General features: G+C 62.6%; 52 protein-coding genes (1 of these 52 cut by a window edge). 30 read left to right on the top strand and 22 right to left on the bottom strand.

Translation table 11 applies throughout. The features are described from left to right. Positions 1 to 26: 26 nt before the first annotated feature. Positions 27 to 569: a gluconokinase gene (locus K1177_RS08125; RefSeq protein ID WP_224702778.1), complete on the bottom strand. Its 543-nt coding sequence runs from the start codon at positions 567 to 569 to the stop codon at positions 27 to 29. 3 nt (positions 570 to 572) lie between these two features. Further along, a complete protein-coding gene (locus tag K1177_RS08120) occupies positions 573 to 1,337 on the bottom strand; it encodes a glucose 1-dehydrogenase (RefSeq protein ID WP_224702777.1) in 765 nt (254 codons plus the stop codon). A 194-nt stretch (positions 1,338 to 1,531) separates the two neighbouring features. On the opposite strand from K1177_RS08120, the gene gndA reads away from it, so the two are divergent. Together gndA and K1177_RS08110 are read left to right on the top strand one after the other, a co-directional pair. Then, entirely contained in the window at positions 1,532 to 2,950 is a 1,419-nt protein-coding gene (gndA, locus tag K1177_RS08115; protein WP_224702776.1) for an NADP-dependent phosphogluconate dehydrogenase, read from the top strand. A 68-nt stretch (positions 2,951 to 3,018) separates the two neighbouring features. Next, entirely contained in the window at positions 3,019 to 4,329 is a 1,311-nt protein-coding gene (locus K1177_RS08110) for a chloride channel protein (RefSeq protein ID WP_224702775.1), read from the top strand. Here the strand turns inward: K1177_RS08110 and K1177_RS08105 are convergent. The 4 genes from K1177_RS08105 to K1177_RS08090 form a co-directional block, all read right to left on the bottom strand. Further along, positions 4,305 to 4,787 (bottom strand): GNAT family N-acetyltransferase, encoded by a 483-nt coding sequence (locus K1177_RS08105; RefSeq protein ID WP_224703713.1) that lies wholly within the window; start codon positions 4,785 to 4,787, stop codon positions 4,305 to 4,307. The genes K1177_RS08110 and K1177_RS08105 overlap by 25 nt on opposite strands. Next, the gene (locus tag K1177_RS08100; RefSeq protein ID WP_224702774.1) at positions 4,765 to 6,108 is read right to left on the bottom strand and encodes a TCR/Tet family MFS transporter; all 1,344 of its coding nucleotides are present in this window, start codon (positions 6,106 to 6,108) and stop codon (positions 4,765 to 4,767) included. The genes K1177_RS08105 and K1177_RS08100 overlap by 23 nt, the downstream gene beginning before the upstream one ends. A gap of 146 nt (positions 6,109 to 6,254) precedes the next feature. Then, positions 6,255 to 7,454 (bottom strand): FAD-dependent oxidoreductase, encoded by a 1,200-nt coding sequence (locus K1177_RS08095; protein WP_224702773.1) that lies wholly within the window; start codon positions 7,452 to 7,454, stop codon positions 6,255 to 6,257. Between the two features lie 9 nt (positions 7,455 to 7,463). Next, positions 7,464 to 7,709 (bottom strand): zinc-finger domain-containing protein, encoded by a 246-nt coding sequence (locus K1177_RS08090; protein WP_224702772.1) that lies wholly within the window; start codon positions 7,707 to 7,709, stop codon positions 7,464 to 7,466. A gap of 149 nt (positions 7,710 to 7,858) precedes the next feature. Between K1177_RS08090 and K1177_RS08085 the strand changes: the two genes are divergently transcribed. The 3 genes from K1177_RS08085 to K1177_RS08075 all read left to right on the top strand — a co-directional run bounded on the left by K1177_RS08085 (position 7,859) and on the right by K1177_RS08075 (position 9,869). Next, on the top strand, positions 7,859 to 8,629 hold the full coding sequence (locus K1177_RS08085) for an alpha/beta fold hydrolase (RefSeq protein ID WP_224702771.1): 771 nt from the start codon (positions 7,859 to 7,861) through the stop codon (positions 8,627 to 8,629). 79 nt (positions 8,630 to 8,708) lie between these two features. Further along, on the top strand, positions 8,709 to 9,536 hold the full coding sequence (cysE, locus tag K1177_RS08080; protein WP_224702770.1) for a serine O-acetyltransferase: 828 nt from the start codon (positions 8,709 to 8,711) through the stop codon (positions 9,534 to 9,536). A 114-nt stretch (positions 9,537 to 9,650) separates the two neighbouring features. Beyond that, the gene (locus tag K1177_RS08075; RefSeq protein WP_224702769.1) at positions 9,651 to 9,869 is read left to right on the top strand and encodes a DUF3126 family protein; all 219 of its coding nucleotides are present in this window, start codon (positions 9,651 to 9,653) and stop codon (positions 9,867 to 9,869) included. Between the two features lie 7 nt (positions 9,870 to 9,876). Here K1177_RS08075 and K1177_RS08070 read toward each other — a convergent pair whose 3' ends face one another. Continuing rightward, positions 9,877 to 10,554, bottom strand: coding sequence for a hypothetical protein (locus K1177_RS08070; protein ID WP_224702768.1), 678 nt, complete (start codon positions 10,552 to 10,554; stop codon positions 9,877 to 9,879). A gap of 118 nt (positions 10,555 to 10,672) precedes the next feature. Between K1177_RS08070 and K1177_RS08065 the strand changes: the two genes are divergently transcribed. Further along, positions 10,673 to 10,993, top strand: coding sequence for a DUF6949 family protein (locus K1177_RS08065; protein ID WP_224702767.1), 321 nt, complete (start codon positions 10,673 to 10,675; stop codon positions 10,991 to 10,993). A 122-nt stretch (positions 10,994 to 11,115) separates the two neighbouring features. On the opposite strand, the gene K1177_RS08060 is transcribed toward K1177_RS08065, so the two are convergent. The 4 genes from K1177_RS08060 to K1177_RS08045 form a co-directional block, all read right to left on the bottom strand. After that, positions 11,116 to 11,748, bottom strand: a complete 633-nt coding sequence (locus tag K1177_RS08060; RefSeq protein WP_224702766.1) for a transglutaminase-like cysteine peptidase — start codon at positions 11,746 to 11,748, stop codon at positions 11,116 to 11,118. A 141-nt stretch (positions 11,749 to 11,889) separates the two neighbouring features. Then, on the bottom strand, positions 11,890 to 12,393 hold the full coding sequence (locus tag K1177_RS08055; protein ID WP_224702765.1) for a hypothetical protein: 504 nt from the start codon (positions 12,391 to 12,393) through the stop codon (positions 11,890 to 11,892). Positions 12,394 to 12,457: 64 nt separating this feature from the next. Then, a complete protein-coding gene (locus tag K1177_RS08050; protein WP_224702764.1) occupies positions 12,458 to 13,090 on the bottom strand; it encodes a PilZ domain-containing protein in 633 nt (210 codons plus the stop codon). Positions 13,091 to 13,219: 129 nt separating this feature from the next. Beyond that, the gene (locus K1177_RS08045) at positions 13,220 to 13,873 is read right to left on the bottom strand and encodes a PAS domain-containing protein (RefSeq protein ID WP_224702763.1); all 654 of its coding nucleotides are present in this window, start codon (positions 13,871 to 13,873) and stop codon (positions 13,220 to 13,222) included. A gap of 179 nt (positions 13,874 to 14,052) precedes the next feature. On the opposite strand from K1177_RS08045, the gene K1177_RS08040 reads away from it, so the two are divergent. Then, the gene (locus K1177_RS08040) at positions 14,053 to 14,802 is read left to right on the top strand and encodes a rhomboid family intramembrane serine protease (protein WP_224702762.1); all 750 of its coding nucleotides are present in this window, start codon (positions 14,053 to 14,055) and stop codon (positions 14,800 to 14,802) included. Here K1177_RS08040 and hisI read toward each other — a convergent pair. Continuing rightward, positions 14,790 to 15,242 (bottom strand): phosphoribosyl-AMP cyclohydrolase, encoded by a 453-nt coding sequence (gene hisI, locus K1177_RS08035; RefSeq protein WP_224702761.1) that lies wholly within the window; start codon positions 15,240 to 15,242, stop codon positions 14,790 to 14,792. The genes K1177_RS08040 and hisI overlap by 13 nt on opposite strands. Positions 15,243 to 15,290: 48 nt before the next feature. Next, positions 15,291 to 15,914 (bottom strand): GTP cyclohydrolase I FolE, encoded by a 624-nt coding sequence (gene folE / locus K1177_RS08030; RefSeq protein WP_224702760.1) that lies wholly within the window; start codon positions 15,912 to 15,914, stop codon positions 15,291 to 15,293. Between the two features lie 139 nt (positions 15,915 to 16,053). On the opposite strand from folE, the gene K1177_RS08025 reads away from it, so the two are divergent. The 7 genes from K1177_RS08025 to K1177_RS07995 all read left to right on the top strand — a co-directional run bounded on the left by K1177_RS08025 (position 16,054) and on the right by K1177_RS07995 (position 22,283). Then, positions 16,054 to 16,506, top strand: coding sequence for an iron-sulfur cluster assembly scaffold protein (locus K1177_RS08025; RefSeq protein WP_224702759.1), 453 nt, complete (start codon positions 16,054 to 16,056; stop codon positions 16,504 to 16,506). Positions 16,507 to 16,517: 11 nt separating this feature from the next. Then, positions 16,518 to 16,817: a membrane protein insertion efficiency factor YidD gene (gene yidD, locus K1177_RS08020; RefSeq protein WP_318153281.1), complete on the top strand. Its 300-nt coding sequence runs from the start codon at positions 16,518 to 16,520 to the stop codon at positions 16,815 to 16,817. 130 nt (positions 16,818 to 16,947) lie between these two features. Beyond that, positions 16,948 to 18,927: a threonine--tRNA ligase gene (gene thrS / locus K1177_RS08015; protein WP_224702757.1), complete on the top strand. Its 1,980-nt coding sequence runs from the start codon at positions 16,948 to 16,950 to the stop codon at positions 18,925 to 18,927. 4 nt (positions 18,928 to 18,931) lie between these two features. Further along, positions 18,932 to 19,162, top strand: a complete 231-nt coding sequence (locus K1177_RS08010) for a hypothetical protein (protein ID WP_137152302.1) — start codon at positions 18,932 to 18,934, stop codon at positions 19,160 to 19,162. Positions 19,163 to 19,175: 13 nt separating this feature from the next. Next, entirely contained in the window at positions 19,176 to 19,607 is a 432-nt protein-coding gene (arfB, locus tag K1177_RS08005; RefSeq protein WP_224702756.1) for an alternative ribosome rescue aminoacyl-tRNA hydrolase ArfB, read from the top strand. A gap of 211 nt (positions 19,608 to 19,818) precedes the next feature. Beyond that, positions 19,819 to 21,165, top strand: coding sequence for a UDP-glucose dehydrogenase family protein (locus tag K1177_RS08000; RefSeq protein ID WP_224702755.1), 1,347 nt, complete (start codon positions 19,819 to 19,821; stop codon positions 21,163 to 21,165). Between the two features lie 119 nt (positions 21,166 to 21,284). Then, positions 21,285 to 22,283 carry an NAD-dependent epimerase/dehydratase family protein gene (locus tag K1177_RS07995; protein ID WP_224702754.1) on the top strand — a complete coding sequence of 333 codons (999 nt, stop codon included), beginning with the start codon at positions 21,285 to 21,287 and terminating at the stop codon, positions 22,281 to 22,283. A gap of 83 nt (positions 22,284 to 22,366) precedes the next feature. Here K1177_RS07995 and K1177_RS07990 read toward each other — a convergent pair whose 3' ends face one another. Together K1177_RS07990 and K1177_RS07985 are read right to left on the bottom strand one after the other, a co-directional pair. Further along, positions 22,367 to 24,163 (bottom strand): hypothetical protein, encoded by a 1,797-nt coding sequence (locus K1177_RS07990; protein ID WP_224702753.1) that lies wholly within the window; start codon positions 24,161 to 24,163, stop codon positions 22,367 to 22,369. Between the two features lie 116 nt (positions 24,164 to 24,279). Continuing rightward, positions 24,280 to 25,257 carry a hypothetical protein gene (locus tag K1177_RS07985; protein ID WP_224702752.1) on the bottom strand — a complete coding sequence of 326 codons (978 nt, stop codon included), beginning with the start codon at positions 25,255 to 25,257 and terminating at the stop codon, positions 24,280 to 24,282. A 195-nt stretch (positions 25,258 to 25,452) separates the two neighbouring features. Here K1177_RS07985 and K1177_RS07980 point away from each other — a divergent pair, with 195 nt between their 5' ends. The 4 genes from K1177_RS07980 to K1177_RS07965 all read left to right on the top strand — a co-directional run bounded on the left by K1177_RS07980 (position 25,453) and on the right by K1177_RS07965 (position 28,557). Next, positions 25,453 to 26,043, top strand: a complete 591-nt coding sequence (locus K1177_RS07980; protein WP_224702751.1) for a nitroreductase family protein — start codon at positions 25,453 to 25,455, stop codon at positions 26,041 to 26,043. An 80-nt stretch (positions 26,044 to 26,123) separates the two neighbouring features. After that, on the top strand, positions 26,124 to 26,933 hold the full coding sequence (locus K1177_RS07975) for a transglycosylase SLT domain-containing protein (protein WP_224702750.1): 810 nt from the start codon (positions 26,124 to 26,126) through the stop codon (positions 26,931 to 26,933). Positions 26,934 to 27,109: 176 nt separating this feature from the next. Then, a complete protein-coding gene (locus K1177_RS07970) occupies positions 27,110 to 27,265 on the top strand; it encodes a hypothetical protein (protein WP_224702749.1) in 156 nt (51 codons plus the stop codon). Positions 27,266 to 27,351: 86 nt separating this feature from the next. Then, the gene (locus K1177_RS07965) at positions 27,352 to 28,557 is read left to right on the top strand and encodes a DUF2336 domain-containing protein (protein WP_224702748.1); all 1,206 of its coding nucleotides are present in this window, start codon (positions 27,352 to 27,354) and stop codon (positions 28,555 to 28,557) included. On the opposite strand, the gene K1177_RS07960 is transcribed toward K1177_RS07965, so the two are convergent. Continuing rightward, positions 28,554 to 29,330 (bottom strand): NAD kinase, encoded by a 777-nt coding sequence (locus tag K1177_RS07960; protein ID WP_224702747.1) that lies wholly within the window; start codon positions 29,328 to 29,330, stop codon positions 28,554 to 28,556. The genes K1177_RS07965 and K1177_RS07960 overlap by 4 nt on opposite strands. Before the next feature lie 294 nt (positions 29,331 to 29,624). Between K1177_RS07960 and K1177_RS07955 the strand changes: the two genes are divergently transcribed. Together K1177_RS07955 and K1177_RS07950 are read left to right on the top strand one after the other, a co-directional pair. Further along, entirely contained in the window at positions 29,625 to 30,233 is a 609-nt protein-coding gene (locus K1177_RS07955) for a transglutaminase-like cysteine peptidase (RefSeq protein ID WP_224702746.1), read from the top strand. Between the two features lie 261 nt (positions 30,234 to 30,494). Beyond that, positions 30,495 to 30,920 (top strand): hypothetical protein, encoded by a 426-nt coding sequence (locus K1177_RS07950; RefSeq protein ID WP_224702745.1) that lies wholly within the window; start codon positions 30,495 to 30,497, stop codon positions 30,918 to 30,920. Positions 30,921 to 31,524: 604 nt separating this feature from the next. On the opposite strand, the gene K1177_RS07945 is transcribed toward K1177_RS07950, so the two are convergent. The 4 genes from K1177_RS07945 to K1177_RS07930 all read right to left on the bottom strand — a co-directional run bounded on the left by K1177_RS07945 (position 31,525) and on the right by K1177_RS07930 (position 36,862). Further along, positions 31,525 to 33,645: a GumC family protein gene (locus K1177_RS07945; protein ID WP_224702744.1), complete on the bottom strand. Its 2,121-nt coding sequence runs from the start codon at positions 33,643 to 33,645 to the stop codon at positions 31,525 to 31,527. 77 nt (positions 33,646 to 33,722) lie between these two features. Further along, positions 33,723 to 34,523 (bottom strand): metallophosphoesterase family protein, encoded by an 801-nt coding sequence (locus K1177_RS07940; RefSeq protein WP_224702743.1) that lies wholly within the window; start codon positions 34,521 to 34,523, stop codon positions 33,723 to 33,725. After that, positions 34,523 to 35,920, bottom strand: a complete 1,398-nt coding sequence (locus tag K1177_RS07935) for an O-antigen ligase family protein (RefSeq protein WP_224702742.1) — start codon at positions 35,918 to 35,920, stop codon at positions 34,523 to 34,525. Before K1177_RS07935 ends, K1177_RS07940 begins: the two co-directional genes overlap by 1 nt. A gap of 3 nt (positions 35,921 to 35,923) precedes the next feature. Next, positions 35,924 to 36,862, bottom strand: a complete 939-nt coding sequence (locus K1177_RS07930; protein ID WP_224702741.1) for a hypothetical protein — start codon at positions 36,860 to 36,862, stop codon at positions 35,924 to 35,926. A 26-nt stretch (positions 36,863 to 36,888) separates the two neighbouring features. On the opposite strand from K1177_RS07930, the gene K1177_RS07925 reads away from it, so the two are divergent. The 6 genes from K1177_RS07925 to K1177_RS07900 all read left to right on the top strand — a co-directional run bounded on the left by K1177_RS07925 (position 36,889) and on the right by K1177_RS07900 (position 52,769). After that, positions 36,889 to 38,628 carry a type I secretion system permease/ATPase gene (locus K1177_RS07925; protein WP_224702740.1) on the top strand — a complete coding sequence of 580 codons (1,740 nt, stop codon included), beginning with the start codon at positions 36,889 to 36,891 and terminating at the stop codon, positions 38,626 to 38,628. Then, entirely contained in the window at positions 38,625 to 39,995 is a 1,371-nt protein-coding gene (locus K1177_RS07920; protein WP_224702739.1) for an HlyD family type I secretion periplasmic adaptor subunit, read from the top strand. Before K1177_RS07925 ends, K1177_RS07920 begins: the two co-directional genes overlap by 4 nt. A 560-nt stretch (positions 39,996 to 40,555) precedes the next feature. Beyond that, positions 40,556 to 49,633, top strand: a complete 9,078-nt coding sequence (locus K1177_RS07915; protein WP_224702738.1) for a hypothetical protein — start codon at positions 40,556 to 40,558, stop codon at positions 49,631 to 49,633. 457 nt (positions 49,634 to 50,090) lie between these two features. Then, a complete protein-coding gene (locus K1177_RS07910) occupies positions 50,091 to 50,681 on the top strand; it encodes a sugar transferase (RefSeq protein WP_224702737.1) in 591 nt (196 codons plus the stop codon). Positions 50,682 to 50,829: 148 nt separating this feature from the next. After that, on the top strand, positions 50,830 to 51,777 hold the full coding sequence (locus tag K1177_RS07905) for a UDP-glucuronic acid decarboxylase family protein (protein ID WP_224702736.1): 948 nt from the start codon (positions 50,830 to 50,832) through the stop codon (positions 51,775 to 51,777). A gap of 17 nt (positions 51,778 to 51,794) precedes the next feature. Then, entirely contained in the window at positions 51,795 to 52,769 is a 975-nt protein-coding gene (locus K1177_RS07900; protein WP_224702735.1) for an NAD-dependent epimerase/dehydratase family protein, read from the top strand. Between the two features lie 15 nt (positions 52,770 to 52,784). On the opposite strand, the gene K1177_RS07895 is transcribed toward K1177_RS07900, so the two are convergent. Both K1177_RS07895 and K1177_RS07890 read right to left on the bottom strand, forming a co-directional pair. Continuing rightward, positions 52,785 to 54,248 carry an O-antigen ligase family protein gene (locus tag K1177_RS07895; protein ID WP_224702734.1) on the bottom strand — a complete coding sequence of 488 codons (1,464 nt, stop codon included), beginning with the start codon at positions 54,246 to 54,248 and terminating at the stop codon, positions 52,785 to 52,787. After that, positions 54,245 to 55,072 (bottom strand): glycosyltransferase, encoded by an 828-nt coding sequence (locus K1177_RS07890; RefSeq protein ID WP_224702733.1) that lies wholly within the window; start codon positions 55,070 to 55,072, stop codon positions 54,245 to 54,247. The genes K1177_RS07895 and K1177_RS07890 overlap by 4 nt, the downstream gene beginning before the upstream one ends. Positions 55,073 to 55,264: 192 nt before the next feature. On the opposite strand from K1177_RS07890, the gene K1177_RS07885 reads away from it, so the two are divergent. The 4 genes in view from K1177_RS07885 to K1177_RS07870 are tightly spaced (at most 21 nt apart) and all read left to right on the top strand, a layout consistent with a single transcriptional unit that may run on beyond the window. Further along, entirely contained in the window at positions 55,265 to 55,900 is a 636-nt protein-coding gene (locus K1177_RS07885) for a phosphoribosyltransferase (protein WP_224702732.1), read from the top strand. Next, positions 55,897 to 56,583, top strand: a complete 687-nt coding sequence (locus K1177_RS07880) for an HAD family hydrolase (protein WP_224702731.1) — start codon at positions 55,897 to 55,899, stop codon at positions 56,581 to 56,583. Before K1177_RS07885 ends, K1177_RS07880 begins: the two co-directional genes overlap by 4 nt. After that, positions 56,580 to 57,101, top strand: a complete 522-nt coding sequence (locus K1177_RS07875; protein ID WP_224702730.1) for a serine O-acetyltransferase — start codon at positions 56,580 to 56,582, stop codon at positions 57,099 to 57,101. The genes K1177_RS07880 and K1177_RS07875 overlap by 4 nt, the downstream gene beginning before the upstream one ends. Positions 57,102 to 57,122: 21 nt before the next feature. Then, on the top strand, positions 57,123 to 57,221 hold the 5' end (the start) of the coding sequence (locus K1177_RS07870) for an oligosaccharide flippase family protein (protein WP_224702729.1). It continues 1,140 nt past the right edge of the window; 99 of the gene's 1,239 nt are visible here — the first part of the coding sequence; it begins with the start codon at positions 57,123 to 57,125; its stop codon lies beyond the right edge, outside the window.

Here is a 57,221-nt window from a genome sequence, read left to right as displayed (position 1 = left end):
GCCATCTTGGTCGCCCTTTTTTGCGGCTATTGCCAGCGCTTGAAGCTGCGAAGGTGATCGAGCGACTTGATCACGGTGCGGGTGATGGCCTCGACGCTGTCGGTCACCGGCACGGGCAGCACGTTCTCGCTGGCGGGGTCCGGCACTTCAAGCGTGGCGAACTGGCTGTCGAGCAGGCTGGTGGGCATGTATTCATGCTGTCGCCGCGCCATGCGCTCGCCAATGACCTCGCGGCTGCCGTCGAGATAGACGAACAGGATTGGCTCGCCAGCTTTTTCAACCAGATAGTCTCGATAGACCTTCTTGAGCGCCGAACAGGCGCCGACGGATGCGCCCTTGCGCTCGGCGGCTTCGTGCAGGGCCACGGCGAGCTTTTCCAGCCAGGGCCAGCGATCCTCATCGGTCAGCGGCGTTCCCGAGCGCATTTTCTCGACGTTGGCAGGCGGATGATAGCCGTCGCCGTCGAGGAACGGCACATGCAGCCGGCGGGCGATGGATTGCCCGACCGTGGATTTTCCCGATGAGCTGACGCCCATGGCGATGATGATGCGGGCAGGGGAGAGCGACATGGGTCAGACCGTGGCTGTAAAGGCGCCATCCACGTAGAGGATGTGGCCGTTGACGAAGGCGGCGGCAGGTGAGGCGAGAAAGACGACAGCGCCGCCCAGTTCTTCAGGCTGGCCCCAGCGGCCCATGGGGGTGCGGGTTTCGATCCAGTTGTTGAACTTTTCGTCCTTGAGCAGGGCCTCATTGAGTTCGGTGGCAAAATAGCCTGGCGCGATGCCGTTGACGTTGAGGCCATGGCGGGCCCAGTCGACGGCCATGCCGCGCGTGAGATTGGCGACCGCGGCCTTGGTGGCGGCATAGGGGGCCACCGACGGGCGCGACATGTCCGACAGCAGCGAGCAGATATTGATGATGCGGCCGGCGCCGCGGGCAATCATATAGCGGGCGACGGGCTGGCTGACGTTGAACACCGAGGTGAAATTGGTGGCGATGACCTGGTCGAATTTTTCCGGCGGGAAGGCCTCAAGGCTCGAGCGGAACTGCATGCCGGCATTGTTGACCAGGATGTCGATGGGGCCGATCTCATCCTCGATATGGGTGATGGCCTCGTTGATGCTGTCGCGGCTGGTGACGTCGAAGGCCACGGCATGAACGGTGGCGCCGGCTTCGGCGAGATCCTTGGCGGCAGCGCCCAGGGCGACGGTGTCGCGGGCGTTGAGCACCACGGCGGCGCCGGCCTCGGCCAGGGCACGCGCCATGGCCAGTCCCAGGCCGCGGCTCGAGCCGGTGACCAGGGCGCGCTTGCCGGTCAGATCGAAGGGGGATGGCATGGGGCGTCTCCGATTTGGCGGGTCTGGGATCTGCGGGATTGACCTAGCAAGAAAAACTACCATACAAGACGGCGAATTTGGGCCAAAAATGCGTGATTGCGGCTTCCGTCCGCCGCCGTATTGTGGTCAGGTTCGCCGCCGCGCGCAGCGTCGTGTGCGCATGATAGACGAAAATCCTCGGAAGGACTGCTGGTATGTCGACAGCTGATATTGGCCTGATCGGCCTTGCTGTGATGGGCTCGAACCTGGCCCTCAACATCGCCGAAAAAGGCTACACCGTCGCCGTACACAACCGCACCGCGTCGCGTATTGATGACTTTGTCGTCACGGCCAAGGCACAGGGCCTGGACGGCAAGGTCATCCCCGAAGCCGACCTGGCCAAGTTCGTTCAGGCCATCAAGGCACCGCGCTCGATCATCATCATGGTCAAGGCCGGCAAGCCGGTGGACGAAATGATCGAGGAGCTGCTGCCGCATCTGGACAAGGGCGATGCCATCATCGAGTGCGGCAATTCGCTGTTCACCGATACGCAGCGCCGCTTCGATTATCTCAAGCCCAAGGGCATCGGTTATCTGGGCGTCGGCGTTTCGGGTGGTGAAGAAGGCGCCCGTCACGGTCCCTCCATCATGGTGGGCGGCTCCAAGGAGCAGTGGCACAATGCCGAGGCCGTGCTGACCGCGATCGCCGCCAAGTTCAATGGCGAGAGCTGCTGCGCCTATCTGGGCGAAGGTGGCGCCGGCCACTTCGTCAAGACCATCCACAACGGCATTGAATATGGCGACATGCAGATGATCGCCGAAGTCTATGGCGTGATGCGCGATGGCCTGGGCATGTCGCCCAAGGATTGCGCCGCCGTGTTCAAGGAATGGAACAAGGGCCCGCTCAACTCCTATCTCATCGAAATCACCGGCCATGTGCTGGACGCCGTCGATGGCGAAACCGGCAAGCCGCTGGTCGAGCTGATTCTCGACAAGGCCGGCCAGAAGGGCACCGGCGTCTGGTCCGCCATTGCTGCCCAGCAGATGGGCGTGCCGGCAACGGCCATCGAGGGCGCCGTGGCGGCCCGCTCGATCTCGTCGCGCAAGGATGAGCGCGTGGCGGCCGAGGCCATCTATGGCAAGCCCGATCGCGCCAAGACCGACGTGACCCTGGCCGAGCTGGAAAAGGCGCTGCTGGCCGGCAAGATTGTCAGCTATGCCCAGGGCTTTGCGGTGATTGCCAAGGCATCGGAAGAAAACGGCTGGGCGCTGCCGCTGGCCACCATCGCCAAGATCTGGCGCGCCGGCTGCATCATCCGCTCACGTTTCCTCGATCAGATGAGCTCGGCCTATGCCAAGGGTGGCAATACCAACCTGCTGGTGGTGCCCGATTTCGTCGCCATCATGAAGGACAGCCACCCCAGCCTGCGCAAGGTTGTGGCCGCCGCTGCCACCGGCGAATTCCCCATGATCTGCCTGTCTGCGGCGCTCAGCTACTTCGACAGCTACCGCCAGGGCCAGGGCACAGCCAATTTGATCCAGGGCCAGCGTGACTTCTTCGGCGCACATGGCTTCGAGATCGTCGGCCGCGGCACGGACCTGCACGGCACCTGGCCATCAACGCTGGGCAAGTGAGCCTCTGAGTGATTTAAGGAAGGCGCCGGTTCACCCCGGCGCCTTTTGCATTTCTGTCTGGAAGAGTCATGGGTTCGCGCAGCTTCAAACAGGCGCTGGCATTGCGCTGGAATCGCATCTGGCTGCCGCGGTTGCGGCGACGGGCGCTGTTCATGCTGGGCGGTGTGTTGGTGGGGCTGGCGGCGGTGGCCATGGCCTTCCTGGCCGACGGCGCACAGTCCTGGTTCTTTGTGGTGGCGCGACAGTGGCCCTATCTGCCCTTGCTGGTGACGCCGCTGGGCTTTGCCCTGCTGGCCTGGGTTACCAAGCGCTATTTTGATGGTGCACAGGGGAGCGGCATTCCGCAGGTGATTGCGGCGCGCCAGTTGAGCGATCCCGGGGCCAAGCAGAAACTGGTGTCGCTGCGACTGGCTATAGCCAAGATGGGGCTGTTGACCGCCGGCCTGGCCATTGGTGCTTCCGCAGGGCGCGAGGGGCCGACCGTGCAGGTGGGCGCCTCGATCATGTATTTCCTGGGTCGCTTCGCGCCGCACCGGCAGCCGGGGTTGCTGCTCGCTGGCGGTGCGGCAGGCGTTGCGGCAGCCTTCAATGCCCCATTGGCCGGCATTGTGTTCGGCATCGAAGAGATGAGCCGTTCCTTTGAGCTGCGGACCAGCGGGTTGGTGTTGGGCACGGTGATCGTCGCAGGGCTGACCTCGCTGGCGATCCTGGGCGATTACACCTATTTCGGCCGCTCCAGCGTGACGCTGGCCCTGGGCACTCATTGGCTGGCGGTGCCGGTGGTGGGTGTGGTGTGCGGGCTGGCTGGTGGCGGATTCAGCCGCGTTGTCATTGCCTTTGCCGTCGGTCTCCCTGGCCGCGCGGGCGCGCTGGTGCGGCAGCATCCGGTCGTGTTCGCGCTGGGCTGTGGGCTGATCGTGGCCCTCTGTGGGGTGGCGACTGGCGGCGCGGCCTTTGGCACCAGCGCCGAGCAGGCCAAGGCCATTCTGGCCGGTGAAGAGGTGACGGGGCTGTTTGGCCCGCTCAAGCTGATCGCCACCATGGTCACGTCGATCAGCGGCATTCCGGGCGGCATCTTTTCGCCGTCTCTATCTGTCGGCGCTGGGATTGCCAGCCTGTTGCAGGGGCCGCTGCAGATCCCGATCGGCGCCCTGGCCATCATGTGCATGGCCGCCTATCTGGCGGCTGTCTTGCAGGCGCCGATCACGGCGGTGGTGATCGTAATCGAGATGACGGGCAACCACGGGATGATCTTCCCGGTGATGGTGTGTGCGGTGGTCGCCTCGGCGGTCTCGCGCGGCATCTGCAAGGAAGGCATCTACCACGCCCTTGCGCATGAACTGCTGCGCAAGGCTCACAAGGCGCGGAACATCACATAGCTGTCCACATAGCCGTGGACGGGGTGATTGAAGGCCTGGGGCAGGGTGCCGACGATGTCAAAGCCCATGGCCTGCCACAGGGCCACGGCGCGGGTATTGCTCGACACCACATGGTTGAACTGCATCGCACGAAAGCCCCGCGCACGGGCGTGATCGAGTGAATGGGCGCACATGGCCCGGGCAACGCCCTTTCCCTGGGCGCTTGCCGCTGTCATGTAGCCGCAGTTGGCAACATGGGCGCCGCCGCCGCGCTGGTTGGGCATGATGTAGTAGGTGCCCAGGATATCGCCGTCGCTCTCGGCCACAAAGACTTCATGATTGGCGGCAAACCAGTAGGCGGTGATGCCGGCCGGATCCAGATCGCGCTCAATGACATAGGTTTCGCCGGCGGCCAGCACAGGCGTGACGATGGCCAGAATGGCATCGTGGTCGGCGTCAGTGGCGGGTCGAATCCGGATTGCTGTCATCGTCGTCTTCATCAATGGGAGCCACTCTGACCTGGCCGGGCTGCGGCGTCTCGGGCACGTGCGGATGGTCGGCCAGGCTGGGGCGATGGCTCAGCTCGAAGCGCCAGGCGGCCACGCCGAAAACAATCAGCGACATCACCACCGCAAAGGCACAGGCGATGAACGGCGCGCCGGGGAAGTAATGACCGGTCTCGGGGCCGCTGGAATAGTAGGAGAAGATCTGCGTAGCCGCGAGCGGCCCGATGATCGTGGCGAGCGAACTGGCTGCGTTGACGGCCCCCTGCAGTTCGCCCTGGCTGTTGTCGGGTACCTGGCGCGAGAGCACGCCGTTGATGGCGGGCGGGGCGACGCCGCTCACCGTGCCGACGGCAATGAAGAGATAGAGCTGGTAGACATCTGCCGAAAACGCGATGCCCGCGAAGGCGGTCGTAGCGAACAACAGGCCGATAATGCCGACTGCCGGCTCGCCAATGCCCTTGGACAAGGGCCCGGCCAGGACAGCCTGGCTGAAGGCGAAGCCAATACCGAAGGCGCCAAGCGTGCGGCCAATCGAGGAGGAGGTGAAGTTGAACACCTCCACCGTGAAATAGCTGAAGATGGTGGGCAGCGCCTGCGTTGCCAGCTGAAGGAAGAACAGCACCACAAGCAGCCAGAGAACGGCAGGATATTTGCGCAGGGCCAGTACGGCGCCGAAGGGGTTGGCGCGGCGAATATCGAACTTGCGCCGCGAATCCCGGGGCAGACTTTCTGGCAGGACAAGCAGGCCAAACAGGAAATTGGCGAAGGCCAGTGCTGCTGCCGCGTAGAAGGGAACGCGCGGGCCGAACTCGCCCAGCTCACCGCCAAGGACGGGGCCGATGATGAAGCCCAGGCCAAACGCGGCGCCAATGAGGCCAAAGCGATGGGTTCGCTTATGCGGCGGGGTGATGTCGGCCATATAGGCTGTGGCCGTGGCCAGGGCGGCGCCGGCGATGCCGGCAATGAAGCGACCTATGAACAGATACCAGACCACCGGGGCGATCGACATCATCAGATAGTCAAAGGTGAGCCCGACCAGGGACAGCAACAGGACGGGACGGCGACCGAAGCGGTCGGACAGATTGCCCAGCACCGGCGAGAAGACGAACTGCATGAAGGCATAGACAAAGACCAGATAGCCGCCGATCACGGCGGCATCGGCGACGCTGCCGCCGGTCAGGTCCTCGAGCAGTTCGGGCAGCACCGGAACGATGATGCCCACCCCGATCATGTCGAGCAGAACTGTCACCAGGATGCAGGCGAGGGTCAGCCGTGAGCGGGTCGATGCTTGCATACTTGGTGCTTGTGTTCTTGTCGCTGGTGAGCCCGTGGATGTGTCGCGCAGTTGACACATGCCTTGCAGCCAAAGCAAGGCCGAAGGGTCAATTGAGCAGGGGCTGCGGCGCATCGACGCCACAAACTGCGCGCCTGGTCAGACATTTAGTGCGTTGCGCCGCTCGCAGCCTGAGCATCGTGTCCATAGAGCCAGGACAGGCGATCGAGATGCGCATTCGGCCCCTGGGCGGCAATGACAGAATCGCGCGCCAGGCTCATCGGCCAGGACAGGTGGAAAATGCGGCCATTGTTGAGGCTGGTGCGAGCGACGCGGCCGACGCGCGGCTGGCGCACTTCGGCATAGCGGGCAAAGGCCGTCTCTGCCGAGTCGCTGTCGACCAGCAGGGGCGCCAGCACTGCGGCGTCCTCGATACCCATTGCGGCCCCCTGGGCCTGGAAGGGGACCATGGCATGGGCAGCGTCGCCAATCAGGCCGATATGGCCGCGGTGCCAGACGGGCGTGGTGACCGTATAGAGTGGCCAGGCGGTCCAGCTGTTGCCCGCGGCGGCGAGAAGGGCCGCTAGCCGCGGACTGATCGGTTGGCCCTTGGGCAGGATCGGAGCAGTGTCCGTCTTGGCGGCGCCGGACGGGCCGCGGGCAAACAGGGCGATATTGACCTGCTGGCGGTGCGGCAGGGGGTAGCAGACGACATGGTGGTCGGGTGCAAACAGAACCGTGACCCGATCGAGCGCCAAGTGATCGCGCACCGCATCGAAGGGCAGCAGCGTGCGCCAGGCGACGCGATTGCCAAAGCGGGCATCGGGGCCCTCAAGCACCTGGCGGCGCGTCTGTGAATGGACGCCATCGGCGCCAATGAAGGCCTTGCCGCGGCTGGTGCGGGCCTCGCCTTCGGCCGTGTCGATGGAAACGGTAACGCCTCGCGTATGCGAGACAACGTCCCACTGGCGCACGCCGAACAGCACATTGATGGCGCTGACACGCCGGGCAGCCTCGTAGAGCGTTTCGACCAGGTCAGCGCGATGCATGACCACATAGGGGGCGCCAAAGCGGCTGCGCATCGCCGGGCCGAGGGCAAGCGTGGTCAGCGGCGTGTTGGCAAGTCGAGGAAAGAGGTCGATGCCCGTGGGCTCGAGGCTGCAGCCGGCGACGGCGGCATCCAGCCCGAGCCGGTCCAGCACGCGTCGGGCGTTGGGGCTGATCTGCAGTCCGGCGCCAAACTCGGAAATGCGCTCATTGCGCTCCAGCACGGTGACGCGCGCGCCACGCTGGGCCAGGGCGAGCGCCAGCGTCAGACCGCTGATGCCCGCGCCTGCGATGAAGAAGCTTTGGCCGGTGTCCGGCATGGCAGGCCCTTAGGCGGCAGTGGCGGTGTAGAGAGCCGAAGCGGGGCTGCAGGTGCCGGCGGCAAGGCGCGAGTTGAACACGTAATGCGTCGAGCAATAGGGGCAGATGATCTCGTCATCGGTGCCCATGTCGAGAAAGACATGGGGGTGATCGAAGGGCGGCAAGGCGCCGATGCACTGGAATTCCCTGGAGCCAACCTCGATCCGGCGAAGACCTTCGGTATTGTGGAAGTGTGGCGTGGTGCCGTGTGCCATCGAAAAGAACCCGGTGCGGTGTTGATTTGGCCGGACCTTATTCCAAGGCCTGAGGCAAGGGAAGGCTTGCGCGGGCAATCAGGTATTGATTTGTCGCGGCATTCCCGCGCACACAGGCTCCGATCAGCCGCCTGCCGATGGAGAAAGTCATGCCCACCTTCCAGTCTGACGGATTGACCCTGGCCTATGAGGCTGCGGGCAATGGGCCACCGGTGCTGTGCATCCATGGCTTTGCCTCGAGCGGACAGGTCAACTGGATCGACACCGGATGGGTGGAGACGCTGGTGGGGGCAGGCTACACGGCCATAACGCTGGACAACCGCGGCCACGGAGGCTCGGAAAAACCCTACGATCCCGAGCGCTATCATCCCCAGTCGATGGCCGAGGACGCCGTTGCGCTGCTCGACCATCTGGGAATCACCCGGGCGGCGCTGCTGGGTTATTCGATGGGCGCCCGCATCGCTGCCTTTGCCGCCTATGCGCATGAGGATCGCGTGGCCTGCGCCATCTTTGGCGGCATGGGTCTCAATCTCATCAATGGTCTGAGCGACGGCAATGACATCATCGCCGGTCTGCGGGCGCCGTCGCTGGATGGGCTGACCCATCCCACGGCACGCCAGTTCCGCATCTTCGCCGAGCACACCGGCGCTGACCGCGAGGCGCTGGCGGCCTGCATGGAAACCTCGCGCGACCCCATGGCGCGGGCCGATGTGCGGCGCATCGAAGTGCCGGTGCTGGTCGCTGTGGGGGAGGCCGATGTCATGGCCGGGGCACCCGAGCCACTGGCCGAGCTGCTGCCGCATGGCGAGGCCTTCGTCATCCCCAAGCGCGACCATATGCGGGCCACTGGCGACAAGGCCTTCAAGGCTGCTGCGCTGGCCTTTTTGAGCAAGACCTTCGCCGCGCACAGCGTTTCGTGAACCAATCGCATCGCCGGACCTTTGAAACGGCGATGAAAATGGCCTATATCGTCTGCCTACGATACGGCAGAGGCCAGACATGACCACCCAGGCAAAGACCCCCGTCAAGCTGCAGTCGGTTGATCCCGTCTGGGAGGCCGTACGCGCCGGCGCGCAGCAGATTGTGAGCAACGAGCCGTCGCTGACCAATCTGGCCGTGTCGGCGATTCTCAATCACGACAGCTTTGAGCAGGCGCTGGCGCATCGACTGGGTGCACGGCTGCACCACGAAGATGTCTCTGCCGATCTCATCCGCCAGGCCTTTGCGGATATCCTGGCTGACAATCCCGAAATCGGCGCCGTGGCGCGCGTGGACCTGGCGGCGACGCTGGAACGCGACCCTGCCTGCCACCGGGCAGTGGAGCCACTGCTGTTCTTCAAGGGCTATCAGGCCATCCAGACCCATCGCTTCGCCCATGCGCTTTACAAGGCTGGGCGGCGGGATTTTGCGCTCTATCTGCAGAGCCGCTCGAGCCTGGTCTTCCAGGTCGACATCAATCCCGCCGTGCCCATGGGCAAGGGCATCATGCTCGACCATGGCACGGGGCTGGTGATCGGTGAGACGGCGGTGGTGGGCGACAATGTCTCCATGCTGCAGGGCGTGACGCTGGGCGGCACCGGCAAGTCCGACCAGGACCGCCACCCCAAGATCGGCAATGGCGTGCTGATTGGTGCGGGCGCCAAGGTGCTGGGCAATATCAAGGTGGGCGATTGCTCGCGCATTGGTGCGGGTTCGGTGGTGCTCAAGGAAGTGCCCCCGCGCATGACCGTTGCCGGCGTTCCGGCCAAGGTGATCGGGGAAGCCGGCTGCGCGCAACCGGCGCTGGTAATGGACCAGATGGTGCTGGTCCACGACATGAACGGCTGAGGCCGCAAGCCAGCACTGCGCGTTGTCACCGCTAAAATGGCTGATTTCGGGGGTTGTGCGGGCGCTGGCGGTGACTAGATTGCCGGCTCAACGCAAACAGCAGGACATGTGACAGTGAAACAACCCGAGATCCTCAAGCTGCAGAAGTTCCTGCAGGTGAAGTTCAACAACAAGAACATCGACGTGCGCCCGCGCGCCAAGCTCGACGACTCGGTGGAAGTGTTCATCGGCGATGAATCGATCGGCCTGATCCATGCCGACGATGAGGACGGCGACAAGTCCTACATCTTCAACATGTCGATTCTGGATATCGACCTGGACGATATCGACTGATTTCCCGCTACCAGGCGCCGATCGGTTTGAGCCAGCGCTCCATTTCGGTATCGAACTGACGCCACGATTGCAGAACCGTGGCGTCGAACGCATAGACGGCGGCAATGCCGCTGGGCAGATAGACGGTCCGCACGCATTGGCGGGCCTGGTCTGCCTCCACCGCATCCATGCATTTGGCGACAAAGGGATTGGGCGAGATGGCATCATACCAGATGCTTTCGCTCCGATAGCCTTCGGACTGCTGCATGGGCTTGCCCACCAGGCCCGGCACGCCTGACAATGTCGCCTCACCAAACTGGTGCAGATAGACCCGGTCGAGTAGGCTGGCGCTAGTGCTGGCGCGGCTGCGCGGCAGCAGGGTAACGTCCACCGGCAGCGGCGTGACCCCGTCTGCCGCCGTCAGGACCACCTTGAGGTCAATCTGGTTGGTGAAGCCGTCCCGAATCTGCTCGCCATAGCGGAACCAGCGCGTCGGGATGTGCAATTCGCGCCCGGCGATGGTCTGGGTGACCGGCTCGCCATCGGTCAGCGCCGGCCTGGGCAGCGTCGTGGCGCGGCCCAGTTCGTCCACCAGATAGGCCGCCCCAACCGACAACAAGCCCACCAGCACGGCGATGCCGGCCAGGTTATAGGCCAGGCCCGAATGGTCGTGACGCGCCCGAACAGGGGCGGAAGGCGTGCTCATGGCCGGTGTTAACCAGTATCGGAGACGGAGAGTGACACCGCAGTGAGGGGTCAATATGCTTAATGAAGGGTTAACAAATACGGCGCCGCACCACACAAGGGCGCCGACAGGGGGCAGTGTGACCACGGAACTTTTGCTGGCGGCGTTCCTGATCGGGGTTGGGCTGTGCATCGCTGGCGCGGCGACGCATCTCTATCAATGGCGCGCCGGCCAGCCGGCTGTGCTGCGCTATGACGGCGAAACCTTCCTGGGATCGCTGGGCAATCTGGCGATGAGCTTTGTGTGCGGGCCCTATATCATGCTGCAGATCGGCTGGCGGCACGAGGACAATGGCACGCTGTCGATGACCTCGGCGCTGGTCTCGGCGATTGTTGCTTTCGGCTGGGCCTTCATTACGGGCCTGCTGTTCCTGGGCGCCTATGTGGCGATCCGCCCATAAGGGCAGGGACGCTGTCCACTGACTGACCAATACAGCAAGGCCGGTGTCGCAGCGCGACACCGGCCTTGCTCTTCAGATCCCTATCAGGGTTGGACTTTGGCGGGATCCGGAACTGGCAAGCGCTAGCGAATGGCGGCGGTGGCGACGACAACCTGGCGGTCGTCGATCATGTCGACCCACTGGCCGGCATTGGCCTGGGACTGGCGCTTGATGAACTTGTAGGGCGTGGCATTCCACAGATCGACGCTGCCCACCTGATTGTCGAGAACCAGGTCACCACGGTCGGTGCGGACCATGAGCACGGCATGGCCCTCGCCATTGGGCTGCTTGACGACCGTCATCAGCAGGGTGCTGACGGGCCAGCCCATGTCGATCAGCTGGCGACGCTTTTCGAGCGCATAGTCTTCGCAGTCGCCGTAGCCATTGGGATAGGTCCAGAACTCGGAGACCTTGTAGAGCTGTTCGTCGGTAACCGGCACCACGGCGGCGTTGACCTGGGCGTTGACGGTCAGCAACTGCTGCCAGAGAGGCTCAGTCAGCGATACGGCGGAGACCTGCTGGGCATTGGGACCGCATTCCTGCGGGCGCTGCTGGCAGAACTCGGCGTGACCGACCGGGATGCTGGCGACGCCAGCACGGGTCTGCACAAAGGCAACATTGGTCATGTCGAACGCCAGTGTCGGGGCGGCCAGCGCGGTCAGCACCAGCATGGCGCCCAGCAGTGTCGCTCCCAGTCCCTTTTTGCTCGAAGGCATTGTGTAATCTCCCTGATGGAGATCACGTTAGGGGGGGCGACTTGCGCCGGTCCGAAAACTGCCGCGTAGTTTTTATGCGTGTTTTATCGAATGGATTCCGGGCTGGTTAACCATGCAGATCAGGCACTTGGCCAGAACGGCTCAGCGCTTGATTCCGGCTTCTACCCTGGCGAGCACAGCATCATCCTGATGGGCGCCCCGGCGGCATTGTTTTGAGCCGATATGGATTGCCACGGCATCGGGCAGGCGCGCTGAGGTGTAGGCAAAGTGGTCGCTGCGGGACTGGCCGGGGTCCATCTGCCAGTTCTGGTGGTGAACCAGTATGTCTTTGCCGGCGGTATCGACGACCACAACGGTGACGCAGACATGGTCGTCATCACGGATGGCGCGGTTGGTCAGGGTCTGGGTGAGTGCAAGCCTGGTGCCGGTGATGGTCAGGGCAATGTCCACCCACTGGTCGCGCTTCCAATCCCACTTCTGGTGGTAGGGCGGGCAAACGGCGCTTCTGCTGTCGCCCCGGCAATCGGCGAGGCGAATGGTCTGCCAGGCGTAGTCGCGCCAATCCGCCTTGCCATCAGCCCAGGCTGCGGGCGCGAAGAGCAGGGACAACAATAGGGAAAGCAGGGAAAGGCGGCGCAGTGTCATCACACTGTCATAGCGCTTCGTGTGCGCCTGTGCAGTCACAATGGCGCGGGATCGGGCCCGCGCTTCAGTTCATGCGCAGATTCTGCTGCACCACGGTGAGCATTTCCTGGGCCGAGGAGAACTCGACGGCGACGCCGTCCTGGAAATGGCGCATGACGCGGGCGCGCATGCGGCCCAGGGTCACCGGCGTGCCGATGGCGGGGCGCACGTCCAGTTCGATGGCGGCGCCCGAGAGCGAGATATCGATGATCTTGCAATTGTAGCGCCGACCGTCGTCGAGGACGACGGTGGAATGACGGATGTCGGGCACGACGCGCTCGTGGCGGCGATCCTCGGGGAGATTGAGCACGTCCTTGTTGGCCAGCCAGGTCAGCTGGGCAGCCATCTTGTCACGCTTGCGCGGCGAGGCAGCGATGTCCATCAGGAAGCCGCCCTCGATCTGGTTGATGATCGTGCCCTCGATGCGGCCGATCTGATCGAGATAGGCAATGACACGCTCGCCAACCTGGCCGGCGGCCGGGGCGATGACGATCGCGTCGCCGGGTGACATTTCGAGAACCTGGCAGGGAAACTCCCGCCGGTCGGCCAGCATGTAGCGGCCTAGCACGGACACCTGCACGCGCTGAAACTTCCCCTCGTTGGCGCGGGCGCGCACAGGGGCGATGAATTGCGGTGAGGGGAGTTCGTCGCTCAGCATTCGCCTGACTACATGGCCCTGTGGGTGATTGGGATCACTCTAGGCAGGTCTGGTTAATGCATTGTTGTTTTGTGCTGGATTTGCGCAGCAATAACCGCGCAAATTGTCAGTGTTCGGTATCTTGCGCGGTTACTGTCGGCCGCCGTCCAGAACAGCCAGATGGGCATAGCGGCGCGCGCTGCGGCCATAGACAACGGCCGGCATGGCCATCGGTGTCGCCGAGCTGCCATAGGGGGCTTCATTGACGATCTTGGTGGAGACCTCGCGCACCTTGTCCTCAAGGGCGATATCATCCGGCCAGATCAGGCGCAGGCCCGAGATGCGCTGTTCCATGATGGGCTGCACGCCCAGCCAATAGGGCTCGTCGATCGCCGTCATGGCGCCGAGCAGGCGGGTGTGGGTCGAGCCGTTGTGACGCAGCGGCATCAGGATCATCTCGAAGGTGACCTTGGTGTGGATCGCCGTGGTGCCCTGGAAGGTGACCAGCGCGACGGCGTGATCCTCGGTCACGGCGCGGATGAGCGTATCCATGGCGTCGCTGTCGCGCTCGTGCCAAAGGCCGGAGAAGGAGCGGCCCTTGAGTTCACGGCAATAGCTTGAACACAGGTGCGAACCCGCAAGGCGGAAGGAGAACTTGTCGCCTTCATCGAGCTCGAGGATAAAGGTATTGGCCAAGGCATCACGAATCCGGGTGGGATCGATGTCCTTGCGCTCGGGCGCGCTGCGCGATCCACGAATGGAATTCCAGTAGTCGTAGAGCGTCTTGGTGCTCGCCTTTTGCATGTCCTGATCCGCCAATCGAAAGTCGCGCGTCCAAGCCGCTGGACGCTCCCGCCGTGCGCAGACATTGGCAAAACCGGGTCGCAAAAGCGCCCTTAAACAAAAGTTAAGGTTAACGCGGCTGTCCCGATGTGGAAAAGAAAGCTGGAAGCCGCAGGCCAGCAGCGAGTCGGAGTGAAGTGATGGTTGAACAAGGTCCCCCGCCGGAAACGGCCCAGCCCGCCGGGCGGGAGCCGGTGTTCCTGCTGCCGGGCGCGATTGCCGCGCTGGCCGGCGTGATGGTGGCGATTCACCTTGCATCAACCCTGGTGCTTAACCCCGATGGGATGACGCAGCTGATCTTCTGGTTCGCCTTCCTGCCGCAGAGAATCATCGAGGCGCCCAATGATCTGTCGCTGGCGATACCGCTGATCTGGACGCCGTTCAGCCATGCGTTCCTGCACGGAAGCTGGGAGCATCTGATCTTCAACGTCGCCTGGCTGGTGATCTTCGGCACGCCTGTCGCACGGCGCTACGGGGCAGGGCCGATGATGGCCATCTTCCTGGTCTCGGCCGCTGCGGGTGCGGCTTTCTTTGCCGCAACGACGCTGAATACCGGGGCCTTCCTGATCGGCGCATCGGGGGGTATTTCGGGACTGACCGGCGCAGCCATGCGCTTCATCTTCCAGCCGCTCATCATTGTGCAGCATCCCGTGACGGGTGAACGGGTGGTGGCTGGGCGACGCCTGGCTGGCTTCGCCGAAGTGTGGGGCAACAGCCGCGCCCGCGCGTTCATCCTGATCTGGCTGGTGCTCAATGCTGCCGTTCCACTGCTGCCGCTGTTGATCGGCGCGCAGGTGGATGTCGCCTGGCAGGCGCATCTTGGCGGTTTTATCGCCGGGCTGTTGATGGTCGGGTTGTTCGAGCGGAGCAGCGCGCCTCAGGCCGTGTAGACGTCCTTGGGATCAAACAGGCGTGGCAGGCCGGTGTCTTCAAGACGCGCCGAGCCGCTCTCGACCACCGCGCGACGATAAAAGCAGCTCTTTCGGCCGGTGTGGCAGGCGGCGCCGCGGCCGGTCTGGTTCACGGTGAGCACGATGGCGTCCTGATCGCAGTCGGTGCGCAGCTCAACCACCTCCTGCAGCTCGCCTGAGGTCTCGCCCTTTTTCCAGATCTTGCCGCGCGAGCGAGACCAGTAGTGGGCTATGCCAGTTTCAAGAGTGAGAGACAGGGCCTGCGCATTCATGTGCGCCAGCATCAGCACGTCCTTGGTGGAGGCCTCGATGGTGACGACAGTCACCAGTCCCGCGGCGTCGAAGCGCGGCGCAAACTCGGTGCCCTCTTCCAGCTGATCGTGCGTAAGGGCGGCGGGGTCAACGAAGGAAATGCTCATGGCTCCTTCTATCGCTGCCCCGCCCGGTAAATCCAGTGGCTTGTTGGCTCAGCGCCGACCGATCATGGCCAGGAAGCGATCCTGCTCAACGCGATCCTCGGCGAAGACGCCGGTGAAGCGGTGGGTAATGGTCGAGGCGCCATGCGCCCGTACGCCACGCATCGACATGCACATGTGTTCAGCTTCGAGCATCACAGCGACGCCCCGCGGATTGAGATGCTCATTGATGGCATCAACAATCTGGGCCGTGAGGTTTTCCTGCGTCTGCAGGCGACGGGCGAAGACTTCGACCAGCCGTGCCAGTTTGGACAGGCCCACCACGCCGTCGTGGGGCAGATAGGCGATATGGGCCTTGCCGACGAAAGGCACCATGTGGTGCTCGCAATGGGAATTGAAGGGGATATCACGGACCAGCACGATGTCATCATAGCCGCCGACATCACGGAAGGTCTTGGAGAGGACCGTTCCAGCATCCTGTTCGTAGCCGGCGAAGAACTCGCCATAGGCCTTTGCCACGCGGGCAGGGGTCTCGAGCAGACCCTCGCGCGAAGGATCATCGCCGGCCCAGGCGATCAGCGTGCGCACTGCCGCCTCTGCTTGGTCCCTGGAGGGGCGCTGGACGGGAGTGGTTGGGGCAGGCACGGCGCCGAGCGTCTTGGGATGGGCATCCATGGGGTGGCTCCTTTGCACCAAGACATTACGCAGCCGCGTTGATTTCGGACCACTGGTTCGCGCGGCCCTGACAGAACGCCAGGGAAGACCTATATAGGCAGCGTCCGTGACCGCGACAAGAAACAGAATTGTTCGATAAATGGAACTGAGCGAACTCTATTCGCAGAAAATCCTCGATCTTGCGGGCAATGCGGTGCAGCCGCCTCGCTTGGAGCGGCCTGATGCATCGGCGCGTAAGGTCAGCCGGGTATGCGGTTCGGTGATCGAGGTCGACATCAAGCTCCGCGATGGGGTCATCGTTGGTTATGGTCATGACGTGTCGGCCTGCGCATTGGGGCAGACGTCGGCAGCCGTCGTGGCGCGCGAGATCGTCGGCACACCTGTTGCGGAGTTTCGCGCGGTGCGGGAGACCATGCACGCGATGCTCAAGGCAGAAGGCGCCCCACCGCAGGGCAAATGGAGCGATCTGGGCTATCTCGAGCCGGTCCGGGCTTTTCCCGCCCGGCACATGTCGACGCTACTGGTGTTTGATGCGGTGGTGGAGGCGTTGGAAAAAGCTCAATCGCCAGAATCGCTTAGGGCAGCGCCTTGATGGATCGAGTCGTGTCGTTTTTCTGGCGCGTGGTGGACCTGCCGTTCAAGCTGGCCGCAGTTTTTCTCATCACCGTCTATCGCTACACGCTCTCTGCATTTACCGGACGAACCTGCCGGCACCTGCCGACCTGCTCGGAATATACCGGCAAGGCCATCTGGACCTTCGGCTTCTGGCCGGGCGGCTGGATGGGCCTGGCCCGGTTCTGGCGCTGCCGTCCGGGCGGCACACATGGCTACGATCCGGTGCCCGACAGTCTGCCGACTGCAGGGCGGTGGTATCGGCCCTGGCTCTATGGCCGCTGGTCCTGAGACAGTGACTGTTCTGCGTTGTCAGGACTGAGATTTTGGCGCCCTTGGCTGGAAAAGGCCAAAATCCGTGCTAGACAGGCCGCCTTGTTGTGACAACCACAACAGCAAACCCAATTTCTGGAGACTTAAAATGTCGATCAAGGTGACGTTCCCCGATGGTGCAGCTCGCGACTATACGCGTGGCACCACCGGCACCACCGTGGTCGAAGGGATCTCCAAGAGCCTGGCCAAGAAGACGGTCGCGATGCGCTGGAACGGCGTGCTGTCGGACCTGAGTGACCCGCTCAACGAAGACGGCAAGATCGAGTTCGTCACGCGTGATAGCGGGTCCAAGGACGTGCTGGAGCTGATCCGGCACGATGCCGCACACGTGCTTGCCGAAGCGGTGCAGGAGTTGTGGCCGTCCACGCAGGTGACGATCGGCCCGGTGATCGAAAACGGCTTCTACTACGACTTCAAGCGCGATGAGCCGTTCTCGGAAGAGGATTTTCCGGCCATCGAGAAGAAGATGGCCGAGATCATCGAGCGCGGCGCCGCCTTTACCAAGGAAGTCTGGACGCGCGACCAGGCCAAGGATTTCTTTGCCGCCCGTGGCGAGAACTTCAAGGTCGAGCTGGTTGACGCCATTCCGGCCGAGCAGTCGCTCAAGATGTACAAGCAGGGCCAGTGGATCGATCTGTGCCGCGGCCCACACATGCGCAGCGTCAAGGACGTCGGCATGGCGTTCAAGCTGACCAAGGTGGCCGGCGCCTATTGGCGTGGCGACAGCAACAATCCGGTGCTGAGCCGCATCTATGGCACGGCGTTTGCGACCAAGGATGAGCTGGACGCTTATCTGCACATGGTGGAAGAGGCCGAAAAGCGCGACCATCGCAAGATCGGCCAGGAAATGGACCTCTATCATTTCCAGTCCGAGGCGCAGGGCAGCGTGTTCTGGCATCCCAAGGGCTATGTGCTGTTCAACCAGATGGAGGCCTATATCCGCCGCCGTCTGAATGGCTCGGGCTATGTCGAGGTCAAGACGCCGCAGCTGATGAGCTCGAAGTTCTGGGAGCAGTCGGGCCATTGGGGCAAGTATCGCGAGAACATGTTCGTGGTGCCTGACGAAGTGCCCGGCACCGAGGATGAAGGTCCGGTGCTCAGCGGCAAGGGCGAGCTGATGGCGCTCAAGCCGATGAACTGCCCGGCGCATGTGCAGATCTTCAACCAGGGCATAAAGAGCTATCGCGACCTGCCGCTACGCATGGCCGAGTTCGGCTGCTGCCATCGCAATGAGGCCCATGGTGCGCTGCACGGGCTGATGCGTGTGCGCCAGATGACGCAGGACGATGCCCACATCTTCTGCCGCGAAGACCAGATCCAGTCGGAGACCGAGCATTTCGTGCATCTGCTCTATTCGGTCTACGCCCACATGGGCTTTGACAATGTGGTCATCAAGCTGGCGACGCGTCCGGAAAAGTTCGGTGGTACTATCGAGCGCTGGGATGCGGCCGAGAAGGCGCTGGGCGATGCCCTGCGCGCCACCGGCTATGATTTCGAGATCGCAGAAGGCGAGGGCGCCTTCTATGCGCCCAAGCTTGAGTTCCACCTTAAGGACGCCATCGGCCGCAGCTGGCAGGTGGGCACGTTGCAGCTCGACTATGTGCTGCCCGAGCGCCTTGACGCGACCTACATCGCCGAAGACGGCTCGCGCCAGTATGCGGTGATGCTGCACCGGGCGATCCTGGGGTCGCTCGAGCGCTTCATCGGCATGCTGATCGAGAACTACGCCGGCAAGATGCCGATGTGGTTGGCCCCGACCCAGGTGGTGGTGGCGACCATCGTCTCGGAAGCCGATGGCTATGCCGAAAAGCTGGTGCGCCAGCTCAAGGCCGCCGGCATCCGTGCCGAGCTCGACGTGCGCAACGAGAAGATCAACTACAAGGTGCGCGAGCATTCCGTCGGCAAGGTGCCGCTGATGTTCGTGGTCGGCAAGCGCGAGGCCGAGGAGGGCACGGTCTCCGTGCGTCGCCTCGGCACCGAGGGCCAGAAGGTCGAGCCGTTCATGGATGCCCTGGTGTCCCTGATGGCCGAAGCGACGCCGCCGGACCTCAAGGAAAAGGCTGCCTGACGCCATGCCGCAAAGACCGTCCAATCGCGAGATCAAGGCACTGACCCATCTGGGTGAGGACAATGCGCTTGGGCCGGGCGATTTCAAGGATATCGGCGAAAAGGTATTTGCCGGCATGCTCAAGAAAGGCTGGGTCATTCCAGCCGAGGGCATGCCCGGCAAATACCGGGCCACCATCAAGGGCCTGACGATCCACGAAGGTGAGATCATCTTCGCGGGTCGCCTGCGCAGCTGACGGGAGGGCGAGCGTGGCCGATCCCATCGTCATAACCCGCTCGATTTCCATTGACCCGTCCGAAATCGAAGAGAGTTTTGTCCGCGCGGCCGGCCCGGGCGGACAAAATGTCAACAAGGTGTCGAGCGCAGTGCAGCTGCGCTTTGACCTGGTCAACTCGCCCTCGCTGCCAGAGCCGGTGAAGCGGCGTGTCGCTGCACTGGCCGGGCGGCGCCTGACCAAGGCCGGCGTCATTGTCATCACCGCCAATTCCCACCGCGACCAGCCAATGAACCGTGCCGATGCCCTGGCGCGGCTGGTGGAACTACTGGTGGCCGGCACGCATGTGCCCAAGTTCCGAGTGGCGACCCGACCGACGCTGGCGTCCAAGAAACGACGCCTGGAGGGAAAATCGATCCGCTCCGGTATCAAGCGTCTGCGGTCGAGCCCTGATGACGGGCAGTGATGTCGGACGTGTTCCGCACATGGCGGCCAATGATTGGTATTGAAGGCTGTTGCACTGTCATTGGTTTGCAGAGCTGCCATGCGGCAGCCATGCGCAATCGGGGGCAGAATTAATCATTAAGCTGCGCCATACTTGCGTCATTTGAGTTCTGACGCGACATCGTCTTTCCGGGTTGGTATTGTCTGTCGCACAGCGTGAGGGTGTACGAGCTATGAAGATTGCCATCGTAGGGTCCGGCTATGTCGGCCTGGTTACGGGTGTCTGCCTTGCGGACTTCGGCCACGATGTCGTGTGTATCGACAAGGACGAGCGCAAGATTGCCGCACTCGAGCAGGGGCAGATCCCGATCTATGAGCCTGGGCTGAGCGATCTGGTCGCCAGCAATGTTGCGGCAGGTCGCCTGACGTTCACCACAAGTCTCGCGAGCGCCGTACCCAGCGCCGATGTCGTGTTCATCGCTGTCGGTACGCCTTCCCGTCGCGGTGACGGCCATGCCGACCTGAGCTTTGTGTATGCAGTGGCGCGCGAAGTGGCGGCCAGCGTTTCGGGGTTCACTGTCGTGGCAACCAAGTCCACGGTGCCGGTGGGCACGGGTGACGAAGTGGCCCATATCATTGCCTCCACCAACCCCGACGCAGATGTGGCGGTGGTGTCCAATCCTGAATTCCTGCGCGAAGGCGCTGCCATTGACGACTTCAAGCGCCCCGATCGCATCGTGGTGGGTATCGAGGATGAACGCGCCCGCGAGGTGATGTCCGAGGTCTACCGACCGCTCTATCTCAACCAGGCACCGCTGATGTTCACCAACCGCCGCACGGCGGAGCTGATCAAATATGCTGCCAACGCCTTCCTGGCGATGAAGATCACGTTCATCAACGAAATCGCTGACCTCTGCGAGGCGGCCGGCGGCAATGTGCAGGAAGTGGCGCGTGGTATCGGCCTGGATAATCGTATCGGCAGCAAGTTCCTGCATGCCGGGCCGGGCTATGGCGGTTCCTGCTTTCCCAAGGACACGCTGGCTCTGGTCAAGATCGCGCAGGACTTCGGAAGCCCCATGCGGCTGGTGGAGACCACAGTCTCGATCAATGACCAGCGCAAGCGCGCCATGTCGCGCAAAGTCATCGCGGCTTGTGGCGGCGACGTGCGTGGCAAGACAATCGGTGTTCTGGGGCTGACGTTCAAACCCAATACCGACGACATGCGCGAGGCGCCCTCCATCGACATTATCCAGGGGCTGCTCGACAAGGGTGCCCATGTGGTCGCCTATGACCCGCAGGGCATGGAGCCGGCACGGAGCATGATCGACAAGGTGACCTTTGCCAAGGGCGCCTATGAAGTCGCAAAGGATGCGGACGCGCTCGTGCTCATCACGGAATGGAACGAGTTCCGCTCGCTCGATTTGGACCGCCTGCGGGAGACCATGAACGCACCCGTGCTGGTCGATTTGCGCAATGTCTACAGCCATGGCGAGGCCAGCAAGCACGGCTTTGCCTATTACAGCATTGGCCGGCCATTGGTTGAGAATGAAACGCTGAGCCTGACGGACGCTGCTGAATAAAAGACTGGGCAAACGGTGGAGCGGCTGCTGCTGCAGTTGCTCCCCGCGCGACCGGGGAGACGCGGCGTCGACACGTGGCCGGCAGCGCAGCGCGGGACGTGCAAGGGGAAGAGAAAACCGTGAAGTTCTTCATCACCGGCACGGCCGGTTTCATCGGATACACGCTTGCCCGACGTCTTCTGGAGGCCGGGCACAGCGTGACCGGCTACGACGCGGTGACGGACTACTATGACGTTGCGCTCAAGCGCGCCCGGCTGGCCGAACTCGCTGGCTTCGAACAATTCAGCTTCCTGGAAGCACGGCTGGAGGATGCCGAAGGGCTCAGCCGAGCCTTGCAGCAGTCCGAAGCCGAAGTCGTGCTGCACATGGCAGCCCAGGCTGGCGTGCGGTACAGCATTGAGCAACCGCAAAGCTATATCAGCTCGAACCTGGTCGGCAGCGCCAATCTCCTGGAAGCCGTGCGGGCGCATCAGCCCCGGCATCTGCTGTTTGCCTCCACCAGCTCTGTCTATGGCGGCAATACGAAATTGCCATTCTCCGAGCGTGATGCGGCCGATGCGCCGATCTCGCTGTATGCCGCGACCAAGAAGGGCGGCGAGGCGATGGCGCATTCCTATGCGCATCTCTTCGGCATCCCCACCACCATGCTGCGGTTCTTCACCGTCTATGGTCCCTGGGGCCGGCCGGACATGGCGCTGTTCAAATTCGTGGCGGCGATCCTCGAAGGTCGTACGATCGACATTTTTGGTCAGGGCGAGATGCGCCGTGACTTCACCTATATCGACGACCTTGTCACCGCGGTCATCCGGCTGGTGGATCTCCCGCCGGTCAAGGGTGCGCCGGTTGAGGCAGATTCTCTGTCGCCGGTGGCGCCGTTCCGGACCGTCAACCTGGCGGGTGGGCATCCTGAGTTGCTGATGGACTTTGTGCAGGCGATCGAGAGTGCCCTGGGGCAGGCCGCCAAGTGCAATTTCCTGCCTATGCAGGCCGGCGATCCACGAGAGACTGCTGCCGATACGACGCTTCTGCGGGCGCTGGTGGGCGAGTTGCCAAGGACGCCGATCCAGGCCGGTGTCGCCAATTTTGTCAGCTGGTACCGCCAATACTATCGCTGCTGATACTGGCGTGCTGGCGGAGCCAAGCCGGCCCCCGATGCATCGTACCAAAAGGAAAGGGGCCGCCCATGGGCGGCCCCTTTGTTTCACTTGGCAGTGGCTGAGATGTTGACCTTGCCGATCAGCACCGTGGGGTCTTCCTCGGCCGCCATGAAATCCATCATGCCAAGGCCCGGGGGTTGCTTGGCCGTCAGGTCGATGGACAGCTGCTTGGCCTTGCCGGAAACGAAGGCGCTGACTGCCGCGCCGACCTTCTGCGCTTCCGCCGCACCGGCGAGCATGCTCACGATGGTGCCTTCTGCAAGGCCGGAATAGACCGTGCGCAGCGTCGCTGCGTCGCTGCCCTGATCCTGGCTGGCAATGGACAGCACAAGATCGGACAGGCCCATGTCGGTGACGTCAAGCTTGAGGTTGCTGATCGCCACGCCCATCGCCGCCATCATGGCTGCATTCTCGTCGGTGCTGAACAACGCCTCGGTGGCGTTGGCAATGGTTCCAGCCAGTTTGACTGTGGCCAGGTCCGCGCCGGTGACCGAGATGTCATTGACCTTGATTGTATTGGTGGCTTCATCCCAGCCTGCGTCGACAGTGAAGCCTGCGTCGATCGAAGTAACACCCAGAGCCAGCAGCATCTGCAGCTGCTCGTCGTTGGTGTCGGTAGGCAGATCGAGCATGATGTGGCTGGCGTTGGTGCTGACCGTGGCCGGGATGCCATTGCGATAGTTGCCCAGCGACAGATCGAAACTGGCGATGCTCGCCACAATACGGGCGGCTTCGGCTTCGGGATCCGGCACGTCCACGGCCACATCGCTGAAGGAGAAGCCGGCAAAAGCCGGGATCAGGGCGCGGGCATTGGCAGCAAACCAGGCCTCGTCCAGTTCAGCCGGGGCAGCCTGGACCGTTGCGATGGGGCCGCTGATGTCCATGGGCTTGAACGTAAAGTTGCCGAGGCTAACGGCGCCATCCTCTCCGGCAAGAATGTCGATGCCATCGACAGAAACGCCGGGGTAGGTGCCCGGCGACATGCCGTCGACATCAATGCTGGCAATCGTGATCTGCACGGGCTCGTCATTGTCGTCCGTGCCGTCGCAGCTCAGGCCATCGTAGTGGACGGGGGACGATTCAAACGCACTGAAGATATCGGCATACATATGCACGATCTTGCCCATCAGCTCGGGCGAAGGCTTGTCGCCCTGGCTTTCGAGCGCGCTGGCCAAGGTCATCATTTCCATCAGTGAGGTCTTGAGCGGACGCGCCTTGAATTCCGCGGCGGTCATCTCGCCGAAATCACAGGTGACCTCGGGCGAAGTGAAGCTGCCGCCGGCGAAACGGAAGTCCTTGTAGATGGTGGCAAAGCCATTGGCATCGGCTGCAGGCACCAGGCCATACATGCTCAGCATTGCGGCCAGGTTGACGCTGTTTGCCGACAGTTCGCCGAACTCACCGCTGCCCTGATCGCCCGCATCCAGGCTGACGCCGGCCATGGTGACCGCGCCGGCAACACCATTGGACACCTCGGACAGAGCAAGGTCTATGATGGTGGCTGTGGCTTCGGCTTGCTCGCCGTCGACGGTGGAGGTGATGTGGATGGTGATGGCCGGAATGCCAATGCTGTCGGCTGTCAAACCCGCCAATGCTTCGGCATTGTCGACAATGTTGCCGCTGAAGATGGCGCGCAACGTGTCCTCGTCCACATTGGAGCCCTCCATGGTTATGGTGGGAATTTCCACCGTCACTTCGGGCGGGACCATGGCCTGGGCGGTGACGGCTGGCTTGGTCTTGGTCTTTTCGGCCCAGGCCGGCGTCAGTGGCACGGCCACGCTGACCAGGCATGCGGCGGCTAAGACGGCAAGTCGACGTTTGGACGGCGGTCTGATCATCATGCTGGAGTCTCCCTGGAGTTTTGGCGCAATCTGAGCCATCGGCATGCGCGCTACAATAGGCAATAGACATGGTGTCGGCGCGGCGCCGACGCCAGTGTGGCCAAATGTCTGGTAGCTCAGTAGATGCTGGTGAGCACTTCCACTTCACGTGCAGCGCCGGACTGAACCTGGAACTCACGGTTGAAGACCTTGTCCCCCTGTTTGGCGAGGACCAGGTAGTCGCCCTCGGCCAGAACGGTGGCCGGGAAGGCGCCCAGATCGGTGAAGACGGTCGTGCCGTCCGAGGTCTTGACGGTCCATTCGACGTCGGCAATGGCCTCGCCGCCTTCTTCCGACACCAGCTTGAATGAGACCTGGCTTGCATGATGGTAGAGGGTTGCATCGGTCAGCTGGCCGGGTTCGACACGCAGGTCGGCCCGCACCACCGCATTGACGGTGCCGAAGTAGGAAATAACGTGGTAGGTGCCCGAATTGAGGGTGACAATGTCATTGGGTAACAGTCCCTCGGCAACCACCTGCCGCGAGGATTCGTCGGGGCCACTCAGGATGTCGAACTTGAGAAGGGCAGGGGGAATTGGAATGTCGCCAGTAATGGCCGAATTGAGCCGCAAGGCTCCAGCGTCAAGCACGACGGCGAGCGTATTGCCGCCCGGCACGACCGACAGGGCTTCGCTCGCCTGTGCGCGTCCATAGGCGACGTGCACCATGTATTCGCCCGGCGGCAGCTCGACCTGTGCCGTGCCCTGGTCGGATTTGGCTACAAGCGCCAACTCGCCGCTGGCATCGGGCGTCGTGTCGAACACGCGCCAGACGAGACCGTCTGGGATGGGCGGCCCGTCGGGCACAATGCTGGCGGTCAACGTGACGCTCTGGGGTGTGGAGACCATTTCCGCGATGGCCTCGGTGGCCTCGGTCGGCGTGGCCGGTGGCGCCTCGGTGGGCGCACGATCGGTGGGGCGGGGGCGCGGCATGGGCGGCATTTCGGCTGCCGTGCCGGCCTCCTGGGCAATGGCCTGCGTGCTTGCCAGCGGCACGGGACTGCCCAGCATGATCATCAGGGTGAGCAGCAGGGCTAGTGTCCGTTGCAAACGCATCTGGGCTCCTGAAATCTCGCGCGGCTGAATCAGTGCACCGCCTGGACGGCGATTTGGGGAAAGCTGTGTCACAGAGCTGCCGGTATGAAAACACCGCAGTGCGGCGATGAAGCAAAATTGTCTCAGTGATGCGCCGCCGGTGGCAAGGTGGCCGCAAAATGACTATGTGTTCCAGCGACGAAAAGGAACATAGCCATGCCCGCCAATCCAGCCCTGCGCGACTACCTGATGACCCGCCGTTCCGTCGGTGTTGGCTTTCTGGCTGGGCCGGGCCCTGACGCACAGCAGCTCGAGCAAATTCTGACCATTGCGACCCGTGTGCCAGACCACGGCAAGCTGGCGCCGTGGCGGCTGGTGCTGATCGCCGGTGATGATCGCGTCAATGCCGGCATGGCCCTGGCCGATATTGCCGCTCGCAAGACGCCCGGACTGGACGAGGCAAGTCTGGAGGTTGAGCGCCAGCGTTTTCTGCCGGCGCCGCTGGTGGTGGGCGTGATTTCGGCGCCGCAACCCCATCCCAAGGTTCCAGAGTTTGAGCAATTGCTGTCTGCCGGCAACGTTGCCTTCAACCTGCTCAATGCCGCCGCCGCCTTTGGCTTCGGGGCCAGCTGGGTGACCAGGTGGTACGCCTTTGACGAGGATGCCGGCGCCATGCTTGGCGCGGGGGCAGGCGAGCGTTTCGTAGGCTTCGTCCACATCGGTACGCCAACGGTCGCGGTAGAAGACCGCCCGCGTCCGCCTCTGGCTGACATTGTCCGCCCCTGGAAAGCACCCGCAGATCGCTGAAAACGGCATGGTTAACGCGCGGTTAACTTCTGCGGGTGTTAACATGTCGATAACCGATTCCTGAGGACCGTCATCCCGTCATGGGCGTGCAGCCGATTTCCGTACCCCAAAGTCTGGCCTATGTGCTGACGGCAGCCGGTGATCGGAATGGCGTTGATTTCGACTACCTTCTGCAGACGGCGATGCGCGAGAGCAGCCTCAATCCTCAGGCCAAGGCGCAAACCTCGTCGGCTGTCGGGCTGTTCCAGTTTCTCGAAGGCACCTGGCTGCAGGTGATGAAGGAAGAGGGGCCCAGGCTGGGATACGGCCAATATGCCGACAGCATCCGACGCAGCGGCGGTGGCGACTATGTCATCGATGATCCGGCGACGAAGGCCAAGATCCTCAAGCTGCGGGAAGACCCGCAGGTGGCGTCAGACCTGGCGGCCGCGTTCACCAAATCCAATGGCGACTATCTGCGCAGCCGCTTCGGCCGCATGCCCAGCGCGGGTGAACTCTACATAGCCCATTTCCTGGGGGCCCAGGGGGCCGAGCGGATGTTCACGGCAGGCCTGCAGAATCCGGACCAGATCGCGGCGGACCTGTTTCCCAGGCAGGCCTCGGCCAATCGCGCGATCTTTTATTCGAACGGCCAGGCCCGCACCATTCGCGACGTGTATCGTGTGCTGGTATCCAAGCACGAAGCAGGCGACGCCAACGCCAATTTTGCGGCGCAGCAGATGGTCGGCGGTGCGCCGACAGTTGCCGCAGCACCGCCGATCCCGTCTCGCTTCTCCCCGGAGAACATGTCGTTCACCGGCCTGTTCAAGAATGAGCCCGAGTCATTGCCTGCCACGACGTCGCAGGGGGGCGATGGCGGCGCGTTCTTTACCCAGCTTTATGCCCGCTAGTGCAACTCTTGGCAGCACTGGCCCGTTAGTTCCCATGTGTGGTTCGCGCGCTGTTCGCCTCAAAGCTGCAGCTGCGTCTTAGGTTTCGGTTAACACCTGGCGCGCACAGATTGTGGGCGCCGAACGGATCGGCCGCAAACGGCAGACCACTGCCGGCAGCCAGAGGAGGAGACATCATGCGATTGTCTGCATCTCACGTGCCGACCCATAGTATCGCCCGGCTGCCGCGAGGCTGGCTGGTGCTGGCGCTGGCACTGGCATCGTGGGCACTGGTTGGCGTGGCCTGGACGGGCCTGTCGCAGCTGTTCAACATGGTGCTGGCCACGTTCTAGTTCGCTTGGCGCATCAGGGTTTTATGGTGAACGCTTCCTTAAACCTTCGTCTTTAGGGTGATCTCCGCCGATGTGCGGAGTGTCATATGGTTGCGTATCAGGAGTTCGTGTCCCTTTCCCGGTCGCCCGACAGCGAGGAACGCGGCAGCGCGGCCCATCTCTCCGCCTTGGCCTATCTCAATCATGTCGGCCCCGCCGATGAACACGCGGCGCTCTACGCTGCCCTGATCGGGTTCCTTGAGGATCCATCGGTCAAGGTGCGTGCAGCGCTGGCTTACGGTCTGCTGCATTCGCCAGCGGCGCCGCGGCCGATCATGCTGGCGCTGCTGCATGACAGCGCGGTTGTTGCCCGGGCCGTGCTGCAGTATTCGCCGGTGTTGATCGACGCCGATCTGATCGGCCTGGTGCGAACGCTCGATGTTCCACGGCTGGTCTCGATCAGCCAGCGCACGCGCGTCAGTGCCCGGCTGGCAGCCGCTCTGATTGCCCGCCAAGACCTGGGGCTGACGCAGCGCCTGTTGCGACGGGACGATATCACCTTCATCGATGGCCAATTGCTGAGCCTGGCGCAGGCGCATGGAGAGGACGCCGTGATGCGCGGCCTTCTGCTGGCGCGCAAGGATTTGCCAGCCGCGGCACGGCTGCTGCTGGTGCAGAAGGCCACGGAAGCCTTGCGCAACGCCCGCATCGTCAAGGGGGCGCTGGCGCCTGACCGGCTCGGTAGGCTGTTGCGCGATAGCGAGGATACGGCGCTGACCGCCATTGGCGAGCGAGAGGCCAGCAACCCCAGCCCCAACTATGTGGCCGATCTGGTGGCCAGCGAGAGGCTCAACACGCGCATACTCCTGCATGCGGTGGTGACGGGCCATGTCATGTTCTTTGCCGATTGCCTGGCCGAGCTGGCGCAGACGCCGCGGCTGAAGGTGTTCACACTGCTCGAGAGCGGCAGTCGGGCCGCGCTCAATGCCCTGCTGGCGCGCTGCGGCCTGGCCGAGGGCGTCCGCAATCTGGTTGCCCGTCTGGTGATGCATGCCCGCGCAACAGACCTCGCCGACGATGCCGGCGCCCGGCACTATGTGGTGACGGCCCTGACAGAGGAACTCATCGCCGAGCACGATGGGGTCATCCCGCCGGAGCTTGAAGAGGCATTCGCCTATCTCAGCGAGCAGAATATCCTTCTGGCGCGCAAGGCGGCGCGTGGCGTGATGGCTGCGTTTGCCATTGAGGCAAGGACGCCCATGGCGCTACCGGAGGAAGAGGCAGAGGCCTGGCTGGCGCTGCCCGCGGCCTAGAAGCGGAACTGCTCGCTGAGCACGCGTTCTTCCAGGCTTGTTCCGGGATCAAACAGCAGGGTCACCCCGTGCGAGCGATCTTCGAAAACAGTGACTTCCAGCACATTCTGGAACTCGACATTGTCTGCGACCGCGCTGACAGGGCGCTTGACCGCCTCGCGGGTAATGAACTTGACCACCGCGCGGTTGGAGAGGATCGCTCCGCGCCAGCGCCGCGGGCGGAACGGAGAAATCGGTGTCAGCGCCAGCAGCGGTGCCTCGATGGGCAGGATGGGTCCGTGGGCAGACAGGTTATAGGCGGTGGAGCCAGCCGGCGTTGACAACAGGGCTCCGTCGCAGATGAGCTCATCCAGGCGGGTTTCGCCGTCGACCACGATCTGGAGCTTGGCCGCCTGGTAGGTCGAGCGAAACAGGGACACTTCGTTCAGCGCAAGGGCCTGCCGGGTCTGGCCGGAGCTGTCGAGCACCTGCATCGACAACGGATAGATGCGGGTGCGCTGGACAGCATCGAGCCGTTCGTCCAGAGCATCCTCGGAGAAGGCATTCATCATGAAGCCGACCGAGCCGAAGTTCATGCCATAGACCGGCACGCCGAGACGCATCACCCGGTGCAGGGTTTGCAGCATCAGGCCGTCGCCACCCAGGGCTACCACCACATCTGCGGTGTCGATCGGGTATTCGCCATAGCGCTGCTTGAGACGGGCGGCGGCCGCATCGGCCTCAGGCGTGCCATTGGTCACAAAGCAGATTCTGTCGGCAGTTGGGCTGGACAAGGGAGAACTCCCGCTGGGAACGCGCCTGACTAGCATGTGACAGCAATGGGAGCCAGTCGCCTTGTCCGGCTTGACGTATTTGCCAAGCGGGCAGGGCGGGGGCGGCGATTTCCCGCTACGTGTGACAGCCGGGTGGGAGGCAAAAAACTGTTTGCGCTGAATCACTTGGCGGCAAATGCGCATAATTTGAATCTGTTTTGAGCCTGGTTTTCAGCCAAACGATTCAATCTTTTCAACGCCTTAGCGATGGTTGCAGGCTATCTGAGGACTGAGCCTGCGCCCAGATCGCGCGATTTGAATAAAATTGTATCGAATTTTCAAATTCGGCGGCAATCGGCTGCGCGCATCCTGCTGACATCTACTCATCAGGGGATGGCTCAAATGTTCACCAAGTTTATCGCTACTGTTGCCGGTGCAGCGCTTTTGGTTGCCGCTGTTTCCACGGCTCCTGCCATGGCCGCGCGTCCGCCGCAGGGCATGCAGATTTTTTGCATCAACTATGCCAGCAGCTGCAAGGCCGATAGCCGCAGCTCTGTCGAGATGTCGGATCGCCTGATGGGCCTGCTCAGCCAGGTGAATTCCAGCGTCAATCGCAGCATGCGCTACCGCGCTGAGACGGGCCCGATCGACAACTGGAAGATCGGCGGTTCAAGCGGGGACTGTGAAGACTACGCGCTGACCAAGCGTGCTCGCCTGATCAGCAAGGGCGTTCCGGCAGGTGCGTTGCGCATGGCGACCACCTACACCCGCCGCGGCGAGCCGCATGCGGTCCTCATCGTCAAGACCAATGCAGGCGACTTTGTCCTCGACAATCTGGCCGCCGAGGTGAAAACGCGCTCGCAGGCCGGCTACCGTCTGCGCTCGATCGCCACAGCAGATCCGCGCGTCTGGTCGGCTGGCTGACGCTATAGACTGTCTCATTTCAGGACGGATGATCGAAGGGGAGGCGCTGCCTCCCCTTTTTGCATATTAGCTATGCAGATTCGTGAAATAGCTGGAATACACGAGGTTTTCGCCCTTGTTGCGGGTGCCAACGTTTACCATGCGGCTTTGTTTAGACTTGCCTGCACTCTATTGTGGCATTAAGAATAGATTAACTTTCTGCCGTCGCGTGACGGTTAGTGCAGACGCGAATTGGACCCGGATCAAGCTTGGAGTGATCACATGAAGAAGTACATAGTCGCCGGTGCGCTCGCTGCATCAATTGTGTCGGGTTTCGCTATGCCGGCAAGTGCGGCCGTGGTCGCTTTGCCCGCGTGCGAGACTGCTGCTGCCGATCCGTCGCCAGAGAACGTGACAGCGTGTTCGGCTGCGCTGGCCCTGTTGTCGGAGCAGGACCGCGCCGACACCGTTGCGTCGCTTTCTCCAGAACTTCAGGATGCAATTGAGCAGGCTAACTCTGGTGCGACCGGTGCCGGCCCCGGTGGTCAGCAGCAAGGCGGCGGTGGTGGCGGTGTGACCTTTACTGACACCCCCTCGTCGGGTGGCGGTGGTCCGACCCTGACGACTGATCCGAACCAGAGCACGACCACGACGCCGGGCGGTGGTACAACGACGCCGGGCGGTGGCACACCGGGTAGCCGGACCTAATCTGTCAGGTTATCGGGAATTCTAGATTGCGGCGGGCTCAGGCCCGCCGTTTTTCTTTGTGCTGCGGCAAGACGTCAGGTCGTCCGCAGTTCGCGTTGCCACGGGGGAACACTGGCACCACTGGGAAATGCCGAGAGCGTTGCTTCTCCCCGGTGCATCAAGATGCCAAAGCAACTGTCATGCCCACGCCGACGTGCGGCGTGGTGCCGCGTCGCGTCGCCAATGACGTCCCGGAAGGCAACCACGGTGGTGACCCGGCTCGGCGAATGGGCTGCAAGCCCTCGAGCGTCGGCAGTTTGGCAGGGCAGGGCGCTCTGCGCGCCGAGAGGAAGACCAGGTGACCATCAATCTGCTGCAGCCGCGCTAACCACGGGCCGATATGCAACTGTACCGTGGTTTGCGGGCTCGAGGCGATTGGTCGTGGCAGCGCATTGCGCCAGCCATGTCCGGCTTTCGTGAGATCTGGCGGCATGCAAATCGAAGCCGGTCAGTCAGTCAGAGGTGGTGTCACACGAGGCCGAGACCACACAAAGATGCGGCCGGCGCCTGGCGCCGGCCGCATGAGGCGATGTGCGGCTGCTAGCGGTCCCAAGGGACCGTTGGCTCAGGTGTTGTAGGAATAGTAGCTGCCATATTTGCGGCCATAGCCGGAACGGGTGAGATCCTGCTGGTTGAGCACGGTGGTGATCTTGGCCTCGGCAGGCTTGGACACCGTAAGGCTCTCAACTGCGCGACGCGCCTCGCGCTGCGAGGTCGATGCCCAGCGGGTCACAAAGACGATGGCGTCGACAAACTGGGCAAGATAGAGCCCATCCACGACAGGACCGACGGGCGGCGTATCGAGCACCACGACGTCAAATGATGCACGCGCCGCGTCCAGAAGGCGCTGGAAGGCCTTGCCTGCCAGCAACTGGTCAGTGGGAATATCACTGCGGCGGGAGCCAACGATCATCGAGGTGGCGGTCAGCGCATCGGTGAGCACAACCTGGCTGAAGTCCTTCTCCGCCGTGGTTTCGCTCAGCAGGTCGAGCAGGCTGTGGTCGGGTTCGAGGTTGAGATGGCGATGAATGCTGGGCTTGCGCAAGTCGCAGTCGATCAGCAGGGTGGACTGGCCAAAAAGTGAATAGGAGCGGGCGAGCGCCAGGGCCAGGGTGGTCTTGCCCTCGTTGGGCATGGTCGAGGTGACCATCACGACCTTGCCGCCAGGCCGTGGCGTGGCCGAGACCTTCATTGAGTTCTCGACGGCGGCACGTGTTCGGCGCACGGATTCGGCAAAGACCGACAGCGGCGAGGTCACCATGAGATTGGCGATGCTTTCGCGTTCAGACTTGGCGCGCTCGCGCGGGATTGTCGCCGCAACAGGCGTGCGCAGCACCGAGCTGACCTGCTCCTCGCTGGTAAAGCCGCCAATCAGGTTTTCGTAGAGCAGAGCCAGCACCACGCCCAGGCCGATGGCAAACACTGCGGCGACGGCAATGATGAGCGCCTTGTTGGGGAACGATGGCGACTGCGGCTCAAGGGCGGGCGAAACAATGCGGCTGTCTGCCAGCTGAAGATCGGCCTGGGCCCCAAGTTCCTGGGCGCGGGCCAGCAGCGTCTGATACTGCGTGCGCGCCAGTTCGGCGCCCTGCTGCAGTTCATAGAGCTGAGCCAGCACGTCGCCGGACAGTGGGCTCTTGAGCACTTCCTCACGCAGGTTCTGCCGCAGGCTTGTCTCGCGATCCTGGGTGGCACGCACGGATTGCTCCAGGTTATTGACTTCGGCGGTGGCCGTTGTGCGCAGGCGCTGTTCGATCTCGGCCAATTGGGCGCGCAGGCTTTCGGCCGAGGCGTCCGTTGCCGAATTGAGGGAGCCCACCAACTGGGTGCGCTGACGCTCCAGCTCGGCCAAGGCATCAGACTGCAGCTCTGAGACAAGGCTGGACCAGTTGTTGTCCTGCAACGACTTCTGGACTTCGGCGATGGTTGAGGTGTCGCTTGTGCGGGCTTCTGCCAGGGCCTGCAGCTCGGCCTGCATATTGGCCAGGTCCGTGCGCCCGGTGTCCTCGCTGATCAGCTGCATATTGGACTGGATGAAGTCGTCGAATGAGCTCTCAGAACGACCGATGGCGTCACGGGCCTGCGCGATGCGAGCCTGCAGAATATCGCGTGAACTCATCACGCTGTTGACCTTGGAGGCGAGCTGATCCTGGATGTAGACCTCGGTGATCGCATTGGCGAGGTCGGCAGCCTTGGCCGGATCTTCGGAGCGGACCTGTACGGAGACCAGATAGGTCAGGCCGCGCCGCTGCACGCTGGTGGCGTTGCGCAACGCCGTCAGGGTTTCGTTGAGCGCCTGTTGCCCCGAGGGCAGGGTAGGCTCGGCGACGCGCAGAAAACTCAGGATGCGGGCCGTCAGGCCCAGGGACACACCGAATTCCTTGTCGGTGGTGAGGTTTCGATCGCTGATGACACGCAGCAGGACATTGTCAGAGCGCGCAAGCTCCACCTCGCTGTCGATGCGGGCGCTGTCGGCGCCGGCAGTGGTCATCTGCGTTTCCGGGTTGAGCAGGTTCTTGTTGCTGGGGTCAACCAGCACGAGCGCCGAGGCGGTGTAGGTTGGCGTCAGCGAAAATGCGACCAGCGTGGCAAGACCCACCACCGCTATTACCGTGACAAGAATGAGACGCAATTGCCGGCGGAGGAGGCTGAATATTCCGCGAATGTCGAATTCAGTCTCTTCCATCTAGTCTGTATCCCCAGGAACTGATCGGTGTCTGCATTCAGCCCGTCCAATCGATGGCGAGCAACTCAAATCTGCGATTAAGGTTTCGATGGCGCGGATTTAGCCGGCGCCGTCGAGAGCAGGTGGGGCGGTTGGCCCGGCTGCAGTCTTGCCGCGGTCAAAGCCCCGGTGGCAAAGGCTCCCGTGTCCAGACACAGGCGGTTTGGGAGGACCACGGGCTCGGCCGCGGGCGTGTGGCCATGCACCACAATCAGACCATCTATGTCCGGCGCATCGAAGAACTCGTCCCGAATCCAGAGCAGGTCGCGCTCATCCTGCTCGGCCATGGGCAGGCCACGGCGGATGCCGGCATGGACGAACACGACGCCGGGCAGGGCGATCCACAACGGCAGGCTCTCGATGAAGGCCAGGTGATCGGCCGGGACATGGCTGTCAATGATCGCCTGCAACTGGCGTTGACCGCTCTTCTCGAACACGCTGCCGCTCATGCCGTAGGAATAGAGCGTTTCCATGCCGCCGAAGGACAGCCAGTCACTGCGCGGATTGGGGGCCTGCATGAACTGCAGCATCATCGATTCATGATTGCCCATGAGGCAGTGGCGGGTGAACCCGGCAGGCGGATTTGCCATGGCCCGGTCCAGCACGGCGGATGAAGACGGGCCGCGATCAACCATGTCGCCGAGCCAGAGGATCCACTTTTCGCCAGCAATGCCGGCCGCGTCGCGGACAATCATCTCTTCGAGCTGGCGCAATTCGTGCAGGCAGCCGTGGATATCGCCGATTGCATAGACGGCGGCAGGCCAGCGGTCAAAGCTCAGGCCGCGCGGCGGCGCTTGCCGGGGCGTGGTGCCGAACAGACTTCGAATGAAGTTGAGCATCAATAGGTTCTGCTGGCGGTTCGGCTCGCAAGGGGGGCTAGGCCCGCCGCGATAAGGGTCAGGAAGACAAAGGTATTGGCTTCGATCTCGAGACTGAAATCGGCCAGGGAATGGACAGCGCCAACGGTGATGGCCCCCAGGGCGGCGCAGATGGCCGTGAAGGAGCCCTTGCGCTGCACAAGGCCGGTGACCAGTTGCACCGTGATGGCACCCAGCGCCAGGATCAGCAGGCTGCCAAATACCAGGCCAAGCTCGGTCCAGAGCGTGAGGTAGGTGTTGTGGGCACGATCCCAGATGTAGTTGATGTCCACTGCGTCGGTGTGGATCACCGGGTAGGCCATTTCAAAACTGCCGCCGCCAAAGCCAGTCCAGGGCCGCATGGCGATCAGGCGCAGTGTTTCTGCATAGAGGGAGAAGCGCACGTCGCTGGTAGCGTCGAGACCCTCGACGCGGTCAAACAGCGACTGCCCGAACAGCAGCGCCCCCACCGCCATGGCAACGAGCACCACCGGCGCGGCGATCAGCATGATGCGGCGCCGTCCCATGGCGAGAGCCGTGATACCGATGATCGTCAGTGAAGCAACGCCGGTCGCTGCCAACCCCATGCGGGACTTGGTCGCCACGATAATGGCAATCAGGAACACATAGCCGGTCGCATAGAGCATGACGCGGCTGCCAGTGCCCTGAACGCGACCGTCGTCGCGATGCCGTTCGTGCTGGCGCATCAGCAGGCCGCTGATCCTTGCCATGCAGAGCACGGCGCCGAAGGCGAGGAAGGTCGCGAAGGAGTTGCGGTTGACGAAGGGGCCGGTTGCCGATCCGAGATAGGCCCACTTGGGCACGCCCAGGATAGTGTCGCCGGTCTGGAGCGAAATCTCGGCGTAGATCGCATAGGCCAGGATGGACAGCAGCAACACATGCAGCAGCAGCGAGCGCCGCGCATCGTTGACCGAGATCTGCAGCACCATGAAAAACAGCAGGCCAAAGCCGATCTGCCGCGTGAGCATGAGCAAGGTCATCTCGGGCGTCAGGCTGATCTGCGGCAGGTGGAGCTGAAAGCCATTGGCCAGCGGCACGGCCATGGGAATGGGCAGGACCTGAACCACGAGGAACAGGCAGGTCGCTGCCGACAGGGCTGCCGGAATTGCAATGTTGCTCAGCGGCACGCGCAGTTTCTCGCGGCGGAAACCCAGCACGGCGAGATAGATGAGGGCCAGCGTGCCCAGAAGGGCTGTCCAGATGCCCCAGGGTAGTGGCCGCGCACTGCCCAACGGTAGCGGGGCCAGGACAACAATCAAGGCAAGTGCGACGAACAGGGCGCCATTGATGCGGGACTGCCCGGGCTGCCCGCGGCTTGCGGACCGCGAACGGCTCGATCTCATGGAAATATCTGCCATGTCCTATCCGATCTGACGCCGCACATAGGACAGGAAGCGGGACTGGTCCGCTGGCGAAAGGCTGTCGAGCAAGGCGGTCACCCGATCGCGAAAAGCGTCGTTGGAAACAAAATAAGCAGCAATGGTGGAAATGCCGCGGAAACTGCGGATCATCAGGCGAATATCGTCGTCGTGATAGTTGGCCAGGTCTGCGCTGGTGCGGTCGCCCTGGCGCTGGACCAGCAGCAAGCGCCACTCAGCGATCCACTCTTCATTGAGCCCGGTGAGATAGGACAGTTGCAGGCTCTGATTGTATTGTTCGTCATCGCCCATCGACGCTGCGGCTATGGCCTGAATGACATAGGCAAAGGCGTTTGTCGGGCTTGCGGCAATGGCGCGCTGCGCAATGCTGCGGCATGTGGGTGCCAACAGGCCGCGCTGCTCGGGCGTCAGCGCCAGCACTGCCGGAGAGATCTGGGCCGTCAGGGTCTGGCCACAATCAAGCAGGAAGGCTTTTTGCGACTGGGTGGCCAGGCCGATATCGGCGCGACCTTCGGCAACCTCGACTATGCGAGCGGCGCCGGTATTGCCAGTGGCCAGATAGACACGTGTCTCCCCGATCACCGTGCGGGCGCCCAGCGCAATGGCGAACACCGCCACTACCGCCATCGCCCACCCCCCAAACATCAGGCGTTGATCCTGCACCTTTGCCCACTGTGTTGTTAGCTGACTCGTCTTGTAGGGTTCAGATTGACTGAATGCAACAAGGTCTACGCTGCATTGGTTTACGACCAAGCGGGGTCGGCTGCAGTCAAAACGGGCGCGCCGGGCCCCGGCATTTACTCTAGCGCCGAATTGACTTGAATTGTGGAAGCGGACGCGCACATCATGGCGGCCAAGAAGTTTACGCTGGCCGCAATTATTCAGAAAAACTTCCAAAATGGCAGTTGCCGGCACATCCATAGAGTAAAGCTTTCATGGCCAGACCCTTGCGTTCTGTATGGGACGATCTTGCAGTTTCGTACAACCTGAACCTCTCGATCGGCCTGGTGCTGGTGTTCAGTATCTTCGTCAATCTGCTCATCCTGACCTCGCCCATCTATATGATGCAGGTCTATGACCGGGTGCTGGGCACCGGGCAGATTGAAACCCTGATCTATCTCAGCATCATCGCGGCGTTGGCGCTGGCCACGCTGGGGCTTCTGGAAGGCGTGCGCTCCTTCCTGTTGACCCGGCTGGGCCACATGCTGGACCTGCTGCTGCGCGATCCGGTGCTGACCCAGTCCATCGTGCAGTCGCGTTCACCGCGGTTCGAGCGGCGCCGGCTGGTGGAGGACTTCGGCACGGCGCGTAACTATCTGGGCAGCCCGGCTGTGCTGCCGTTCCTGGATGCGCCATGGGTTCCGTTCTTCGTGCTGATCATTGCCACGATCCACCCCTGGCTGGGCATACTGGCACTGGTGTCGGCCATCGTGCTGTTCCTGCTGGCGCTGGCCAATGACTTTGCCACACGCCGGGCCATCCAGCAGTCGGGCGCCAAGGCACAGCAGGCCAATGACTTCGCCCAGGCCGCGATCCTGAATGCCGAAGTTGTCAATGCCATGGGCATGCAGAAGGCCGTTTCGCGGCGCTATCGCCACCATGTCGAGCAGTCCGGCATGCTGGCGCAGAACGCCGCCGATATCAGTGCGGTCATCAGTTCGATGTCCAAGGCCATCCGCATTGCCGTGCAGAGTGCAGCGCTGGGCCTGGGCGCGCTGCTGGTCATCCGCGGCGAGCTGACGTCGGGCGGCATGATTGCCTCCTCGATCGTCCTGGGCCGCGCTCTGGCGCCAATCGAACAGGTGATCGGATCCTGGAAGCAATTCGCAGCGGCCCGGGAGTCGTACGGCAACCTCAAGCGCTTCTTCAAGGCATTGCCCAAGGAGTCCGAAGCGATCGCGCTGCCGGGCCTCAAGGGGCGCCTGAGCGTGGAAGAAGTCGCCTTCCAGCTTCCCGATGCCCCGACGCCGGCGGTGCGTCGCGCCACCTTTGCCATGGAGCCGGGGACGGCGCTGGCACTTGTTGGGCCTTCGGCCTCCGGAAAGACGACGCTCTGCCGCATGCTGGTAGGGGCCATTGCGCCGTCCCGTGGCAATGTGCGGCTCGATGGTGCCGACGTCATCACACTCAACCCGGACGATACGTCGCGGGTCATCGGCTACATGCCGCAGAATGTGGAGCTGTTCTCGGGCACCGTGCGCGACAATATCGCCCGGCTGGGCGACAACAATGACGAGGCCACGGTTGCTGCCGCCAAGGCTGCCGGTTGCCACGAGATGATCCTGCGCCTGCCCAATGGGTACGACACCGAACTGGGGCCGCGGGGCGCCTTCCTCAGCGGCGGTCAGCGCCAGCGCATTGGCCTGGCGCGGGCGCTCTATGGTTCGCCGCGCCTCGTGGTGCTGGACGAACCGAATTCGAACCTCGACCAGGATGGCGAGACGGCACTGGTAGAAGCCATTGCCAGGGCCAAGCAGGCCGGCACGACGGTGGTTGTAGTCAGCCATCGTTCGACGCTGCTGCAGCCGATCGACAAGCTGGGCATCATGCGTGACGGTGTTCTGGAGCGATTTGGCGACCGCGACGACGTGCTGCGCGAGATGGCGGCCAATGCGCCGCAGCGCAAGCCGACCCTGGTGCCCGTGGGCGAAACCCAGGCCGCCGGCACGACGGGAGGCGCATCATGACCGACATGACCTTGCAGCAGCCGGGCGTACCCGGTCGGCCCGGCCAGCCGCCGGCCCCAGCCGCCGCGGAAGCCAAAATTCACCTGTTCAGCCTGATGCGCGGGCCGATCCTGCTCGGCATCGCTGTGATAGCCCTGTTTTTCGGCGCGCTCGGCTTCTGGGCTGCGACAGCGCCGCTGGTCAGTGGCGCCATTGCATCGGGCCAGGTGAGCCCGGATTCCAACCGCAAGGCCATTCAGCACCTTGAGGGCGGCATTACCCAGCAGATCTTCGTCAAGGAAAACCAGGAAGTCAAAGCCGGGCAATTGCTGATGACGCTCAATCCCGTGCGTGCGGAGGCCAGCTTTTCCGGCCAGCAGGTGCAGTGGCTACGTTTGCTGGTGACGCGGGCTCGCCTTGAGGCGGAAGCCTCTGAGGCCGGCGACTGGACGGTGCCGCCTGAGGTGGTGGATGTCGAAGACGCCGGGATGCAGGCGTTCATCGCCTCAGAACGGCGGAGCTTTGAGACCCGTCAGGCCTCGCGCAGCCAGCAGCAGCAGATCCTGGGGCGGCGCGTTGAACAGCTGCAGAGCGAGATTTCGTCGGTGCAGGCCGAAACAGCCGGCCTTGCGACCCAGCAGGCGCTGATCGAGGATGAATTGCGCGACAAGCAGAACCTGCTCGACCAGCAGCTCGTGTCGCGGTCAGAAGTCAATGCGCTCAGGCGGGAGCTGGCGCGGCTCGAAAGTGCCATTGCCGCCAACGGCGCGCGCGTGGCCAAGGCCGGCCAGAGCATTGAGGAAACGCGGCTGCAGATGCTGCAGAGCCGTGAGAGCTATTTCGAGGAGGTGGCGCAACAGGCCTCCAAGGTCAATGACACCATCGCCCAGCTCGGCGAGAGCATGGCCTCGACCGGCGATGCGCTGCAACGCACCGAGATCCATAGCCCTGTCGACGGCACGGTCATCAATCTGCGGACGCAGACCGCGGGGGAGGTGGTGCGCCCCGGCGAGACCATTATGGAAGTGGTGCCGCGCAACGATGACCTGATCATCGTTGCCCGGCTGGCGCCGCAGTACATCGATCTGGTGACGGTGGACCAGGCGGCCCATGTGACCATTATTCCTTTCGCCAGTCGCAATTCCCTGCCGCTCAACGGCAAGGTGTTGGCAGTGGCAGCGGACCTCAAGATGGATGAGGCGAGCAAGCAGAGCTATTACGAGATCAGGGTTCGCATTCCGCCCGAGGAACTGGCGCACCACAAGGGTGTCTATCTCTCCCCCGGCATGCCCGCAGATGTCACGGTCGTGGCTGGGGAGCGCACTATGCTGCAATATCTGTTTGAGCCGTTTATCAAGTCGCTGCAGTCCGCTTTCGTTTACGACTGATCGTCGAACGCCTCAGACCTGGATCATGACGCGGCGGCGCATCCAAACGGATGCGCCGCCGTTGCCTTGAGAACTGTGGAGCGTCTGGTCGGGCAGGTGGCCGCATTCCGTTCGACGGGCGGCCGCGCCGTTGGCGGCGGCGATCCCGTGTCGGCAGCGCTTCGGATCACAAGAAAATCTCATGTGGATGCGCCCGTCTGCGAAGAACGCTCATCGCTCCCGGCGTTCGATGGTGCTTCTGCGTCGTTGGCGGAAGACCAACGTCGGCTTGCGTTGTCGCGGCCGGACTAAAACTGCACTACCTGCACGAGATTTAAATCTCTCGGCGGAACGAAATGCCCCATCGAAATAGTTTGCCGGCTACGACGGGTACGAAGTCTTGCAGTATTTCCGTCATAAACTGTCAAATTAACGATCCGTAAACAACTGTTCTTGCGCTGTGCCATTTTGAGCCATATACCTCATGGCGGTAAAAATCCGTAGTCAGGGGGGAGGCGGATGGTGTTCAGTCCTGCGTGCTCCCCCTGCGACAGTCATTTTCAGCTGGGGTGTAAATCGCGATGAGTAACGAAATCAGTCGTTTCGAGCAGGATTTTGAGGTCGACGCAGGTGGCTGGGTCGGCCCGGTTAGCGTTGTGACCACCGATCCGTCAGGCGCGGCGTCCGGCTCGAACTACGCAATCGTTGAAGAAGGCGCGTTTACGCGCTTCGGCAGCTACTCGAGCGAGTTCGCCGGCGGCTACACGACCCGCATCGCGATCTACATCGACGTCAACTGGGTCGACGGCCAGGGCTTTGACTATTCGGTGGCTTCGAGCACGCAGAATGCCGAGCTGGCTTCCAGTGCCGGTGGTTTCCGCCGCGACTTCATCTTCCACGCGACCAAGGATGCGTCCGGGGCGGTGCTCATCAACGCCTCCAACAACGCCGGCTCCGGTCCGCGTGGCGACCTGGCAGCGCTGTCCGACACGGCTAGCATCACCGCCAGCGGCTGGTACACTTTCGAGCAAACCTTCCGCGACAATGGCGATGGCACGCTTGCCGTGGACTTCAAGGTGCTGGATGGCAGCTCGACGCCGTTGTTTGAGAAGACCCTGAACCAGGCCAGCGACGTGCTGGACACTGTTGTTGGTGGCAACCGCTATGGCTGGTTCGTCAACAACACGGTCACCGACGGCCTCAAGATCGACAGCGTGAGCCTGTATGAAAACGAAGGCTATGGCACGCCTGCCAACGACACCATCGTGGGCTCGGCCGCTGATGAGACCTTCTACTCGTCCGCCGGCAACGACGTGATCGACGGCCAGGGCGGCAGCGACACCTATGACGCCTCTGCCGCGGGCGAAGGCGTGACCGTCGACCTCGACACCAACCCGTTCGATGGCGTTGTGGCCGGTGACGGCTTTGCCGTGGGTGGCAGCAGCGTCGGCCTGGACGGCCTGACCAGCATCGAAAACGTGCGCGGTTCCAGCTTCAACGACGTCATCAATGGCAGTGCAGGCGACAACATTTTCTATGCCTCCGCCGGCACCGACATCATCAATGGCGATGGCAGCACGCCCGGTAACGGTCCCAATGGCGACACGTTCGACGCCAGCGCAGCGACGACCAATGTGACCATCAACCTGGCCGGCCAGACCGCGACTGGTTTTGGCGGCACCAGCACGATCAAGAACATCGAGAACGCCGTTGGCGGCTCGGGCAATGACACGATCACGGGCTCGTCTGCGAACAATACCCTGACCGGTAATGCTGGTTCGGATACCTTTGTCGCCACGGCCGGCACGGACCACATCGATGGTGGCGCCGATGCTGACACTGTCTCGTTCACGGGCAGCTCCGCCGATTACACGATCACCTGGGATGGTGAGACGGCCATCGTCACCGACAAGGCCAACCCGGCCAATGTGACGACGATCGTCAATGCCGGCACGCTGACCTTTGCTGGTGGCCAGAAGGTGCTGCTGGTCGGCGAGAACGGCGAGTTCCCGACGATCCAGTCGGGCGTGACTGCGGCTGCCAATGGCGATATCGTCCTGGTGGCAAGCGGCTCCTACACTGAATCGGTGACGATCACCGACCGCGCGATCACCATCGAGGGCCAGGGCGTCGTTGACGTTCATGGCCAGTTCTCGGTCAGCGACGTCATGAACGCTGGTGACGTGCTCAAGTTCGTCAACCTCAATATCGATGCCAGCGGCAACACCTATGGCATCACCGTGCGCGCCAGCGCGACCGACGTTCCCGGCGTCAATGCCGGCACGGTCGTTCTGGATGGCGTGGACATTGCCAATGCCAACGGCCAGGGCCTGTTCTACGCCCATCCGTCCAATGGCTCGACGCCAGCCAACACCAACACCATCGGCGCGTTCGTCATCGAAGACTCGAGCTTCACCGACAACGGCCAGCTGCATAGCGGTGCCAAGGGCAAGGGCCACATCAACCTGTTTGGCTTCAACGGCGATCTGACGATCACCGATACCACCTTCAGCAGCCCCACCGACGGGCTGACCATGCCGGTCTTCGGCAATGGCGGCACCGCGGCTGGCACGGAAGTGTATCCGCACAAGGCCATTTCGGTCAGCGGCGTTCGCTCGGGTACGCCCGGCGTCGGCGGCTACCAGAATTCGGGCAGCTTCACCTTCACCAATGTCACCGTCTCTGGCACCTATGGTTCGGATGCCGTGTCGGTCTATGACATGCAGAGCTTTGCCACCAATCCTGTCCTCGACATCGACTTCGTCAACGCCAGCGCCCCGTGGGGCCTGGTCAACTTCGATGGCACGGGTGGTACCGTCGATTTCTCGACCATCACTGGCGAGAATGCTTCGGGGCCGATCACCACGCCGCAGGGCCTGGCAACCAATGACGTCTTTACCGGCACGTCCGGTGTGGATGTGTTCCAGGGCCGCGCCGGTGATGACACGCTGACCGGCAATGGCGGCGCCGACCACTTCTATGGCGGCCAGGGTGCTGACACCATGACCGGTGGTGCTGATGCCGACAGCTTCTACTACTCCAGCGGCCTGGAAATGTCCGGTGACGTGGTGGATGGCGGCGACGGCGCCGACCAGATCATCTTTGCGCCCAGCGCCCCGGACGATACGTTGACGATCGGCAACACGGTCGAGAACGTCGAGGCCGTGTTCATCACCGGCGGCACCAATGGCAATGTGGATGCAAGCGCGGCGTCGCAGCTGACCAACGGCCTGTCGATCACGGGCGACGCCAGCAACAACACCATCACCGGTACTGACTACAACGACAGCATCTTTGGCGGCGGCGGCGACGACGACCTGCTCGGCGGCGCTGGCGACGATAGCTTTGTTACCGGCAGCGGCACCAACCAGGTCGATGGCGGCACCGGCACGGACACCGTGTTCTACTCGGCGCCTGCCGAGCTGGTCTCGAACCTGAGCAACTGGAGCAACGGCCAGGACACGCTGCAGAACGTTGAAATCGTTGACGACGGCGCCACTGTTTACCGGCTCGTCGGCCACGGCGGCTATGCCAGCATCCAGGCTGCAATCGACGCTGCCGATGCCGGCGACGTGGTGATGATCGCTCAGGGCACCTATGCCGAGAACCTGGTGATCGACAAGGCCATTACCCTGATCGGTGCAGGCGAAGTGCATCTGACTGCGGTGAGCGGCGCTGCCATCAGCTTTGATGCTGTGGGCGGTGACGTCACGATCACCAACATCGACATTTCGGGCACGGGCAACACTGCCATCCTGGTCGATGACGGTGACGACATTGGCACGCTGAACATTTCGGGAAGCTCCATCTCGGGCTTCTCGCAGTACGGTCTGGCCGTGTTCGGCGACAATGTGGCTGCCATTGCCATGGCCGATACCGATCTGTCGGGCGCCGGCTACCTGGTCAAGTTGTATGACTTCACCGGCGATGCCAGCTTCACCGATGTCTCGGCGACCGGTACAGGCGCTGCTGGTGCGTTCGAGCTGATCGGCACGCCCAACAATGAACTGGCCAACAGCACGCCGATTGGCACGGTGAGCTTTGACAATGTCACCGTGGACGGTTCGTTCACCAAGGCACCGGTTGCTGTCTACAACTACGCCGACGCCGATGGCCTGAGCGTAGACAATCTCGACGTTTCTGCTGCTTCGGCCGGTCCGAACTGGCCCACGATCAACATCGACGGCATTGCCGGCAATCTCGATGCGTCCGGCTTCACCATCGTGTCGTCGCCCGCACAGGTTATCGCCCTGCAGGGTGACAAGGCCGCCCAGACGACCCATGAGAACACCATCTCCGGTACGTCTGGCGCCGACCTGATCATCGGCCATGGCGGCAATGACGTCATGGAAGGCAATGATGGCAATGACGTCTTCTGGGGCAGCAATGTTGCCGATGCCAATATCGGCGCCGGCAACGACACCATGGTCGGTGGCGCGGGCCTGGATACCGCCGTCTATTCCGAGACGCTCAGCGTTGGTGAGTTCTCGGTTGACGTGAATGGCAACTGGGTGCTGACCTCGTCGGGTGCTGGCGCAGACAGCCTGAAGCTCGAAGTTGTCGAGCATGCTGGCGGCCGCTACCTGCTCGTCGGTGGCGAGGGCGGCTATGCCGACCTGCAGACCGCGATCAATGCATCGCAGACTGGCGATGTGATCCTGGTCACCGGTACCCACAGCGGCAATGTGAACGTCAATGTGGCCGGTATCTCCATCGTCGGGGTGGGTGATGCTGTCATTCAGGGCACGTTCAATGCCGACAACGGCATCACGGGCTCGACCGCTGACTTCTTCCAGGACGCGACAAGCTACAGCAATGCGTCCGGCTCGGGCCTGGTGCTGAGCGCGGACAATGTCACGATCTCCGGCCTGGCCATTGCCGGGTTCCACTACGCCATCAACCTTGGCAACGGCATCGAAGATGTCACCATTGCCAATGTCGATATCTCTGACTCCGTGGTGGGCATCAACAAGGGCACGGCTGCGGTCGTGACCGGCCTGGACATCACCGGCGGCAGCATTGTTGACAGCTACATCGGCATCAACTTCGCCAAGGCCACCGGCACCGGCGGCATGGCCACCGATGTTGTCATCGACGGTACCCATTTCGAGCACCTGACCGAAAAGGGCATCTACGTCGAAACCTTCGACCAGAGCACGATCAAGAACGTGGTCATGGACGATGTCGGCACCTTCGGGCGTGGCTATGCCTTTGCATCGAAGAACCCGGCGACCGGCTTTACCCAGGTGGGCGAGTTCGGCAACGGTATCGACATCAACCTCAAGTACGGCGCCTACTCGGGCATTGTCATTGAAGGCTTCGACATGAACAATGTCGGCGCCAGCAATGGTCCCGATACCGTCGTGGACGACTTTGGCGGCGCCATCAGCATTAAGGTGCGCGATGATGGCAGCTACGGCGGCAGCAATGCGGCCACCTACACTGGCTCGGTGATTGTCCAGAACGGTACCATTGACGATACGTCGACCGGTATCCGCGCTGGCGAGCCCGGCAAGTCCATCGGCGGCCCCGCTGTCGAGGTTACCGGCGTCACCATCACCGGCGCGACTGTTGCCGATATCGACAATGTCACGCAATCGACCATGACGGTCACTGCGGGCGCCGAGAACGACTTCGTGGCGGCTCCGACCAGCACGGGCAGCATCACCTTCGTGGGTGATGCCGATGCCAACATCTTCGTTGGCGGCAGCGGCCGCGACACCTTCACCGGTGGCGACGGCGCCGATGACATCACCGGCGGTGCCGGTGTGGATACGGCCGTCTATGCCGATGCGGTCACCATCGTTGCCACGGCTGCTGGTGGCTGGACAGTGTCGTCCGCCTCCGAAGGTACCGACACCATCTCGGGTGTCGAGATCATCGAGGACCAGGCCAGTGGCACCCGTACGCTGCTGGTCGGCGGCGGTGGCTTTGCCACCCTGGCCGATGCACTTGTGGCTGCTGTCGACGGCGATATCATCATGCTGTCGGTCGGCACCCACACCGGTGACGCAACCATCAGCAAGCAGGTCACCATTATCGGTGCCAACGCCGGCGTTGGTGGTACGGACAGCCGCGGTGGCGAATCTGTCATCGACGGCAAGGTCACCATCTCGGCGGCCGGCGCTGTCGTCATCGATGGCGTCAAGTTCCTGCACGACCAGACGGGCAGCTACGCCCTGGGCATGACCTCCTCGGGCCACACCGTGACCAACTCTGTGTTCGAGAGCACGGTCTACGGCGGCACTACCAGCGCGGACTTTGCGATCTTTGTCGGCCCGATGGCCGGCGGCACTGTCACGATCACGGACAACCTGATCACGGCTGGCGAAAACCAGGCCTATGGCAAGTACAGCACAGCTGCCTGGCGCTCCGGCGTTTGGTCCGATGGTGGCGGGGTGGAGACGATCATCACCGGCAACACGTTCGAGAACACCCGTACGGCTGCCAACCTTGACTCCTTCGTCAACACTGACAGCGACGTCTCGGGCAATACCATCGTCAACGCCGGCACCGGCTTTGCCTTCGGCCTGGCCGCAACGGGTATCGACAGCGTTGGCCCCAACACCTTCGAGGGCGTCGACACCGAGTTCAATACCCGCAACCTGACGGCTCCCGTGACGCTGGATGTTTCGGATGATGTGGTGACCAATACGCCCACCGACGAGTATCTCTTCGTCGACGGTAGCCTTACAGCCGCTGACACCATCATCGGCACGTCCGGCAAGGACTATATCGCGGGCAACGGCGGTGACGACGTCGTCACCGGTGGCGCTGGCGACGACACCATCGTTGGCGGGGCCGGCGTGGACAAGGCAATCTACAATGCCGACATCACCATCGCCGACATCACCAGCGGTTCTGGCAGCTTCACCGTCAATGGCGGGGTTGATGGCACCGACACCGTCTCGGGTGTGGAAATCATCCAGGGCACTTCGGGCAGCATCCTGCTGGTCGGAAATGGTGGCTTTGCCTCGCTGGCTGCAGCTGTGGCCTACGCTCAGGCCGGTGACACCATCGTGCTTGGCGACGGTTCGATCGGCAGCGGTGACGTCATCATCGGCGCAAGCCTGGCTGGCCTGAAGATCATCGGCGCAGGCCATGGCGCAGATGCCAGCGGCATTGACCCGTCGGTCGTTGCAGGCAGCACCTACACCGGGCGCATCATTGTCCAGGCGGACAATGTGGTCATCGACGGTCTGCGTATTGCGCAGGGCGGTAATGGTGGCCCGCATGATGCGGCAGGCATTGTGGTGTCGGGCAGCAATGTCAGCATTTCCAACAGCGTGTTCTACCGCGCTGGCGGGCTGACTGACGGCTACCGCGCCATCGTGACCGACATCGGCACCGGGACCGGGCTCACTGTCACCAACAGTGCCTTCACCGGCTGGTCGACTGGCATCTATGTCAACGGAACCAATGACCTGACGTTCACGGGCAATAGCTTAGTGGGCAACAATGTCGGTATTTCGCTCGACACCTACGCTTCTCTGGTGTCTGCAGATGTCTCGGCTAACACCTTCGACAATGCGGTGGAGAACATCGGCATCGGCGCTTCCGCTGCCAGCTTCGACGCCAACACGCTGGTCGGGGCCAACAGCTTCGCTGGCTCGGCAACGGCGGTGGGCATCTATGCCCTGGGCGCCGGCGCACAGGCGATCATCGGTACGGCCAATGATGACCTGATCGAGGGCAGCCTGAACGGCTTCGCGCAGACGGTCACGGCCGGTCTGGGCGACGACACCATCTCGCTGGGGGCCGGTGCCGATGTGGTCATCTACAACCTGGGTGACGGCAACGACACGATCAACGGTGGGGCGGACAACGACCTGCTCGACATCCGCGCGAGCGGTGCGACGGGCGCCACCACGGCGACGATCACCAATGCCTCCGTGGCCATCAATGCGGCTACCCTGGCAATAAGCGGTGTGGAAGACGTCAAGCTGGTGCTCGGGGCAGGGGCGTTCGCCGACGTGGTTGATGCGTCAGCCTTCAATGCTGGCAAGCTCGACCTGACCCTGGGTGGCGGTGACGACACCTATGTCGCCGCCAATGGTACCGGCCATACCGTCAATGCCGGCGCCGGCACCAAGGATCTGATCGATCTCAGTGCCATCTCGAGCGGGGTGACGCTGAACCTGGCTTCGGGTTCGATGACGGGCGTGGGCTTCTCGCAGACCATAACCGGTTTCGAGAATATCCGCGGCTCCGCCTTGGCCGACGCGCTTTACGGCAACAGCGCCGCCAACACGTTCTTTGCCACACTCGGCAATGACCTGATCAATGGCGGCGCCGGCGTCGACACCTATGATGCCTCTGGCATCGCGGTGGGCATGAACATCGATCTGAGCGGCATTGCCTCTTCGATCCTGTTCACCCAGACGCTGACCAGTATCGAAAACGCCATCGGTACGGCCCAGGACGACTACATGTATGGCAACGGCCTGGCCAATACGCTCAGTGGCGGTGGCGGCAATGACCAGCTCTTTGGCGGTGCCGGCAATGACACGCTGATCGGCGGCGACGGCATCGACACCGCCGTGTTCCAGGGCAACCGCTCGCAATACCTGATCAACTACGCTGCTGGCACAATCACCGGTGTGGATGGCACTGATACGTTCTCGGGCATCGAGCAGTTCCAGTTCGATGACATGCTGCTCTCGGCATCGACCGATGGCGACTTCAACGGGAACTTCAAGGCCGACATCCTGCTGGTCGACAACATCAATGTGGATCCGACCCGCGGCGCTCCGCTTGAGCTGCGGGACGGCGGTACGCCAGGCACCTCGATCGATATCGGTCATACCTTCGGCAATACGTTGCTGGGTCTGGGCGACTTCAATGGGGACGGCAAGACCGATATCCTGCAGAAGACGGCGAGCGGCTGGCACTCCTTCCGCAGTGGCGGCGAGACCAATGTGAATATTGGTAGCGTTGGCAACCGCAGCGTGGTGGCCGTTGGTGACTTCAACGGCGATGGCAAGGATGACGTGCTTCTCAAGTCCCCGACGGACTACCTGTCGATGCTTGAGAGCGCTCAGACCAACCTCAACATCGGGTCCATCTCGGGCAAGACCGTGCTGGGGATTGGCGATCTGAACGGCGATGGTCGCGATGACATCCTGTTCAAGTCGACGTCAAACAGCTTCCTGTCCTATCTGTCGGTGACCGACAGCGGGCTGCAGAGCACCGATCTTGGTGTGCAGTCGGGCCGTTCGCTGATCGGCATTGCTGATGTGAACGGAGACGGTGTCGACGAGCTGGTGTTCCAGAATGCCAATGGTTGGGTCAGCTATCTCAATGGCAGCAGCATCGGCTACCAGACCAACCGGTCGCTGGTCGGTGTCGGCGACTTCAATGGTGATGGCAAGGACGATCTGCTGTTCCAGAGCAACAGCAATGGCTTCCTGAACTTCTTCTCGGCGGGCCAGTCCAACGTCAACGTTGGCCTGTACACCGGGCAGCAGGTGGTCGGGATCGGCGACTATGATGGCGACGGCCGTGATGACATCCTGCTCAAGGATACTGCGACCGACGTTGTCAGCTACCTGTCCCATGGCAGTGCATCGGCACAGGTTGTGGTCGGCGATATTACCGGCCTCGACATCGTGTTCCAGGACAACGGCCTGGGCATCAGCGACGATATGTTGCTCGCCTAAGCCTATTAACGAATATAGGGGTCCGCACATTGTGCGGGCCCCTTTCTGCTTTCTGGACAGTCTAAGCATGCGTTCGTTGCAGACCAACTTTGCATCTCATGCTTGCTTGACTGAGGTAAATCGGCCCGAATGCCGCAGAATTCCGGGGCTGGCAGTTCGAACCGATCGTTCCATTTACCTTTCCGCCTAACCATCGGGCCATTTGGTCGGTGCTGGGCAGATGACACCCGACATGCATTGTGGCAGTGTTAATGAATAGTTAAGTTGGATCTGTGAGGGCGCCGTGGACCTGCAGCTAGCTGATAGTAATGTCTCGTATAAGTTGGCTTCGGATCAGCCGTCCGCGGCTGTTTCCGAGGTATCGGCCTACTACGCATCTCCCGCACCCCGCGCCTTGGCCAGTGGCCTGGCGTATTCTGTCGAGGGTGCTGCACCCGTGCGTCCGGTGTCACTGGTCGTGAAGCGCGCTCTGGACATTGCCTTGTCTGGTCTGGCGCTTGTGGCGCTGATGCCGTTGCTGGTCATGGTGGCGATCGCCGTCAAAGTGACCAGCCCGGGCCCTGTCCTGTTCGTGCAGCAGCGGCCGGGTCTGCACGGGAAGCTGTTCCCCATGTTCAAGTTCCGCACCATGTACAACCATCTTGGTGACCGGTCGGGACTGCAGCAGACCGTCAAGAACGACCAGCGCATCACCAAGATCGGTGCCTTTCTGCGCAAGACGTCGATCGATGAACTGCCCCAGCTGATCAATATTCTGCTCGGCCACATGTCGATCGTCGGTCCGCGCCCGCATCCCGTACGGATGCTGGCTGGCGGTGTGGACTATCAGGATCTGGTTCCCTACTACGCCAAGCGCTGGGAGATGCGTCCGGGCCTGTCCGGCTGGGCCCAGGTCAATGGCCTTCGTGGGCCGACCGATCGTGCCGAAGTTGCCGTGGCGCGCATTGACCACGATCTGGCCTATATCCAGAACTTCTCCATCCTGCTCGACATCAAGATTATCGTTGCCACTCTCTGGCGCGAATTTGTCGGCGGATCGGGCTTCTAGCCCATCGTCTGGAAAACCGCGCGCCTTTCAGCTATGGCTGGGGGGCGGTAGACAAGAGTTGCCGCGCTTTTGTGTGTGATCTGCGTACCCAAGTTCTGGCGGGTCCTGCCTGCGAGGCCGCTTGGTCTGCGCCTGGAAGGTGAGTTCGATGGGTAAGCGCGTTCTGATTACCGGCGGGGCAGGGTTTATCGGGTCCCATCTCAGCCGGCGGTTGCTGGCCGAGGGACACGAAGTCCTGTGTGTCGACAATTTCTTCACTGGCTCGCGCGACAACATCATCGACCTTCTCGACGATCGGCGCTTTGAGCTGCTGCGCCACGATGTGACGTTTCCGCTCTATGTCGAAGTTGACCAGATCTACAATCTGGCTTGCCCGGCGTCGCCCGTGCACTATCAGTTCGATCCCGTGCAGACCACCAAGACCAGCGTGATGGGCGCCATCAACATGCTGGGTCTGGCCAAGCGCTTGCGCGTGCCGATCCTGCAGGCCTCGACCTCGGAGGTCTATGGCGATCCCGAGGTACACCCGCAGGAAGAATCCTACTGGGGGCACGTCAACACCATCGGGCCGCGTTCCTGCTATGACGAAGGCAAGCGTTGCGCCGAAACGCTGTTCTTCGACTATCACCGCCAGCACAAGCTGCAGATCAAGGTGATCCGCATTTTCAACACCTATGGACCGAACATGCACCCGGCCGATGGGCGTGTGGTGTCCAATTTCGTGGTTCAGGCGCTGCGCGGCGAAGATATCACCATCTATGGTGACGGCAGCCAGACCCGTTCGTTCTGCTATGTGTCCGATCTGGTCGATGCCATGACCCGCATGATGGGCACCGATGCGTCGGTGACCGGGCCCATCAATACCGGCAATCCCAATGAATTCACCATCAAGCAGCTTGCCGAGTTGGTGGTTGAGCTCGTCAACTCCGGCTCCAAGGTGGTCTATCGCGATCTGCCGGTGGATGATCCCAAGCAGCGCCGTCCCGATATCACGCGGGCGCGCAAGGTGCTCGACTGGGAGCCCACGGTACAGCTGCGCGAGGGCCTGCGCCTGACCATTGATTATTTTGACCAGCTTCTGGCCAAGTCGGCCTGATCAGAGCGAGTAGGCCAATGACCAATACTGCGGTGGTTCTGGGCGGGAGCGGGTTCATCGGCTCCCACCTGCTGCGCCTGCTTGCGTCCAGCAAGCGACATGCGCGCATCGTGTCGCTCGACATTGCTGAACCGCGCGAGCGGCTGGAAGGCGTGGAGTATCATCTAGCCGATCTCCGCGACCCCATTCCCGATCGCTACGGCGATAGCGGGGCGACCATCTACAATCTGGTAGCGCTGCGCAATTTCCCCGGACACCCGTTCCAGGACTATTACGAAACCAACGTCGTCTCGGTGCAGCGCGCCATCGATTTTGCCGAGCGCATCGGCGCGGTGGACATGGTCTTCACCAGCACAATGTCGGTCTACGGCCCCGGCGAAGACCCCAAGGTGGAATCCAGTCCGCTGCGCCCGGTCAATCCCTATGGCCACTCCAAACGGATCGGAGAAGCGCTCAATGCCGGCTGGCTCGCGCGCGACCCCAGTCGGCGCCTCGTGACGTGCCGGCCAGCAGTGATCTTTGGTTATCGTGACGATGGCAATTTCACGCGCCTGGCGCGCCTGCTGGAACGTGGCATGTTCGTTTTTGTAGGGCGCAAGGACACGATCAAGAGCTCGGGCTATGTCGGGGACCTTGTGCGCAGTTTCCTGTTTGCGCTCGACAGCGGGCAGCGCGAGGTCGTCTATAACTTCGCCTATCCCAAATCCTACACCATCGCCGATGTGGTGGACGCCTTCCGCGCGGTGGGTGGGTTTGCGCCCGCCCGCGCCACGCTGCCGCTGCCGCTGCTCAACCTGGCAGCAATTCCGTTTGAGGTGGCCAATGCGGTCGGGCTGCGCAATCCGATCCATCGCGACAGAATTCGCAAGCTCTACGAGAGCACCAATATCGTGCCGCGCTGGCTTGTGGACAACGGCTTCCAGTTCCAGACAGATCTCAACTCGGCGCTGGCCGAATGGCGCGAACAGTCGCCGGGCGGTCGCTTTATCTAGCGAACGGGCAGGGCGCTAGGCGGAGGCCTGGGCACCTGATGCTGAAGCGGTCTCCGCTTCGAGCTTGCGCCGGCGGACCTCGCGCCGGATGATGGTGGGCACAGCGGCGGCCATGCCGGCATAGATCCAGATGAAGGGCGTCCGGTAGCTGTCGAAGGACACGCCGATCAACAGCGCGCCAGCCAGGCCAATAGCTGTGGCCAGGATAAGGTTGGTTTCGTCGCGTGTCAGCCGGCGGATGCCCATGGCGCGGGCCAGGCCCACAAAGAAGCTCCACATCACGCCATAGAACGCGGTGAAGCCGACAATGCCCGTTTCGGCAAGAATGCGCCAATAGAGGCTGTAGCTGGGCGGAAATTCGTCGGCTCGAGCCTCGCCCAGGAAGGCATTGACCTCCCAGCTCAGGGTGCTGACGTAATTGACTGCTGAGCGGTAGTAGAAGCCATATTGGCCAAAGCCCACGCCGCCATAGGGGTGGCGCGTCCACATATCGATGGCAGCATTGACGGCGGTGAGGCGGGTAATGTCGGAAATGCGATTGGTGGAGCCGGCAATGCCGGACAGGTCGCCGCCCAGCGTATAAAGGAATACCGGCGGCGCGACGATGATGGCCAATGGCAGGATGACCGCCAGACTGACCATGCGGGCGACGCGTGTCCCGAACAGATATAGGCCCACCAGCAACAGAAGCTGGGCCAGCATGATCAGATAGGCCGTGCGGGAATCCGACATGGTGCCGAAGATGATGAAGAGCAGGCCGAACAGGGCGTAGCGCTGGCGTTCGCCGATAGTGTTGCCGCGATACAGGGCGCCGAACCACAGCGCCGGCAGCAGGCCCACCATGACGATGGAATTGAAGGACGGCTCGAACGAGACGCCGGACAGGCGCCCTTTGGCGAAATAGGGGCCGGTGGACACAAACCGCTTGATGGGGGTGATCAGCTCGCGCAGGGGGTCGATGTACCAGGAGACGACCTCGATGATCCAGATGATCACCAGGAACACCACCAGTGGATGCACCACGCGGCGCACGAATTGCGCGATCTGGGCCAGCGTAACCGTGCGCAGAAAAGCGAACACGGCAAAGGCAAAATAGACGTAGAGCAGGAAGACCAGCGTGGAGTTGACGAATTTGGCCGAGCCGCTGATTTCGCCCAGCATGGCCACGGAAATATCGTCATAGGCCAGCATGTAATTGAGCAGCAGCATCATGGGCACGGCCAGCAACAGCAGCAGCACGCGCAGGTCACTCAGCAGCCGTGTGGCCACCAGGCTCAGCGTTGCCAGCAGGAAACAGAACAGCGGATAGATCGAGGCTTCCACGCTCAGTTCGCGCAGCACCTGCGGGCCGTTGATGCCATTGAATGGCAGGCAGAAGAACACCAGTGCCAGAAACAGGGCCTGAACCTGCTGAATGGTCCAGCCGCTGCGAAGGGCCGGCTGCGCCTGTCCGCTGCTATCGAGGGCGGACAGGGTCACCGCACGATCCGCAGCAGGCTTTTCAGCTTCATGGTGTGTCGCCTCTCCAGCACAAGATTGGGCAACCGGCGCAGCACGCCGAAATAGCTGCCCCAATAGAGGGGACGGAAGTTCATCAGGCAAGCCCGCACGATGTTCTTGGCCTGCTTTCGGGCCTGGCGGGTGGAGATGGCGTCGTCCGCCAGCTCATAGTCGACATAGGCGACGGGCAGGTTGCGCGTTTCGAAGCGCTTCACGATGCGCATGAACAGCTCATAGTCCTGCGCCTGTCGGAAGGTCTCGTTATAGACGCCCACACTGTCAAACACCGCTGTCCGGAACATCACCGTGGGGTGGAAGAACGCGGTGCGGTAGTGGATGGCGTTGCGGATTTTGTCGCTTGCCAGCGGCACCTTGGCGATGCCCACCTCGGTGCCGTCTGGATTGACGTATCGGACATAGCAGCCACACAGCTGCAGCGCGGGATTGTCCCGGAAGGCTTCGAACTGTGCCAGAAGCCGGCCCGGATGCAACGTGTCGCCAGCGTCGAGCCGGGCGGTGAAGGGATAGCCCTGGGCCCGAATATGGGCGAGACCGAAATTGAGCGCCTTGGTGATCCCGCCATTGGCCGGCATGGGCAGCAGCACAACGCGCTGGCCTGCCGCCTCGGCAGGCGCGGTGATGGGCGTGGGGCTGCCGTCGTCCACGATAACGATATCGAAGGCAATGCCTTGACCGCCCAGGCTCTGCAATGTTCTTTCCAACCCTGCCTGATCCTTGAATACCGGGATCAGCAGGGCAATATCGGCGGTCCGCACGGGCGGGTTGGTCGTGGCGTTGCTCATCGGAGGCAGCAAACTCTGGTGACGGACGTCGTGAACACTATGCGTGCGGCCAATTTGTCCGCAAGTTATGAAACTCTGGTTTAACGGCGCGTCATTGACGATAGTCGAGCGCGCGCGGCTGATATGCGTTGACTGGCATTGCCAGCCAAACCCCGGCCCATGCTAGGGTCACGACAGGTGTGGAGGCTTCGAGTGAACCCGGCGTATATCGGCAAGGCTCTCCTGGGCATTATCAGTGGCGTTCCCCGGGTGACCACCCTGGATGAAGCCGGCGTCGCAGAGGCGAGCCTGGCTCTGGCGCGGCAGGTTGCCGACAGCGGCTTTGCGCCCAGCCATATCGTGGCCATTGCCAATGGCGGCATTCCCATTGCCCGGCCATTCAGCACGGTGTTTCCCGAGGCCGAGTTTGTCGTTGTCACCAAGCAGCGCGCGGGCACCCAGCTCAAGGAACAGAGCGCGAGCTTCAAGCAGCTGGTGCAGCAGTCGCCCGATGTCGTGACCACGCTGTTCCGCCGGCTGGAGCATTGGTCGCGTTACCAGGAGCGGGACTTTGCCCGCGAGCCTGTCGTCTTGCCGCCCGATGACGGGCTGGTGTGGCCCGAACTCCAGCATGCGCCGACCGGCATCATCGTGGTCGATGATGCCGTCGACACCGGCACTTCCATCGAGTTCGTCGCCGCCAGCGCTCGCCGTCGCTTCGGGCCGGCGTGTGACGTGCGCACGGCCGCGCTCACCATCAGCGGGGTCAACCCGCATGCCCGGGCCGACTATGCGTTGATGGAAGGGGTCAATATCCGCTTCTTCTGGTCCAAGGACTTCAAAGGATGACCCGGCTGGCATTTGTCGACCTCGACGGCACCTATGTCCGGTCCAACTCCTTTCATCGCTGGCTGAAATACCTCGCCTTCTCGCCGGAGACGCCGTTGTCCCCGCTGGGGCGCGGTGTCGTCTTGGCGCATACGGGCCTGCGCGCAGCGCGGCTGATCTCCCATGCCCGGCTCAAGGCCGCTGTGCTGGGGCAGGTTGCGCAATTGCCTCAGGCGCGACAGGCGATTTCCGCCGCGGCCTATGCCAATGCGCTGGCCGATGACATCGCCGAGCCGGTGCGTCAGCTGGTGGTCCAGCTGCGCAGCGCGGGCGCCCGCACCGTGCTGGCCACAGCGGCACCCGGCAACTATGCCCATGCCTTCGCGAAGGCGCAGGGCTTTGACGATTGCCTGGCCACGGCCGAGACCATTGGCCCGGACTGGCATGAGTTGCTGGGCCCCCACAAGGCCGCTGCGTGTCGGGACTATGCTGCCCGGCTGGGCATTGCCGCAGAGGATATCATCGCCTTCACCGATCACCGCGACGACCTGCCGCTGATCGGTCAATCGGGCCTGACCATCTGGTGCGGCCCAGCCGACCAGCTCCCCTCCATCCAGTCCTCCACCTCCGCCCGCGTCATCGGCCTACCCGCCGCCGCGGCGGTGGGGGAGCGGGGCCTGCTCGCGAAGGGAACGGTCGGATGAACAAGCGCGGTATATGGCTTGATCTCTACAGGAACGCCGGAAGGTCCGGCCTTCTCGGTTTCCTTGTTGCGTTAGTCACCAGCCCAGGCTTTTGCGCAGTGCTGCTCTATCGCATGTCAGTTGCCGTTCGCCGCTGGGGGCCGGTTGGCAAGCTGTTGTCTATTCTGATTTGGCGCTGGAATATTTCTGCGTTCGGATGTCACCTCAGTCCAACATCGACTTGTGGCGAGGGGCTGTTACTGCCCCATCCAGTTGGGATTGTCGTCGGGCAGGGCGTCGTCATTGGGGACAACGTCGAAATATACCAGAACGTGACGTTCGGGACGGCGGACTTCTCAAGACCTGAGTATCCAGTCATTGAGTCTGGTGTGAAGGTCTTTCCTGGTGCTGTCGTTGCCGGCAAAGTGACTGTCGGGCGGGGCGCCGTAGTCGGCGCCAACTCCTATGTGGCAAGGGACGTTCCCTCTGGCATGGTGGTGGCGGGCAGTCCCGCTAAGGTTATCCGGCCTGTTGGTTAGGTCGGCGTTTTGAGGTCCGAAGTGATTGGTTCTGTAATTCGGACATATGGGTTTTTCCTGCTTCGGACCCTCATTCCGCTTGCACTACTGCCTGCATTGTCGCACGCGCTTGGAGCCGAG

Source organism: Devosia aquimaris, from assembly GCF_020169335.1.
GTDB classification, from domain to species: Bacteria; Pseudomonadota; Alphaproteobacteria; order Rhizobiales; family Devosiaceae; genus Devosia; species Devosia aquimaris.
The sequence above is the reverse complement of the archived record's forward strand: the minus strand, read 5'-3'. Positions and strand labels throughout refer to the sequence as shown.

Excerpts from the sequence above, each read along its gene's own strand:
- K1177_RS07875 (WP_224702730.1), top strand. The coding sequence starts at position 56,580 with ATGAACAAGCGCGGTATATGGCTTGATCTCTACAGGAACGCCGGAAGG.
- K1177_RS07970 (WP_224702749.1), top strand. The coding sequence starts at position 27,110 with ATGCGATTGTCTGCATCTCACGTGCCGACCCATAGTATCGCCCGGCTG.
- K1177_RS07900 (WP_224702735.1), top strand. The coding sequence starts at position 51,795 with ATGACCAATACTGCGGTGGTTCTGGGCGGGAGCGGGTTCATCGGCTCC.
- K1177_RS07940 (WP_224702743.1), bottom strand. The coding sequence starts at position 34,523 with ATGCTCAACTTCATTCGAAGTCTGTTCGGCACCACGCCCCGGCAAGCG.
- K1177_RS08000 (WP_224702755.1), top strand. The coding sequence starts at position 19,819 with ATGAAGATTGCCATCGTAGGGTCCGGCTATGTCGGCCTGGTTACGGGT.
- hisI (WP_224702761.1), bottom strand. The coding sequence starts at position 15,242 with ATGAGCATTTCCTTCGTTGACCCCGCCGCCCTTACGCACGATCAGCTG.
- K1177_RS08025 (WP_224702759.1), top strand. The coding sequence starts at position 16,054 with ATGGAACTGAGCGAACTCTATTCGCAGAAAATCCTCGATCTTGCGGGC.
- thrS (WP_224702757.1), top strand. The coding sequence starts at position 16,948 with ATGTCGATCAAGGTGACGTTCCCCGATGGTGCAGCTCGCGACTATACG.
- K1177_RS07920 (WP_224702739.1), top strand. The coding sequence starts at position 38,625 with ATGACCGACATGACCTTGCAGCAGCCGGGCGTACCCGGTCGGCCCGGC.
- K1177_RS07945 (WP_224702744.1), bottom strand. The coding sequence starts at position 33,645 with ATGGAAGAGACTGAATTCGACATTCGCGGAATATTCAGCCTCCTCCGC.
- K1177_RS07915 (WP_224702738.1), top strand. The coding sequence starts at position 40,556 with ATGAGTAACGAAATCAGTCGTTTCGAGCAGGATTTTGAGGTCGACGCA.
- K1177_RS08050 (WP_224702764.1), bottom strand. The coding sequence starts at position 13,090 with ATGCTGAGCGACGAACTCCCCTCACCGCAATTCATCGCCCCTGTGCGC.
- K1177_RS07950 (WP_224702745.1), top strand. The coding sequence starts at position 30,495 with ATGAAGAAGTACATAGTCGCCGGTGCGCTCGCTGCATCAATTGTGTCG.
- K1177_RS08095 (WP_224702773.1), bottom strand. The coding sequence starts at position 7,454 with ATGCCGGACACCGGCCAAAGCTTCTTCATCGCAGGCGCGGGCATCAGC.
- K1177_RS07890 (WP_224702733.1), bottom strand. The coding sequence starts at position 55,072 with ATGAGCAACGCCACGACCAACCCGCCCGTGCGGACCGCCGATATTGCC.
- K1177_RS07965 (WP_224702748.1), top strand. The coding sequence starts at position 27,352 with ATGGTTGCGTATCAGGAGTTCGTGTCCCTTTCCCGGTCGCCCGACAGC.
- K1177_RS08040 (WP_224702762.1), top strand. The coding sequence starts at position 14,053 with ATGGTTGAACAAGGTCCCCCGCCGGAAACGGCCCAGCCCGCCGGGCGG.
- K1177_RS08100 (WP_224702774.1), bottom strand. The coding sequence starts at position 6,108 with ATGCAAGCATCGACCCGCTCACGGCTGACCCTCGCCTGCATCCTGGTG.
- K1177_RS08110 (WP_224702775.1), top strand. The coding sequence starts at position 3,019 with ATGGGTTCGCGCAGCTTCAAACAGGCGCTGGCATTGCGCTGGAATCGC.
- K1177_RS08085 (WP_224702771.1), top strand. The coding sequence starts at position 7,859 with ATGCCCACCTTCCAGTCTGACGGATTGACCCTGGCCTATGAGGCTGCG.
- K1177_RS07975 (WP_224702750.1), top strand. The coding sequence starts at position 26,124 with ATGGGCGTGCAGCCGATTTCCGTACCCCAAAGTCTGGCCTATGTGCTG.
- K1177_RS08010 (WP_137152302.1), top strand. The coding sequence starts at position 18,932 with ATGCCGCAAAGACCGTCCAATCGCGAGATCAAGGCACTGACCCATCTG.
- folE (WP_224702760.1), bottom strand. The coding sequence starts at position 15,914 with ATGGATGCCCATCCCAAGACGCTCGGCGCCGTGCCTGCCCCAACCACT.
- K1177_RS07990 (WP_224702753.1), bottom strand. The coding sequence starts at position 24,163 with ATGATGATCAGACCGCCGTCCAAACGTCGACTTGCCGTCTTAGCCGCC.
- K1177_RS07905 (WP_224702736.1), top strand. The coding sequence starts at position 50,830 with ATGGGTAAGCGCGTTCTGATTACCGGCGGGGCAGGGTTTATCGGGTCC.
- K1177_RS07980 (WP_224702751.1), top strand. The coding sequence starts at position 25,453 with ATGCCCGCCAATCCAGCCCTGCGCGACTACCTGATGACCCGCCGTTCC.
- K1177_RS08055 (WP_224702765.1), bottom strand. The coding sequence starts at position 12,393 with ATGACACTGCGCCGCCTTTCCCTGCTTTCCCTATTGTTGTCCCTGCTC.
- K1177_RS08060 (WP_224702766.1), bottom strand. The coding sequence starts at position 11,748 with ATGCCTTCGAGCAAAAAGGGACTGGGAGCGACACTGCTGGGCGCCATG.
- K1177_RS07880 (WP_224702731.1), top strand. The coding sequence starts at position 55,897 with ATGACCCGGCTGGCATTTGTCGACCTCGACGGCACCTATGTCCGGTCC.
- K1177_RS07985 (WP_224702752.1), bottom strand. The coding sequence starts at position 25,257 with ATGCGTTTGCAACGGACACTAGCCCTGCTGCTCACCCTGATGATCATG.
- K1177_RS08070 (WP_224702768.1), bottom strand. The coding sequence starts at position 10,554 with ATGAGCACGCCTTCCGCCCCTGTTCGGGCGCGTCACGACCATTCGGGC.
- K1177_RS08120 (WP_224702777.1), bottom strand. The coding sequence starts at position 1,337 with ATGCCATCCCCCTTCGATCTGACCGGCAAGCGCGCCCTGGTCACCGGC.
- K1177_RS07930 (WP_224702741.1), bottom strand. The coding sequence starts at position 36,862 with ATGGATGTGCCGGCAACTGCCATTTTGGAAGTTTTTCTGAATAATTGC.
- K1177_RS07935 (WP_224702742.1), bottom strand. The coding sequence starts at position 35,920 with ATGGCAGATATTTCCATGAGATCGAGCCGTTCGCGGTCCGCAAGCCGC.
- cysE (WP_224702770.1), top strand. The coding sequence starts at position 8,709 with ATGACCACCCAGGCAAAGACCCCCGTCAAGCTGCAGTCGGTTGATCCC.
- K1177_RS08125 (WP_224702778.1), bottom strand. The coding sequence starts at position 569 with ATGTCGCTCTCCCCTGCCCGCATCATCATCGCCATGGGCGTCAGCTCA.
- gndA (WP_224702776.1), top strand. The coding sequence starts at position 1,532 with ATGTCGACAGCTGATATTGGCCTGATCGGCCTTGCTGTGATGGGCTCG.
- K1177_RS08090 (WP_224702772.1), bottom strand. The coding sequence starts at position 7,709 with ATGGCACACGGCACCACGCCACACTTCCACAATACCGAAGGTCTTCGC.
- K1177_RS08045 (WP_224702763.1), bottom strand. The coding sequence starts at position 13,873 with ATGCAAAAGGCGAGCACCAAGACGCTCTACGACTACTGGAATTCCATT.